Consider the following 50,028-nt stretch of genomic DNA (forward strand, 5'->3'; position numbering starts at 1 on the left):
GTCGCCAACCAGCACGCATTCGGCAAGATGCTCGGCGGCGATCTTTGCGACCGCCTGCATCATGGTCTCGTTTTCGCCCTCGGGAAAAGCAACGCGCATAGGCTTGGCGGCAGCCTGCTCGCGCAGGGTCTGCATCAGGTCCATGGCAGTTACTCCATCTCTTCGGCAGTGCGCTCGATAAGCTCGCCGATGGTCTTCATGACCATGACCTCGCGAACGGGAACCTCGGCATCGAGCTCGTTCTCGATCATGGACGTCAGGGCGATCATCTTCATCGAACCCTTGCCCAGGGTCTCGAACGTCGTCTCGGGGGTCACATCGCCGTCATAGTTGTAGGCGGACTTGGCAAAATCGCAGATCTGCTGAGTGAGTTCTTCGTTCATGGCAAAGCCTTTCTAAGATAAAAAAGAGGGGCGACCACGGCGGGCTGGAGACATGGGTCCCGCCGTGGCCTAAGAGAGGAATCGAATTGTTACAAGGGTGAAAACTTAGTCGTCAAGCTCGAACGTAAGCTCCTTGTAGCCCGGACGGTCGATGACCTTGGCATGGACGCCAACGGTCTCGCCCGCCATGAGTTTGGCGCGAATCTCGGGGGCCTTCTTCTTGGTAATGCCGTAGATGACGTAGGTGTACTGAGAACCCTCGTCGATATCAACGGCGCCGTAGGCGTACTTGCCATACTCCTTAAGGTAGGGCTTGTCGTTCTGCGGACCAGGCAAGGTAAAATCGATCAGATGGCCGTGACCGGAAACCTGGACCCAATCGGTCTTGTGATAGCCGCAGGCATTGCAGGCAAGGTGGGGCGGAAACTCGACGGCTCCGCACTCGGGGCATTGGCGCGCCCAATAGATGCCCTCTTCAAGACCCGTGTAGAACTTCTTGACCACGGGCTCCATATCTTTGAGTTGCATGAGAATACTCCTTATGGGAAATCGAAAACCGCGGTCGCTTAGGCGACGGTACGAAGAATCTGGCAGCGCACGTTCTGAGAACCGCCAAAACCGCGCAGGAACGCCGTCTCGGGAACCTTCTTCATCTGGGTAGCACCGGCGACGCCACGCATCTGCTTGACGGCCTCAACGATATCGGCGATGCCGGATGCACCATGGGCGTGACCGAAGTTGCAACGACCACCGTGCGGGTTGATGGGCTTATCGCCGTCAAAAGCGGTGCGACCATCGATCGCGTACTTCCAAGCCTCGCCGCGCGGAATATAGCCGCACTCCTCAGCCGAGACGATCTCGGAAGCAAGGAAGAAGTCATTGCACATAAACAGGTCGATCTCGTCGGGGCTCACGCCGGTAAGGTCGTAGACCTGCTTGGCGGCAAGCTCGGTAGCCCAGTGCTCGTTGTGAAGCAGGCCGGCCTCGACCGCAGAAGCGCCCGTACCCAAAACCTCAATAGGCGCATACGGCACGCCCATGGCCTTGGCCTTCTCCGTGGGCATCACGACAACAGCTGCGGCACCGTCGCATTTCTTCTCAAAGCCGGTAACACGCAGGTACTGCGTAACGCGCGGGTTATACATGCTCTTGAGATACTCGTCGGCGGTATCGAACCCGGCTGCCTTCGCGTCCTCCTCGACCGTAGTCTCGTACCAGGCAAGGGGATTCAGGACGGCACCGCGGCGAAGGCTCTTGGTAAGGCCGTTCAGGGCGTCATCAATCTGATCGGCGGTAAGGTCGTACTGCATCGAATACTCGTTGATCCAGTTGTCGAACGACACGCCAAAGGCGCCGTCGAGCGGGCGACCATACGCGCGGTCATAGATCTTATCGAGCGAGGGAATCATGACGTCGAGCGTAAAGTCCTGACGAATATGGGAGGGCATATGCTCGACGGGAAGAGTCGAAGCCAAATCGCAGGCACCCGTAAGGACAACGTCGTAAGCACCGGAAGCAACCGCCATCACGGCCTGCTCAAGGGCGACGTAACCCGTGCAGCAAGCCTCGGAATGATGGACGGAGCCCTTGGCACGAACGCCAAACCAATCGGCAACCTGCATGTTGGGGGTAATGCAATCGCCAACGAGATACGGATTGGCGCTGCCGTGATAGAAAAAGTCGATATCGCGGGGCTCAAGACCGGCATCGGCAATTGCCTCGAGGGCCGCATAGCCAAACGCCTCGCCTTCGCCAATACCCTGGGTCTCGGGATGCTCCTCAAAATCCTTGAACGGGGTGCAGCCCACGCCTACAATCGAGACGCTGCGCATGTTCTTTCCGAGCGTAACCACTGAATATCACATCCTAATCATGTGAAGGTGTACGGAGTGATGGCGCAGTCCGGCCGCGAGCGAAGGTGAGAGAGCGCTCGCGGCTTTTCTGTGCCGTCACACGTTGAACTACTGCAGTGGTTCTTTTGAACGTAGCTTTAGTTTATGAGGGGTTAAACGAGACACGTGAGACAAAAAGCCCCGATGTGTCCCATCATATGGGACGCATCGGGGCTAAGCGTTCCAAATAGCAGATAAACGGACTCGTATTATTTGAGCTAATGATCAGAGATATCTAAAACTCGCCCTGAATACAACCGTTTATCCCCAAATATCGACCGCTCACGCGACTGGCCTTTCAAAATCGGGAATACGTGGGTGTTGATGACGCGATGCATCGTCGACAAAGAGCGGTGCGTAGAACATGCGATTGAGGGCGGCGGCAACGGTGCGCGCCTCAAGGTCGGGCCGGGCCTCGAGCCAATACTGAATGAGGTTATGGTGGCCCGCAAGCGCAAATGCTAGATACAGGTCGAGGTCCGTTTCATCGGAAAATGTCGAGCGAAGCCGATTGCGAAAATAGTCATGCATAAAGATCGTTGCCTTGTGAGCAAACACGGGGTCGCCGTTATCGCTGTTAAGCGCCAAAACTTTCGAGCGATTAGTCTTGAGGATCTCCATGCGCTTGATCATCGTGGGCGTAGGGTCCAGCTGCGCATCGCCAAAGCGAGCCTCCAGCGCAACATCATTGATGTCCTGCATATTCTGGAGCAGCTCATCTTCAAAACGTTTAACCACATCATCGACAGAGCGATAACAGCGATAGAACGTCGATTTGGATGTATGGGCAAGGCGAAGTACCTCGGCCACCTTAATCGACTGCACCGGAGTTGTCGCCATAAGTTCAAAGACGGCATCCTCGATCCGTGAAGCAATATCGTTTTGAGCGTTCAGTGACATGGCGGCCTTCCCTATTGGCGATTGGCTCCTATGCTACCCGAAAGGCATGCTCCTTGACGACGATACGAGGCTTAGAGCGTGCCGCACAAGAGATGAGACAGCGACCGTATGTCACCGACGAAGTATTCCATCCGCCGGGCATGCCATCTTTGCGAGGGTCAATCGAAAACCCCACGCCTTCAGCCTTGAGGATGGCCTCGATGCTCGTCCACGTCTGACTCATGCGAAGATTGCGTTCTTGCAAATTGGGAGCAGCGTTAATCCACGCGCGCTCGTCATCGTTCACCATACGCCCAACCGCAACGGGAGCAATCTCATCGATCGCCTCGATATCCACGCCAATAGGTCCTCCAACCGACCGAGCAACATCGGAAACAGCGAGGACAACCATGCCTCCACCATGTGAAATGGAAATAGAGGGCGCCTCCCCATCCGCAAGCTCGATCTTGCCGAAAGCAGAACGCGCAAGCTGGGTGTCGTCGAAGACACCCAGGGCGTCGCGAAGCAGCAGACCCACGCCTGCAGCTTCCCTCCGAGACGCAATTGGGAGATCACCGTTGGAAGCACGTAAGGCATAGCGTCCCGCGATTAATGCCATATCAACGGTCTCGCCGAGATCGATCGCAGAAACATCAACGAGATGTACGGTTATATTCAAAATGGTCAACCCCCACTCGATTGAGATGACAAGGCTAAACAGACGCTCAGAACCGCTCTTTCATGAATCGAGGTACCTTTTGCCGGCGATTTGGCGACCCATTTGGCGACCAAAACAAAACAGCCCAGAGGACATAGCCTCTGAGCTGCGAACATTTGGTGGGCGTTAGAAGATTTGAACTTCTGACCTCTTCCGTGTCAGGGAAGCGCTCTCCCCCTGAGCTAAACGCCCAAATGGAGCGGACAACGGGGCTCGAACCCGCGACCCCAACCTTGGCAAGGTTGTGCTCTACCAACTGAGCCATGTCCGCCTGCGAGGATTTAATATACGGGATGATCCACCCAAATGCAAGAACTATTTTCGAATAATTTGAAAAAAGTTCGAGGCCAAACAACGGGTACGAAAAAACCCGGCTACCGTGGTAGTCGGGCTGTTGCGCTTGGAGCGGACAACGGGGCTCGAACCCGCGACCCCAACCTTGGCAAGGTTGTGCTCTACCAACTGAGCCATGTCCGCATATGTAAAACAAAACGGGCGCCGGAGCGCCCGGATGTTGCCTGGAGGCGAAGCCCGGATTCGAACCGGGGGTAAAGGCTTTGCAGGCCTCTGCCTTACCACTTGGCCACTTCGCCGAAAAAGGACCGCTTGAGACGGTCCGGAAATGCAATGGAGCGGACAACGGGGCTCGAACCCGCGACCCCAACCTTGGCAAGGTTGTGCTCTACCAACTGAGCCATGTCCGCTTGCGGGTTATTAATTTACGCGAGTTGCCCAAAAGACGCAAGTACTTTTTTCAAAAAAGTTGTCCGCCACATGCTCTTGGCAGATAAACATGTCAAAACGATTTACTAGGCGCACGATTCCAACGTTCCGCTAAACAGCTTGACCATCCGAACGCGCGTACCGGCACCATCCGTACGACGGGCAACCTCCACGTTGTCGACCAACATGCGCATGAGCTTGATTCCACGCCCGCGTTCCTCAGTCGTAACCGGCTCACTCGACCCGTCGATCGAATAGCCCGCCCCACGGTCGACGACCTCAATCACGACGCGATCGCCGTAGGCCTGAACCGTCAGGATGCATCCGATACCGTCCGCATGGTCATACGCGTTGCCCAGCGCCTCGCCCGATGCCAATGCGACGTCATAGCGCTCGTCACGACGCAGCGGAAGCGATTCAAGCAGCTCGGCAATACGGTGTCGGTAGTACGGAAGATTCTCGATGCCCTGGCGCACCTCGACGCTCTTGCTCCAGCGCGGCAACTCCCCCACCGGAATGGCAGGAATTGACTCGCGCGGCGGCCCTGCAACATGGAGGATGTCGACAAGTCGGGCAATCTCCAAAAAGCGAACGACCTCATCGGACGCATTAACAAGCGAAAGCAAGCCCTCGCGCCTCATGAGCTCCCTGGCACGCGTGAGCAAAAACGCCAAGCCCGTCGAATCGATGAAACTCACAGTCTGGCAATTGATGACAACACGACGCACGCCCCGGCCGATCAAATTATCCAACCGTCGGCGCAACGCGGTCACCGAGGCGATGTCGATATCGCCCGGTGGCGTCAAAACCGCTATGTCATTCCACTCATTCATACGACCATGGTTCCCCAAAAGAGTTCGCTCGATGCATACGTATCTGTAACTGCGAAGATTTTGCCCGTCAAGCGTCGCGGTCTACGATCGACCTCGTAAAAATTCAAGGGAAACCAGCGCGATGTCATCGTCCAGCGCCGACTCGGTAAAGCGGTCAAGCTCGCCCAAGACCTTACCGCAGATTCCCGATACGCCCTCACCCGAGACAGAGAGCAGAAGGTCGCGAAGGCGCTGCTCGCCAAAGAAAGCACCCGAGCAATCGCGTGCTTCAATCGTTCCGTCGGTATACATAAAGAGCATGTCACCAGGAGCGAACGTAAAGGCGCCCGTCTCGTACACCATGCTTTCAAAGGCACCGATTACGCCCGATTGACACCCAAGGAGCTCCACCTCTCCCCCTCGGGCTTCCGTGCCGCCAAGCGGCGTCGACGACGGTCTGATGACCATGGTGGGAGGATGTCCCGCCGAGCAATAGGTAGCTCGGCCCGCTTTAAGATCGATCTTGGCGATAAACGCCGTCACAAACGTCTCGACCCTCGAAAAGCCCATGAGCATACTATTGAGCGAGCGGGCCATGCGTGCGGGCCCCGCGCCCTCCCAGGCATAAGCCGTCAACGCTGTCTTAACGAGCGCCGACATCGACGCCGCCTCGATTCCCTTGCCGGACACATCACCCAAAATCATAACGGCGCAATCGTCGGGAAGACGAACAAGCGTATAGAAGTCGCCGCCGACCAACGCCGAATTCGTTGCCGATAGGTATACCGAATCGGTTGCGATACCCGGAACGTCACTAAGCGAATTTCTCATGCCAATCTGAAGCGTCTGAGCGATATGGCGCTCTTCGCGCTTTTGAGACTCGCCCTCATAGATCAACTCAAAGTCGTGCGCCAAATGCACCATGTAGTCGTATTCGAGATCGTCGATTGGCTCCTGGCTGCCATCGCGGAGCAGCAAGGCGCGCGTCGTCGGTCCCTTGGCGACATCAGCGGGAACAATCGCATCGTTGCTTCGCTTGCCATCCGCCTCCAAGCGATAGCGCCCCGCCTCGGTACCAGAGTCGACATATAGTCCCTGGCACGGCAGGCCGTGAGCCCTCAGCCATGTACCCATAGGCGTGGATTCGTCCACACGCGTTAGACGCACGTGCTTGAGGTCGTCAGCGCTCGTCCCGCCCAGCACCGATGTCTCGAACCCATCAGAAGTTGCCCCCAGGCGCGCCGCTGGCGTCGTGACAGAAAAGAAGAGCGACTCCGGATCGCCCGGCAACGCCACACGACTGCCGCCCTCAAAATCGATGACATAGGATTCGAGGCCCGCATCATACTCCACGGGGCAGAAATGACAATTGAGCACGGCGCAGATTTCCGATGACACAGCACGCGAGGCGGCAACAGGATCATCAAGATAGGCAAACAACTCATCACGCAGCACATTGAGCGAGCGGCCGAGCTCTGCCGTACGACGCGAACGCAGGCTCGATGCCATGCCGACCAGCTGAATGGACAGGTAATCGCAAATGACTTCGAGCACGTTGACGTCATAGGCAAGCGGCGCCTGCGGACGTTTCCAACCGACCTCCAATACGCCAAGAACCTGAGTGCCGTAAAACACGGGAAGGCAGATCTCGCTACGATATGGGGGCATATCTTGCACGCGTAGCAGGTGCTTAGAACGATTGTCCAAGTCCATGAACATACCCGAGGCGACTCGATCGCCCTCCAGGTCCTGTTGAATCGACAAGCGGCACGCACGCGACTCGCGAAGCACATACGTCGGGATGCCTGCGCCATACGGCATAAACTCGGGCAGGTAGCTGTCATGCAGCTCCTTAGAAACGCCGCGAAGCTTAAACCCGCCGCTCTCAGAAAAATAAATAGCAGCACCCGAGGCATCGAGCGTTCCTACAAGTTGGTTCAAAACGGTATCCAGCAAACTAGGTAGTTCATCGGAGCCCACCGTGCTCATAATGACCGACAACGTGCCCGAGAGGCGCTTATTCGCCACCCTGAGCTCCGATAGCGCACGCTTGAGCTGACGATCGTGCGAATACTGTTCTTCGATGCTATGGAGCGCCACCAGGACGCGCGGCGCGCGGCGGCCAAAGATGCGAGGCGGTGTAACCGAGCCGGCACGAACGAGGACGGGAATAAAGGAACCGTCGCTTAGCTTGAGCATCAACTCGCTCTCGGTTCCATTGATCTCAAACGGAAGACGGTGCTCTGTCGCGCGCTCAAATGCCGAAGAGTACAAGAGATCTTTAACGTCGCCATTGATCACATCGGGACGCTCTTCACACATCAGGTCGAGCAATCGATTATTCACATGCAAAATGGTTCCGTCGAGCTCGCAGATGATGACCGCATCGCTCGTGATCTCGACCAACTGGGCAACGTCTGCCCACTCGTTGCGCTCAAGCGTTTCCATCGTGAACCTCACCGTCTATCGGTAACAAAAAAGCCTCCGAAGAGGCTCCTCAAATGCGATGGTGTCGGAGGCGGGACTTGAACCCGCATGACCAAAAAGCGGTCACTAGCACCTCAAGCTAGCGCGTCTGCCAATTCCGCCACTCCGACATGCTATGTTGTTGATTCGCGGTTCGTTTTGTTGGACCCGCGCGTTCAACGAGGAAGATAATAACCTATGTTTCGAGAGCTGCGCAAGCACTTTTTTCAAAAAAGTTTACAAATTTGTAAATGCGCAGGTAGATTCGTATGTCCGGTCCCGAATCGGTATTGCCTCCCGGCGCGTCCTCGGGCATGAGCGATATTTTGCTTTGCACTTCGTGCTGCAAAATATCGCTCCCCCTGCGGAATGCGCCGGGAGGCAACACCGATTCGGGACCTACAGCCACATTCTCCAAGCACAATTCCCAAACATGTTCTGAGGCTGATAAAAAGATAGTGGCTCGGCAAAGCCGAGCCCTTATAAAAAGAGGCCGGAGCCAAAGCTCCGGCCTCACTCAATTTCCCATTAGATTAAGTGAGCGATCAAGGAATCGCCCTCCCCTCAGCCGAGTTAACGCAGGGTCCTTGCTGGGGTTACTTTTCAGAACACTCCGCAGGACGCAAGAAGCCCTCGCCGCACGAAGTGCGCAGCGAGGGCTTCTTGCATGTCCGAGGACGTTCTGAAAAGTAACCCCAGCAAGGACCCTGCCGTTTACCGACTACAGGTCGATGTGCGATTCCTTGATCGGGAACGGCTCGGCGAAGTGGCACGCGCAGCAGTGACCCGGGGCAACTTCCTTAAACTCAGGAAGCTTCTCGGAGCAGATGCCCTGCGCGATCGGGCAGCGCGTGTGGAAACGGCATCCGGTCGGCGGATCCAGCGGCGACGGCGGATCGCCAGCGAGAATGATGCGCTTGCGGGTCTTCTGGATATCCGGATCGGGCACCGGCACAGCAGACAGCAGCGACTGCGTGTACGGGTGGTGCGGCTCACTGTAGAGCGTCTTCCAGTCCGAAACCTCGACCATCTTGCCCAGATACATAACGGCAACGCGATCAGAAATGTGCTGCACGACAGAGAGGTCGTGAGCAATGAAGAGATAAGCCGTACCGAACTTGTCCTGGAGCTCCTTAAGAAGGTTCAGAACCTGGGCCTGAATGGATACGTCAAGTGCAGAGACGGGCTCGTCGCAGATGATCAGCTTGGGCTTCAGAGCGAACGCGCGGGCGATGCCGACACGCTGGCGCTGGCCGCCCGAGAACTCGTGCGGATAGCGGTTGATGTGCTCGGGGTTCAGACCGACGACGTCCAGCAGCTCGCGGACGCGCTCGATACGCTCTTCCTTGGTACCCACGCCATGAATGGTCATGGGCTCAGAAACAATCTCGCCGATGGTCATGCGAGGGTTGAGCGAAGCATAGGGGTCCTGGAAGATGAACTGCATCTCGCGACGCATATCCTTGATCTCGTGCTTGCTCATCTCGGCAACGTCTTTGCCCTGGAAGAACACTTTGCCTGCCGTCGGCTTGGTCAGGCGCATGATGGTGCGGCCCGTGGTGGACTTACCGCAGCCAGACTCGCCGACCAGGCCAAAGGTCTCGCCCGGATAAATCTCGAACGAAATGTCATTCACAGCAGAGACGACACGCTTGGAGAAGCGCTTGGCGAACATGCCGGACTCAGCGGGGAACTCCTTAGAGAGGTGCTCGACCTTAAGCAGCGGAGTACGCTCGTTGGTATCTGCCATTACGCCTCGCCTCCCTTCTTGGAATCCTTGCGGGTACGGGACGTCTCAGGAGCGTTCTTGAGGAACTCGGGGTCACCGGAGTAGTGGCACGCAGAGTAATGACCAGACTCGGTAACAACGCGCTCGGGGCGCTGCTTGCGGCACTTGTCCGTCGCATAGGGGCAACGAGGCGAGAACACGCAACCCTCGGGCAGGTTCATGAGCGAGGGCGGGTTGCCGTGAATCGGCGTAAGCGGCTTCTTCTCATCGATAGCCTGCTCCGGGATGGAGCGGATAAGACCCCAGGTGTAGGGATGGCGGCTCTCGTAGAAGATTTCCTCAGCAGTACCGAACTCGACGGGACGACCGGCGTACATAACCATGATCTTATCGGCCATATCGGCGACAACACCCAGGTCATGGGTAATCATGATAATGGCGTTGCCGTTCTTCTCCTGCATCTCCTGCATGAGCTCGATAATCTGAGCCTGAATGGTAACGTCCAGAGCAGTCGTGGGCTCGTCGGCAATCAGAATATCGGGATCGCAGGCAAGAGCCATAGCGATCATGACACGCTGACGCATGCCGCCGGAGAACTGGTGCGGATACTCGTTGACGCGCTTCTCGGGCTCGGGGATACCAACGAGGTCCAAAAGCTCGGTGGCGCGCTTGAGCGCCTCCTGCTTGGAGTAGCCACGGTGCAGACGAAGGCCCTCGCCCACCTGCTTACCGATCTTATAGACCGGGTTAAGGGAGGTCATAGGATCCTGGAAGATCATCGCGATATCGTTACCGCGAATGTGTTGCATCTCTTCCTCGGTCATCTCGAGGATGGAACGACCGCGATAGCGAACGTCACCGCCCTCAATCTTTCCCGGAGGCATCGAGATAAGGCCCATGATGGTCATGGCGGTCACGGACTTACCAGAGCCGGACTCACCGACGACACCCAGGGTCTCACCGCGATCGAGCGTGTAGGACACACCATCGACGGCGCGAACGACGCCATCCTCGGTGTGGAAATACATCTTAAGGTCATCGACCTCGAGCAGATGCTGGCCCTCGGGAACCGGCTGGTCCTTCAGGTCCACATAGTTCTTGTTCTTCTTCATCCTTATGCGTCCTTCATCTTGACGTCGAGGGCGTCGCGCAGACCGTCACCAAGTAGAGTGAAGGCGAGCACCGTCGAGAGAATTGCCAGACCGGGCATGATCATCATCCAGGGAGCAGTCAGAAGATACTGCTGACCGTCCTGAATCATGGAGCCCCACGAAGGCGTAGGCGGGATAACGCCCATGCCAAGGAAGGACAGAGCGGACTCGGTCAGAATAGCGCCACCAATGTTCATGGTCGCGTAGACCACGATAGAAGCAACGGAGTTCGGGAAGATATGGCGCATAACGATACGGGCATCGGATGCACCCATAGCGCGAGCGGCGTCAACATAGTCGTTCTCTTTGACCGTCAGGATCGCGGATCGGAAGACGCGCGCAATCGAAGGCCAGCCGAGAATACCGATGGCGATAAAGACGTTCTGAAGACCACGGCCGATAACGGCGATCATGGCGACAACGAATAGGACGTACGGGAACGCCAGGAAGATGTCCGCGCAGCGCATGATGATCGTATCCCAGATGCCACCATAGAAACCGGCGAGGGCGCCCATGACCAGACCGATCACCGTGGAGATGGCGGTGGCCATAATACCGACGGAGAGCGAAACGCGTGCACCGTAGATAACACGGACGAGAATGTCACGACCAAGGGAGTCGGTGCCAAACGGGTGCTCGGCACACGGAGCCAACAGCGAAGTCTCGGCCATGGTAGTCGAGTCGGAGGCCGTCGGCGAACCGAGCCAGGGCTTAGCCCACAAATCGGCGGTCAGGGCAACCACAACAACGATGATGATCCAGCAGACACCGATAACGGCGAGCTTGTTCTTACGAAGACGCTTGAAAGCGTCGCCCCACAGCGTGCGGGACTTGGCGGGAGCAGATGCGGCCTTGGTGGCGGTAGCCTGCCCCTGAGACTGAGAATCAGTTTCCTGCATGAGACGTACCTCCCTTAAGCCTTATCCGACGGACCGCCAAGGCGGATGCGCGGGTCGAGGAATGCATAGCTAATGTCGACGAGCAGGTTGATCACCATAACGACGACAACGATGAGCGTAACGCCGCCCATCACGATGGGCCAGTCGCGCATGCTGATGGCGCGGTAGACCTCATAGCCAATACCGGGCCAGTTAAAGACCGTCTCGGTCAGGATGGCGCCCGAAAGCATGGCGCCGAAGTCGACACCAATATAGGTAACGACGGGGATGAGTGCATTCTTAAGCGCATGCTTGATGATGATCGCACGATTGGAGAGACCCTTGGCCTTTGCTGTGCGGATGTAATCCTGGTTCATGACGTCGAGCAGCTGCGAGCGCATGATGCGGGCAGCATAGGCGGTCGAAACCGAAGCCAGCGTAATGGTCGGAAGCACATAGTGCATCCAATCCTGATACTGAGAGCTGGAACCACCAGCACCCGAGATCGGCATGGAGAAAGCGCCGCCGGTGGCATCCTTGAGGATGACACCAAAGAACAGCTGCAACAACATACCGAGCCAGAAGGCAGGAACGGCAACGAGGATCGACGTGGTCAGCGTTACCAAAATATCCCAGAAGGAGTAACGCTTTACTGCCGAAATGATACCCGCACCGATACCCATGATTGCCTCGAGCACGATGGCGCACGCGGCAAGTTTGACCGTATACGGATACTTCTGGGCAAAGATTTCCGTAACCGGCAGCTTGCGCTGATACGAATTACCCAGATCGCCATGAAGCAGGCCGTTCATGTAATACAAGTAACGGTCCACGAGCGACGTTTGAACGGGGTCGCCGTTCTCGTCAAGAATCGCGTTGCCATCCTCGTCCGACTGGACCAGGTGATAGCGAACGCGAAGCTGAAGCTCCACCTCGGGGGACAGAGCCTTGTCTCCACCGATCAGCTTGATCGGATCTCCCGGCACGATATTCTGGAGGGCGAACAGAATCAGCGTGACGCCCAAAAACACCGGGATGAACTGAAGCACACGTTTAACGATGTACTTACCCATACCACTCCCCTATCTAGGGATTAACCTAAATGGGATGCCGATCGCCAGACCGGCATCCCAAAATTACCATCAGCCAGTTTACCCCAGGTTAGGGGGAACTGTATGTTTCCCATGAGGTCTACGTAAATACTTGACCCTCACGGAAGCTGCAACTCTTAGGCGAGCTCAGCGGTACCCAGATCGGCGTGCTTCTGCGGATCAACATAGAGGTGCTTGATGCGATCGGAGCCGGCGATGGTGTGCGTGTAGAACATCACCGGGATGACCGGGCAGTCGGCAGCGACCATAGCGTCGGCCTCCTGCATCTTGGCGATACGCTCATCGTCGTCAACCGTGGTACGAGCCTCGTCAACCTTAGCGTCGAACTCGGGGTTGCTGTAACCGGAACGGTTGTCGCCGCCGAGGGAGTCGGAGTGGAACAGCGGGTACAGGAAGTTGTCCATGATCGGGTAGTCGGCGATCCAGCCCAGACGACCGAACTGATAGTTAAAGTTCTGATACTGCTCGAGCAGGGCAGACCACTCAGGGGTATCGGAAGTAGCGGTAACGCCCACCTTGGCGAGGTCACCGATGATGGACTCCATGATCTCCTTGTGTCCACCGTCCTGGTTGTAGGACAGGGTCACGTTGATGCCGCGGTCGCCGTTGGCGCCGGCAGGAGCAACCTTGTCGAGGTACTCGTTGGCCTTATCAACGTTGTACTCGCAGAACTCCCATGCGCCCTCCTTGTAGCCGGCGATTCCCGGAGGAACGATGCCGTCAGCGGGGGTACGGGTGCCCTTGAAGATGGTCTTGCAGATGGCCTCACGGTTGATGGCCAGGGAGATGCCCCTACGCAGGTCAGCGTTATTGAACGGCTCGGCCGTGTTGTTGCAGGTCAGGTAGTACGTGGAAGGCTCGGCGCCGAGCAGCATGCGCTCGCCGTCACCCATGGTGTAGCCGTCCTTGGACACGCCGCGATCCTTCTTGGCGGCGTCGATCTGAGCAACGGGAACGTCGCAGACATCGAGGTTACCGGCCTGGAACTCCTTGTAAGCGGTCTCCATGTCCTTGATGACCTGGAAGTGGATGCCATCGATCTTGGCCTTGTCGCCATAGTAATCGTCGAACTTCTTGAGGTTGATCTCCTGACCATCCTCCCACTTGCCGTCCATCATGAACGGGCCGTTACCGATCGGGGCGAGGTAGAAGCTCTTGACATCGGACTCGGCGCACTCGGGAACCGGGGCCAGAGCAGGGTGAGATGCGACGAAGGGGAAGTCGGCGTAAGCGGAAGACAGCTTGACGACGAGGGTCTCATCGTCGGGGCAAGTAACACCGCTGAGCTCAGTAGCGTTACCGGCAAGCAGATCGTCATAGCCCTCGACCATGGAAAGGTGATAGGAGACCTCGGAAGGACCATACTCGGTAGCGATGGCCGACTTGGTGTTGACCAGACGCTCCCAACCGAGCTTGAAGGACTTGGAGGTAACGTCGTCACCGTTGTGGAACTTGGCCTTCTTGATCTTGAAGGTGAACTCGGTGGCGTCATCGTTGGCCTCGAAGGACTCGCAAGCCAGCGGGACAATCTCGCCCTTCTCGTTGTCGTAGGTGGTCAGAGCATCGAACAGCTGGTAGTTGACCTGAGTGCCCTGATCCTCCTGGACGTTGTAGGGGTCGATGCAAACCGGGTTGTTAATGTAGAAGTTCAGCGTCGAACCGGACTCAGAACCGGAAGCGTCGCCGCCCTTCTTGCCGCATGCGGCAAGAAAAGCCATGGAGCTCGCAGCGAGGGTGCCGCCAACAAAGGCGCGACGACCCATAACGGGCTGGTGGAACATAGAATCAGCCATGCCATCCTCCTTATGAGATAGGACAAAGTGAATTCGATTGGGCAACGTCGAGACAACCCGATCGAACCATTCAAACGCGGTCCGCCGTTATGGCTGGTTATGCAATGCGGGCCAACGTTTTCAATACAGTAGCGCATTTTATGCACAATTTGGCGCTGATTCCGGTTAACGGTCGAGAATTTCTTTAGTTAGGCGAAGTATGTGGGGATATTTTGACCCTGTTACAAACATGTAAACAAAAAGGGTCCCGCACTTGCGGAACCCTTTTCAAGCGTATATGCAACTCGAGCTTAGTAGCCCACGATGCCCTGGGGGAAGAAGAACATGCACAGCACGACGCACACGGCAAACACGACAGCCATGATAACGGTCAGGCGGTCCAGGTTCTGCTCCATAACGCCCGTGGCAGAGGTGGAATTATACAGAGAGCTGGCGATCATATCCGAAACACCAGTGCCCTTACCGGAGTGCATCAGAACGAGAATCGTCAGCGCCACGGCAGACACAGCCCAAACGACAAACAGAAGAATCTGGAACGGACCCATAGATAAGCTCCTTAATAGAACAATTCAAACTCCAGTACTGTACCACAACCTCGAGCACTCCCCCATCTGCCATTTGGGGACGGGGTAGAAATAGCGCAAAAGGGGGTTGCCCGGACGTGGACAACCCCCTTACAAGAAAACGTTAGTTGTTTTCTTTAGGCCTCGGTGGCGAGCACGCGACCCGTCATCTCGGCGGAAGGCTCAAGACCAGCCATGGTGAGCATGGTCGGAGCGATATCGGAGAGACGACCGTCCTCGATACCGGTAAGCTTGGCCTTCTCATCAACGATGATGAACGGCACACGGTTGGTGGTGTGAGCCGTAAACGGATGCTTGGAACCGTCGGTAGCGACGTCAAACATGTGGTCGGCGTTGCCATGGTCGGCGGTGATCAGCGCAAAGCCGCCCTTGGCGAGAATCGCCGGGACAACCTTGGAGAGAGCCTCGTCAACGGCCTCGACAGCCTTGACGGCAGCATCGAACACGCCGGTGTGACCAACCATGTCGCAGTTCGCGAAGTTCACGATGTAGAAGTCAGCGCGATCCTCGTTAATAGCGGAGACGAGCTTCTCGGTAACCTCGGGAGCGCTCATCTCGGGCTGCAGATCGTAGGTAGCAACCTTGGGGGAAGCGACGAGCACGCGCTCCTCGCCCTCCTTGGGCTCCTCGATGCCACCGTTGAGGAAGAACGTCACGTGGGCGTACTTCTCGGTCTCGGCGGTGTGCAGCTGCTTCAAGCCATTGGCTGCGATGACGTCGGCCAGGACGTTCTCGGGGAACGTCTTGGGGAAGGCGACATCAACGTCAAACGTCGGATCGTACTCGGTCATCGTCACAAAGTGCGAAAGCTTGATCTGCTCACGCTCAAAGCCGTCGAACTCCTTGTCCGTGAAAACGCGGGTCATCTGACGGGCGCGGTCGGGACGGAAGTTGAAGAAGATGGCCGCGTCGCCCTCGTGGATGCCCTCGTTGTGGGCAGCGAAGGGCTCGACGAACTCGTCGCCGCGCGGGTCCTTCTCGTAGTAGGCCTTGATACCGGCAACGGGGTCGGTATCGGCATCGGACGCGTTGACCATGACGTCGTAGGCGCGCTGGATGCGCTCCCAACGATTATCGCGGTCCATGGCCCAATAACGGCCCGAGACGGTGGCAACACGAGCGTCGCAACCGGTCTCCTCGGAGATCTTAGCCAGGAAGGCGCAGAACTCGCTCATGTAGCCGGCACCGGACTGCGGATCGACGTCGCGGCCATCCATAAAGGCGTGAACGCGAACGGTCTTGATCCCATGCTGGGCAGCCATCTTGACCAGAGCCTCGACGTGGTTCATGTGGGAGTGAACGCCGCCAGGGCTCATAAGGCCCATAAGGTGAAGGGTCTTACCCTCGGCCTTGACATCGTCCATAGCCTTGACGAAAACCTCGTTCTTGGCGATGGAGCCATCCTTGATGGCGTTGTTGATGCGCGAAAGTTCCTGGAAGACGATGCGGCCGGCACCGATGTTGAGGTGGCCCACCTCGGAGTTGCCCATCTGGCCGTCGGGAAGGCCCACGTCCTCGCCCGAAGCGCCGAGCGTGGTGTGAGGATACTTCTCGTACAGGCTATCAAGGAAGGGCGTCTTGGCAGCGGCGACGGCGTTCTCGCCATCGGCCGGAGCCAGGCCGCAGCCATCCATGATGATCAGGAGTGCAGGAAGGTGACGCTGTGCCATATGTCCTACTCGCCTGCCTTGACGACCATAGAGGCGAAGTCGGCAGCCTTGAGCGAAGCGCCGCCCACGAGGGCGCCGTCAACGTCGGGCTTGGCGACGAGCTCGGCGATGTTGCCGGGCTTGGCAGAGCCACCATAGAGAACGCGGATGCCGTTAGCGAGCTCCTCGCCGAACATCTCCTTGAGGGTCTCACGGATAGCGCCGCAGACCTCCTGAGCGTCCTCAGCGGTAGCGGTCTTGCCGGTGCCGATGGCCCAGATGGGCTCGTAAGCGACGACGACCTGCTTGGGGCAGGTGATCTCAAGACCAGCAAGGCCAGCCTTGACCTGGTTCACGACGTGCTCGACATAGGTGCCAGCCTCGCGGACCTCGAGGGACTCGCCGCAGCAGAAGACGGGAACAAGACCAGCGGCAACGAGAGCCTTGGCCTTCTTGTTCTGGTCCTCATCGGTCTCGTGGAAGTAGTCGCGACGCTCGGAGTGACCGATGATGCAGTAGGTGCAGCCAGCGGACTTGAGCATGTCGCAAGAGGACTCACCGGTGAAGGCACCCTTGGCCTCCCAGTACACGTTCTGTGCACCGAGGGCAATGGGGGCAGCCTGAATGCGGTCATGAACCGTGGTGATGTCGATGGTCGGAGGGCACACGAGCACCTCGACGCCAGCCGGAACCTCGGGCAGAGCCCGAGCCAGCTCGTCGGCGAGCTTGGCGGCCTCGGCGACGTCGTTGTTCATCTTCCAGTTACCAGCGATAAGAAGGGTGCGATTAGGCATCGAGAAGCGCCTCCACTCCGGGCAGGGCCTTACCCTCGACGAGCTCCATGGAAGCGCCACCACCGGTGGAGATCCAGCTCATCTTGTCGGCCAGGTTGAACTTGTTGACAGCTGCGACAGAGTCGCCGCCGCCGATGATCGAGGTGCAGTCGGCCTCGGCGACAGCTTCGGCGATAGCCTGAGTGCCGTGAGCGAAGTTGTCGAACTCGAAGACGCCCATGGGGCCATTCCAGAACACAGTCTTGGCGCCCTTGACGGCCTCGGCGTAGAGCTCCTCGGTCTTGGGACCGATGTCCATGCCCTCGCGGTCATCGGGGATAGCGTCGGAAGCGACAACCTCGGGGACAGCGTCCTCGCCAAAGTGATCGGCAACGCGGTTGTCGATGGGGAGCAGGATCTTGACGCCCTTCTCCTCGGCCTTCTTGAGCATCTCGCCAGCGCGCTCGACCCAGTCCTCTTCCTTGAGGGACTGACCGACGGTCAGGCCCTGAGCCAGGAAGAAGGTGTAGGCCATGCCGCCACCGATGATCAGGGTATCAGCGGAGTCGATGAGGTGATCGAGAACGCCAATCTTGGAGGAAACCTTGGAACCGCCGACGATAGCGACGAAGGGGCGCTCGGGCTCGGCGAAGATGCCGGTCAGCGTGTCGACCTCCTTCTCGAGCAGGAAGCCAGCGACTGCGGGCAGGTAAGCGGCGGGGCCCACAACGGAACCCTGGGCGCGGTGAGCGGTGCCAAAGGCATCGAGGACGAAGACGTCGCCATAGGAAGCGAGGATCTTGGCGATCTCGGGATCGTTCTTCTTCTCACGCTTGTCAAAACGGACGTTCTCGAGAACGAGGACCTTGCCCGGCTCGACGGCGGCGACGGCCTCGGCGGCCTTCTCGCCATAGGTGTCGGCGACGAAGGCAACGTCGAGACCAGAGAGCTCAGCGAGCTTCTTGGCGACGGGCTCGAGGGACAGCTCGGGCTGGAAGCCGGTGCCCTCAGGACGGCCGAGGTGGCTCATGAGGATGACGCGAGCATTGTGCTCAACGAGATAGTTGATGGTGGGCAGGGCAGCCTTGATGCGGGTGGTGTCGCCAACGACGCCATCCTTGATAGGCACGTTGAAGTCAACGCGGACGAGAACGCGCTTGCCGTCGACATCGATGTCGCGGACGGTCTTCTTGGTAAAGGCCATGTTTGCTTCTACCTTTCGTACGTGTCTGCCTTCCATTACGGCAGACGATTTCCTATAAAAAGGGCGCGACCTTAGGGTGTAAGCCCTATAAGGCCGCGCCCTTCTTTAGACGCTCAACGAGCTATTCGCTAAAAGCTAAATTAAGCAACGAACTTCTCGAAGTACTTGATGGTGCGGACCATCTGAGAGGTGTAAGAGTTCTCGTTGTCATACCAAGAGGTGACCTGAACGAGGGTCTGGCCGTTGCCGAGGTCAGAGCACATGGTCTGAGTGGCGTCGAAGATGGAGCCGTGGGTCTCGCCGATGATGTCGGTGGAGACGATGTCGTCCTCGTTGTAACCGAAGGTCTCGGAGATGGTGGCAGCGTAGGCCTTCATAGCAGCGTTGACCTCGTCGACAGTGACCTTCTTGTCAACGACAGCGTAGAGGTTGGTGATGGAGCCGGTCGGCGTCGGGACGCGCTGAGCGGCACCGATGAGCTTACCGTTGAGCTCGGGGAGAACCAGGCCGATAGCCTTGGCAGCACCGGTGGAGTTGGGGACGATGTTGACGGCGCAGGCGCGGCTACGACGCTTGTTGCCCTTGCGCTGCGGGCCGTCGAGCGGCATCTGGTCGCCAGTCCAGGCGTGAATGGTGGTCATGATGCCGGACACGATGGGAGCGAAGTCGTTCAGACCCTTGGCCATCGGGGCGAGGCAGTTGGTGGTGCAGGAAGCAGCAGAGATGATGTTGTCCTCAGCGGTCAGCGTCTCGTGGTTGACGTTGTACACGATGGTGGGCAGATCGCTGCCAGCCGGAGCGGAGATGACGACCTTCTTGGCGCCAGCGTTGATGTGGGCCTGAGCCTTAGCCTTGCTGGTGTAGAAGCCGGTGCACTCGAGAACGACGTCGACGTCGAGGTCGCCCCAAGGCAGGTTGTTGGCGTCGGCCTCCTTGTAGATCTTGATCTCCTTGCCGTCAACGGTGATGGAATCCTCGCCAGCAACGACCTCGTGATCGCGAGCGTAGTTGCCCTGCGTGGAGTCGTACTTCAGCAGGTAAGCGAGCATGTCGGGAGAGGTGAGGTCGTTGATAGCGACGATCTCGGAGCCCTCATGACCGAACATCTGACGGAAGGCCAGACGACCGATGCGACCGAAGCCGTTAATAGCAACCTTTACTGCCATTGTGTCTCCTTTCGTAAGGCCCCCGCAAGCTACAGCGCCTGCCGTTGAGGCCCACAAACTAACCACTCGCCTAATATACCTTTTTTTGGACTTGAATTTCACGAGAATGGTCGAAATTGAAAATCAAATTTACGTTAAAACGTTTTAAAGAATAAAATAGCAGCTAAATCCGTATATAAGTCTATACTTTAAACTACCTGTTTGCTTCAATGAGCTTTTCAAGCCTCAAAACTCGATGGTAGAGGGCCGACTTCGACAAGGGAGGGTCAGCCATCTCCCCCAAATCACGCAGCGACAGATCGGGGTAGCGCTCGCGCAGGTCGCAAAAGACCGCCAATGCATCCGGAAGCTCATCGCGAAGGCCACGCTGCTCGAGCTCATCGATCAACGCAAGCTGATGTTGGGCAGCACCGGCGCTTCTGGTCTGGTTGGCGAGCTCGGCATTCACGCGACGGTTCACATCGTTCTTAACCAACTTGACCGCGCGCGCTTCCTCAATCTCGGCAACGCTGCGCTTGGCACCAATCAGCTTTAAAAGATGCTCGATCTCCTCGGCGCTCTTAATGTAGACAGCAAAGGATCCGCGCCGCGCGTTAACGCGCGCATGGACCCCGATCTGCTCCAATAGATCGCAGAGTCCCCGGGCATACTGCTCGCCCTGCACCGCGATCTCCAAATGAAAGTCGCCGCGGGGATCGGCCACGAAACCGCCAGCGATGAGCGCGCCGCGGATGTAGGCAAGCCTGCAGCAGGGACGGGCAACGATGTGCCGGGGAACACCGGCGACGAGCCCTCCCCTGCGGTCGAGAATGCCCAGCAGCACCAGAGCCTTGTCCAGGTCGGGTTGATCGGGCAGGGTAATGAGATAGTTACGGACCTTATGCAAGACCGATTTACGAACGGTGAATTCCGTTTTGAGCTTAAGGATGCGATGCGTCAGTGTGATCATCGTGCGCGCGACGGCGCCCGTCTCGGTCGCGACCGTCAAACGATACCGCCCGGAGCCGGCCAGCGAAAGTGTACCGCTCACACGCGTCAGGGCGGCAAGCGTCGACAAATCACAGTATTCACATTCGGGTTCGCAGCGCGCGAGCTCGTCACGCACCTCCGCGGTAAACGACATGCAGGCCTATGCTTTCGTGTTCGCGCGCGACAGGTCGCGATGGGAAATGCTCACGTGATACTGGGCGCCTTCCAAATAACGTGCCGTGGCCTCGGCGATGGCAACGCTGCGGTGTTGGCCGCCCGTGCAACCGATGGCAATAGAAAGTTGCGGCTTGCCCTCCGCGATATAGCCGGGCATGACCGTATCGAGCAGCTGCGTCCAGGCCTTCCAGAACTCCTGGGTCTTAGGATGGTCCAGAACAAAGTCGGAGACTTTCTTATCGAGACCGGTCATGGTGCGCATCTCGGGATCGTAGAACGGATTGGGCAGGAAGCGAACGTCGATCATGATGTCTGCCTCGACGGGCATACCGTGCTTAAAGCCAAACGAGAACACGTGAACGTCCATGAGCTGCTGGTCGGACAACTCGGAGAACGCCATGCGCAATTTGTTGCGCAGGGCAGAGGTGCGCAGGCGGCTCGTGTTGATGATCATATCGGCTCGATCGCGCACACCCTGCAGCTGCAGGCGCTCGCGCTGAATCGCGTCGGCCGTAGTCTCCCCCGGCTTGGCAATGGGATGGCGGCGGCGGTTTTCGCTATAACGACGGATCAGCACCTCGTCAGAAGCCTCCAGGAACACGATGTCGCAGCTCATCTCGCGCTCTTCGAGCGCAGCGACCGCATCGAGTAACTCGTCAAACAGTCCCTGGCTACGCAAATCGCAGGTGACGGCAAGATGCCTGCCCACGCCCGTATTGATGCCGACGAGTTCGGCAAGCTGGGCGATCAGACGCGGAGGCAAGTTGTCGATGCAAAAGTAACCCATGTCCTCGAACACATGCATGGCCTGCGTTCGGCCCGATCCGGACATTCCGGTGATGATGACGATATCGGGGATGCGCTCCGAGCGCTCCGCCGCATCCATGGCATCTCCCTTTTGCATGTGCTGCCTCCTAAAAACAAGCGCGGGACCCAGCAACCCGGATCCCGCGCGGTCAATTGCCTATATTGAGTATACCGCCCCGAGCGGATACGAGGCCTGTCTTACGCCTCAAGCGCAGCCTTGAACCAACTCGTAATACTCGTGGGGTGCGTGATGGCGGTGCCGACGACAACGGCCCAGGCGCCAGCATCGATCGCGGCGCGAGCCTCCTCGGGCGTATGCACGCGACCCTCGCAAATGATGGGAAGGCCGGGGAATTCCTCGGTCGCCTGACGCAGGAGTGGCAGATCGGGGCCATCGGCCATGGTGCAGTCGATGGCGGCGACACCATGAGAGAGCGTGGTGGATACCAGGTCGAAGCCCATATCAACCGCACGGCGAATGTCCTCGATGGTGGCACAGTCCGCCATCAGGAGCACACCCTCCTCGTGCAGCGGGCGGAAGGTATCCTCGACCGTCTTGCCATCGGGGCGCGGACGATCGGTGGCGTCGATCGCCACGATATCGGCACCGGCAGCGACGCAGGCGCGGGCGTGACGCAGCGTCGGCGTGATGTAGACGCCCTCATGCCCATCCTTCCACAGGCCGATGACGGGAACCTCACAGCGACCCTTAATGGCGGCAATGTCGGCAAGGCCCTGGCAGCGAATAGCGGCGGCTCCGCCGAGCTCGCAAGCGCGAGACATTTGCGCCATGGTCTCGGGCGTACGAAGCGGCTCGCCCATATACGCCTGAACGCTCACGACGAGCTTGCCCTTCAGGGATTGAATCAAAGGATCGACGGTCATAAGGCTGCAACCTTTCTCAGAACAGCCTCCCGAGGCGTGTTGTCTCGGGAGGCTCCTACAGCAGATACGTTTACTTCAACGAGGCGAGAAGATGCTCAGCGGCACCGATGAGCGGAGCATCGCCCTCCAGAGAACCGATGAGGATCGGCGTGTCCTGAAGCGGATCGAGCGCCTGGCTGGCATAGCCCTCGTGCACCGAATCCTTCCATGTCTGCGAACGCCAATCGGGACCTTGGTGAATCACGCCGCCCGAAAGCACGATGACCTCAGGGTCCAGGATGTTAGCGAGCGAGCCCAAGCTGGCACCCAGCGCAAAGCCGGCGTCATGGATGACCTCGGTCGCCTTTGCGTCGCCCGCACGGCACAGGTCGTTTACGTCGCGGCCGACCGAAGGACGGCTGGGGTCAACGCGACCAAAGCGCTCGTCATACATTCGACCAATGGAAGTGCCCGAAGCAACCGACTCCAGATGGCCAGAACGCCCGCAGGCGCAGGGAATGCCGGCGGCAGCCGAGCACTCGATGTGGCCCATATGGCCAGCAGCACCATGGAAGCCCTGCATCACGCGGCCGTTCTCGACATATGCGCCGCCGATGCCCGTACCGATGCCAAGACACAAGACGGAGAACTTGCCCTTGCCGACGCCCCAGTGGGCCTCGCCCAGAGCATGAGCCTGCACGTCGCCTACAACGGCAACGGGAAGACCGAGGTCCTCGCGCAGACGTGGCCCCAACTGAACGCCGGACCAGCCGGGCATGATCTCATTGGCATACGCGATGGCGCCCGTCTTGGGATCGACGACGCCGGCGGCACCGATACCGACGCCAAGGACCTCGACATCGGGATTCGCCTCGAGAGCAGCCTTGATGGACGCCTCGATACGCTGGAAGACGGCCTCGCCGCCCTCTTGGGCCTCGGTGGGAACCTCAGCTTCAAAGACCGGATGGGGCACGCCGCCATCAGTCGGATACTCCATAATGGCAGTCGCAATCTTGGTGCCGCCGATATCGACGGAGCAAACGTACTTGTTCTCCATGTCGCTCTCCTTAGGAGATTAAAACAACTACAGGAAATGAGGGCAGAATTATCGCCACAGGTTGATAAAGGTTTCCCAGCTGCCCGAGGTTGGGGCGAAAGTGGTCGGGCGTTGACCTAATGGGTCACGCCCGACCACTTGAGCCCCAAGATCGGGTGCCTGGGGAAGCTTTACAGCAGACCGTTGTCCTGGAGAACCTTCCTGATCGCCTCGACGTTCTCGCCGGTCATGGCCTTCACCGGGCGCGGCATGGTCGGGCTGTCGAAGATACCCATGAGGTTCATAGCGGTCTTGAAGGCGCCGACGCCACCGGCATAGCCCTGGACGCCCGAGGTGACATCCCAGATGTGCGAAATCTCATTGAGGCGATCCTGCTCGGCCTTGACGGTAGCCCAGTCACCAGCCTGAGCGGCCTTCCACTGACGCACGTAGCCCTCGGGCTCAACGTTGGCGAGACCCGGGACGGAACCGTCGGCGCCACCAAGGTAAGCGCCGTCGACAACGACCTCGTGACCGGTGAGGATGCTCATCGGATGGCCGTTCTTCTCGTTCTCCTGAACGAGGTAGCGGAACGAGATGTCATCACCCGAGGAATCCTTAACGCCAGCAAGGACGCCCTCGGCGCCGAGCTTGGCAAGGAGCTTCCAGGGGAGCTTGGTGTGAACGCAGACGGGAATGTCATAGGCAAAGATGGGCAGGTCGAGCTCCTCGTGCAGGATGCGGAAGTGCTCCTCGACCTCGGTCATGCCCTGCAGGGCATAGAACGGGCAGGTGGCGACGAGGGCATCGGCGCCCAGTTCCTGAGCGACCTTACCGTGCTCGATCATGCGCTCGGTCTCGGTATCGATGATGCCGACCAGGACAGGCACACGGTGGTCGACGATACGGACGGCCTCGGCGATGATCTGGCGACGACGCTCGTCGGTGGAGAATACGACCTCGCCCGAAGAGCCCAAGAAGAACAGGCCGTCGACGCCGGCGTCGATCATGCGGTTGATGCTGCGCTCAAAGGAGGCAACGTCGAGCTGATGGTCTTCGGTATCGGGAACAACGACGGGGGGAATAACGCCGGTGAATTGCTGAGTTGCCACAAGAATCTCCTTAGTTGTCTAGCGGGCGGCCCTATGCCACCCACTCTTGTTGGCAGTGTCCAGGCCGCCTAGGCCAAAGAACACGGGTAGAACGTTTGGTTAAAGAAGTCGACGACTTCGTTTTCGAACGCATTGATGCGCTCATGAGCGTATTTGGCATAGATGATATGCCTCCGGTCACACTCAAGACCGTTGAATACGGCAAATTGGCCCTTGGGAGCACTCACGGCATCCATGAGCGATGTGCCCATGAGTACCGATCCGCGCACCCGAGACGACAGTGCCTCGAGGCCGCCGGGAAGCGGATTGGCAACTGCCGCGCAGGCAAGGCCCCGCTCGTCCAGAGCACAAACCGCCAGCGCGACTCCTCCGCCAAGACCCTCGCCCCATGCAAACATACGGTCGGGATCCACGCTGTCAAGATTGCGTGCGACCTTCGACAACGCGCAGCCCCAACGGATGCGTTTGACAAAAGCAGGCGAGGTGATCCCCTGCTGCAGATCGCTGTACCCAATCACATCATCGTCCAGCGCAAGCACGGCATATCCCATGGCGGCAAACCTCGTCATGTGATGCCATCCACGCACGGGCCGGTCAATGTCATGGAACATCAGGCACAGCGGCACAAGCTCGGAAGTCCGGGCGCGACCAGCGGGCTCAATCAGGCGGCCGTGTACGACATCCCCGCCGACCTCAAAGGAGACCTCGGAGTAGCGCGCGCACGGATTGGCGAAATCGATCGCCGTAACGGTCAACCCGCAAACCTCAGGATTCGATACGGCTGTACACAAATCGGAAATATCCACCGAAGTATCGCCGCGCCAATCCCGGAAATCGGAGAGCTTTGACGAAACCGTCCCGGGAATCCCCGTAAGCTCGGGGACAATCAGCTCATCGACATTGCTTTCGCACTTAGACATGAGCCTCCCCTCCCTTGCAGAAAAACGGAATGATCAGATCGTCAAAGTCCTGAATCTCCTCGTGGCCAAAGCCCTCAAAGAACTCATGGCGTTTCTCGCAGGTCAGGTTGTTGTAGACCGCAAACTGCGTTGCCGGCGGGCAAACGATATCGGCAGTTCCCGTGCCAAACAGCACAGGGCATTTGACCATGGGGGCGAAGTTCTTGGAGTCGAAGTACGCAAGCTTTGCATAGGCTTCATCAATACGAATCGAGTCCTCATCAAACCAGCGCGACCAATAGCGAAGGCCCTCGTAGGCAATATCATCGGCATCCAAATCCCAGACCAGGCGGAAATCCGACAGGAAGGGATAGAGGATGGAGGCGCGATTGATAAGCTCGCTGTTAAGCGCGCAGGTCGCAATACCCAAGCCGCCGCCCTGCGATGCGCCATTCACAAATACGCGGGCAAAATCGATGCCCTCGAGCTCGCGAACGATACGGCATAGGATGCGGATGTCCTGATGCAAGCGGACATAGTAGAGGTTGGCCGGGTCGCCGTCGATACCGGCGACGATATGGCCCGCGACCGTTGTGCCCTCAAATCCACCAATGTCCTCGGAGGGACCTCCTTGGCCAGGACAATCGAGAGCGATCAGCGCCATGCCCATACCAGCAAACGACGCCTGCTCAAACCAGCTGCGGCTTGCACCCGGATACCCATGGAACTGAAGCACCAATGGCACGGGCTCGTCCGAGACGGGCTTAAGGTACTTGGCATGCAGGCGGGCGCCGCACATACCGGTAAACCAGAGGTCGAAAAGCTGGCAAGTCACAGCATCGGCGACCGATGCCGCCTCAATCGCATAGTCAAGCCCAACGGCGTCGGCCTCGGCCATGCGATCTTTCCAAAAGAAATCGAAATCTGATGGACGGGGCATGGCGCCTCGATATTCACCAAATTGCTGCTGTAGCTCCTGAGCACTTGGCATGGCTCGTGAACCCAACCTTTCGAAATCGCAACGGAGGTGCGCCCGGCAAGGGAACCGGGCGCACGGGAGGGAAAGCGAACTTACTCGCCGAGCTTGGGGTGCAGCAGCGACGGCGCAGCGCCGAGCAGCATCTTGGTGTAGGGGTCCTGGGGGTGCTGGAAGACCTGCTTGGCCTCGCCCTGCTCGACGATCTTGCCACCATTCATGACGATGATGTCGTCGGATATATAGCGGACCGTCTGGATGTCATGGCTAATGAACACCATGGCCAGGCCGAGCTCCTTCTTAAGGTCGGTCAGCAGGTTGAGAATCTGCGCGCGGACCGAAACGTCCAGAGCCGAGGTGGGCTCATCGGCGATGATAGCGTCGGGGTTCAGCGACAGGGCACGGGCAATTGCCACGCGCTGGCGCTGACCACCCGAAAGCTGGCCGGGAAGAACCTCGGCGGCAGAGCTGGGCAGACCGGTAAGCTCCAGGAGCTCCTTGACGCGCTTCTCCTGCTCTGCCTCGGTGCCCAGGTTGTGGACGCGCATGGGGTCGAGCAACTGCTCGCGAACGACCATGCGGGGGTTGAGCGCCGTGGCCGGGTTTTGGAACACGACCGAGATGACGCGACCCATGTGGCGACGGTCCTCGGCGGTACGCTTGGTAACGTCCTTGCCCTTAAAGTAGACCTTGCCGCTCGTGGGGGCCTGCAGGCCGCACATGACGTTGGCGGTGGTGGACTTGCCGCAACCGGACTCGCCGACGATGCCGATGGTCTGTCCGGGCATGAGCTTAATCGTTACACCCTGGACGGCGTGAACCAGGTTGGGGTGCAGAATCGAGCCGGTACGGGTCCTAAAGGTGACGTGAACATCATCAAGGAAGATGATCGGCTCGACGCCGTTGACTGCGGTCTCGCTCATCTACATCACCTCCGCGTGAGGGGTCAAACCATTTGCCTTGAGCACCTCGTCGGGGAGCTCGGAATAGAAGTGCTCGGTGCCAGGCACGCGCTTGAAGACCGGACGGGTGTCCAGGCCAATGCGCGGATGGCTCGAGCGGGGCGCGAAGCGATCGCCCTTGGGGAAATCGCGCGGGCTCGGAACGGCGCCGGGCACCTGGTGCAGGCGGCCCGAACCGCTCTCGATGGACAGAACGGAGCCCAGAAGACCGCGGGTGTACTCGTGAATCGGGTTGGTGAGCAGCTCCTTGGTGGGCGCCTGCTCGATAACCTGACCGGCGTACATAACCGTGATGTTATGGGCAACCTCGGCGACCAGAGCCAAGTCATGCGAGACGAAGATCATGGCAAAGCCGAGCTTGGCCTGAAGATCGTTGAGCAGCTTGATGACCTGCTTCTGGACGGTAACGTCCAGAGCGGTCGTGGGCTCGTCGCAGATAACCAGCTTGGGGTCGCGGGTAAGGGCCATAGCGATCAGGACGCGCTGACGCTGGCCGCCGGAAAGCTCGTGCGGATAGCTCTCGAGCGTACGCTTGGGATCGAGGCCAACGAGCTCCAGGAGCTCCTCGGCGCTGCGGGTGCCGCCGCGCTTGGTGAGCTGCTTCATCTGAGCGGAGATGAGCATCGAGGGGTTGAGCGAGGACAGAGCGTCCTGATAAACCATGGCGATATCGGTACCGCGCAGGCCGAACCACTCCTTCTTGCTCATCTTGAGCAGGTCACGGCCTTCCCAGAGGACCTCGCCGGAAAGATGCTCGTCCTCATCGGTCAGGCCCATGATGGCCAGCGTGGTGATGGACTTACCGCAACCGGACTCGCCCACCAGACCCATGGTCTGACCGGGGCGGACATCAAAGTTGACATGGTCGACGACGTTGATATCACCGTGGTGCTCAAACTGGATGCAGAAATCGCGGACCGAAAGGATCGGCTCGACAGACTCATCGGGCACGTGGCGGTCGTTACGCTTGAGCTCGACATCGCGCAGGGCGCCAAGGCGAGCGGAGAGGGACTGAGCCTGCTCCTTGTAGGCACGAACGGGGTCGGAGACCAGCAGGTCGGCCTCGCGGCGCTTGGAAGAATCGGTCGGATCCAGGGCAGCGGAGGGAGCGGCGGCCATAGCGTCGGTAATGCCCTCGGACAGGATGTTGAGTGCCAGGCAGGTGATCATAATGGCCAGGCCCGGGAACAGCGCCTGCCACCAACGGCCGGCGAGCACGCCACCGCGGGCGTCGGCAAGAATGTTGCCCCACGTAGCGGTGGGCTCCTGGATGCCAGCGCCGATGAAGGTCAGCGAAGCCTCGAAGATGATGGCGTCTGCGACCAGGGTGACGGTAAAGACCATGATCGGGGCGATGCAGTTGCGCAGAACATGCTTGATCAGAATCCACGGAGCCTTGGCGCCGGACACGATGACCGCGCGGACATAGTCCTCGCCGTACTCGGACACGATGTTGGCGCGCACGATACGGGCGATCTGCGGGGTGTACATAAAGCCGATCGCAAAGATGATCGACGGCACGGAATTGCCCAGGATGGAAACGAAGACGGCTGCGAGGGCGATACCCGGGATGGACATGATGATGTCCAGGATACGCATGATCGCCTCAGAGACAGACTTGCGCGAAACCGCCGCAAGAGCGCCGACAACAGAGCCGCAGACCAAAGCCATGGCGGTAGCACCAAAGCCGATGATCAGCGAGTAACGGCCGCCGTAGAGCATACGCGAAAGGATGTCGCGGCCCTTGTCGTCGGTACCGAAGATAAAGCCGCCACCAGGCGCCTGGCGCGCGGTGAAAATATCGACCGGGCTATAGGGGGCAAGCAGGGGTGCCAGGATCGCAGTCAGGGCGACCAGCACCAGCACGACGGCGGCAATCTTAGAAGATAGCGCCATCTTCTTCCAGCCACCGAGCTTGAGCCCCTTGGAAGCAGCCTTCTCGAGCTGCTCGGTTTGCTTCTCTCGAATCTTTACCATAATCTACACCGTCCTGATGCGCGGGTTGATGAGCAGGTAGAGCATGTCAACCACGATGTTGATGATGATGAAGGCAAGAGCAACGACGATGACGACGCCCTGAACCAAGTTCGCCTCGTTGCCCTGAACGCCCTGCAGAATCGCGGTACCCATGCCCGGGAGGTTGAAGATAACCTCAATGACGACGGCACCGCCCATGAGGTAGCCGATCTTAAGGCCGAGGGTGGTGACCGGGGTAATCAGCGCATTGCGAAGAACGTTGATACCGACGACGACCTTTTCGGGAACGCCGGCACCGCGAGCCATACGGACATAGTCCTTATCGAGCTCCTCGACCATGGCGGTACGCACGATACGAGTCATCTGGCCCGTCAGCGGAAATGCCAAGGCGATGGCGGGCATGATCATGCGTCCCAGATAACCAGCCGGATTCGTGGTGAAGTGAGGCAGGGCGCCCGATGCCGGGAGCACCTTAAGGTAGGAAGAGAACAGCAAAATCAACAGAACGGCAAGCCAGAACGACGGGGTTGCCAAGCCGGCAATGGAAAAGACGCGGATCACTTGGTCCGGCCATTTATCGCGATACAGTGCCGCGATGACGCCGAGCAAAAACGAAACGACCGCGCCGATGGCAAGACCGATAAAGGTCAGCTGCATCGTGACGGGCAGGGCCGTGGAGATGCGCTTGGCAACAGAGTTACGAGCAGCGCCGTAGGTGCCCATGTCGCCGTGGATCAAGTCGCCCATATAGCGCACATAACGCACGGGCCAGGGGTCGTCCAGACCATACTTCTCATGGTACTCGGCAACCGCCTCGGGCGAGGCACCGTCACCCAACGCCGTGTAGGCGGGGTCGGTCTTGGAGAACGACATAAGGAAGAACACCAGGACGGTGACGCCCAATGCCATGATCGGCAGCGCGACAAGACGCCTTCCAATCAAACGTAGAAAGTTGTTCACGTTCTCTCCCCTTTCTTTTGTCGGTAGGACCAACTGGTATATGAGTACGGATACTCATTACAAGACCCGAGCGACATCGTTGCCGCCCGGGTCTTTGTTTCAACTATGAGGATACGGTCTCAACGACCGGTATCCTGCATATAGACTCAAGCGAGTCTTACGCCTTGACGGTCGCGACGCCCTTAAAGGACATGCTCGTCGTGCCGATGCCCTTGAAACCATCGAGGGCCTCGCCGTTGGGCGCGGTGGACGGATCGTCCCAAGAAGCAGAGACGGTCTTGACGTGGACAACGGGGTACAGAACGGCGTTGTCGGCGATGATGTCGAAGCACTCGTTCCACTTCTTCTGCTGCTCGTCGCCCTCGGCGGCAAGAGCCTCGTCCATGAGTCCGTGGAGCTTCTCCCACTCAGCGGACTCCTTCCACGGGCAACGGGTCTGCATCCAGACGTTGTCGCCAAACCACCAGTTGAGCAGCAGGTCGGGGTCAGCGCCGAAGCAGGAAGGATCGCCAGGGGCAAGGAGGATATCGTAAGCCTCGCCGCCGTCGATGGCAGCGTAGGTGGCCGGCGAGGTATCGGTCTGGATGGTCACATCGAAGCCGAGAGCGTCAAGGTCGTTCTTGACCTGGGCAGCCATGCCCTTGATCTGCTCGTTATCGGTGGTGCGCAGGGTGATGGCGCCCGGGGTGATGCCGGACTCCTCGATGAGCTTCTTAGCCTTCTTGGCGTCGGTCTTGTACACCGTGGAGGCCTCATGATAGTTGGTAAAGCTCTTGGGCAGGTAGCAGCTGGCGGCGGTAGCAAGGCCGGCGAAGGTGTTGCTGATCATCTTCTCGGTGTCGAGCGCATACATAACGGCCTGACGGACCTTGACGTCGTTCCAAGGCGCCTTGGCGACGTTGAACATGATGAAGCGGGTACCGAAGCCCTGAACGTTGTCAATCTTGCAGCCAGCGCTCTCGAGCTGATCGACGGCGTCAGCGGTAACGAGCTCCATGACGAGCGTGGAGCCTTCCTGCTGAGCAGTGACGCGAGCGGTGGGGTCGGTCAGGATGCTGTACTGGATCTTCTCGTCCTCGGCAGCATACTCACCGTTGTACTCGGGGTTGGGAACCAGGGTGATCTCGGTGTCGGAGATGGCATCGTACATCCAGGGGCCGGAGCCGATCGGCTGCTTGGCGCGATCCTCCTCGGCCTGGGTGGCCGGGGTAACGCGGATGATGGCCAGACGATCCTTGAGCAGGGAGAAGTTGGGGACCTTGGTCTTGACCGTCACGGTACTGGCGTCCTTGGCCTCGATGGACTCGAAAGGCTGGAAGAACGGAGCATAGGTAGCGGAAGCGGCGCAAGCGTTGTAGGAAGCCACAACGTCGTCAGCGGTGACCTCAGTGCCATCGGAGAACTTGGCGCCCTTACGGATGGTGACCTCGAAGGTGGTGTCATCCACAGACTTGGGATCGTCAGTAGCGAGCTCGTTGAAAGTGCTGTAGTCGTGGTAATCGATGCCGTAGAGGCCCTCGATGACATGCCAGTTGGCACCCAGGCCAACAGCGGAACCGGTGGTGGCGGGATCGAAGCTGGACGGAGCGTAAGCGGAACCAGCGGTGATCACGCCGCCGCCACGGTTGGCGGAATCGGTGGAGCCGGAAGCGGAACCCTCGTCGCTAGAGCTGCCACCGCAGCCAGTGAGACCAAGGCCGGCGACAGCAGCGACGCTGCCGGTGAGGCCGAGGAACGAACGCCTGGACATACCCTTGTTGATGATGGCCATGTCTTCTCCTATCAGTAGAGAATCTTACTCGGGAGCACCTAGACTTGCCCCCGCGCAACTTGCGGACGATATATACCTTACCTACCGACGAACCCAACTGAGGTGCCGCGCTCGGCGACCGATACATACATCCGCTTGAACGGTATTTACTACCGTTCACCGAATTCATTGACAAATGATTCGCCAGACAGTATGTATCGACGAGGTGAGATATCAGTCTTCGTCAACCCGCAGGATATCAGGGTTTTCACTTGGGTTAGTCAAACGTTTTACCGTTAATAAAACCCGAAACCAGCAGGCAATCATGGCGAAATAAATGGTTGAAAATCGCGCAATCATGTATATCAGCTGTTTAGGCTCGTGTTTAGTTTTCGGATTGCTTTGCCGCCGCCCCGGAACGCTCGGCATCCCACGCAACGAGCGTCTCGTGAACCGCTTTGGCGACATCGGCAGGAATGCCTCGAACTTCCGCGATCTCTTGCTCGCTCGCCGCGCGCAAACGCTTCATCGAGCCAAAATGACGCATAATGGCACGTTTTCTGGTGGGTCCCACCCCTGGAACGTCATCGAGTATCGAAACCGTCATGGCCTTATCGCGCAGCTCGCGATGGAATGTAATTGCAAAACGGTGCGATTCATCGCGAACCTGTTTGATTAGATAGAGCGAAGCAGACCCGGTCGGCAGCACGACGGGCGTCTCGTCCCAAGGCACGAAAACCTCCTCATCGGCCTTTGCCAAGCCGCAAACTGGTATATCGAGCCCCAGGGCCTCAAGTTGTTTGATCGCAGCCGTCAATTGCGGTTTGCCGCCGTCGACAACAAGCAGATCGGGCCGCGAGCCAAAGCGCTCATCGGCCATGCGTTCGGGAGCGTAGCGTCGTCCCAAAACCTCGGACATCGACACGAAGTCGTTTGCCTCGTCCAATTCGGCCTGAATTTTAAAACGACGGTACTGGCTCTTGTCAGCGCGCCCGTTGGTAAACACTACCATCGAGGCGACGGTAAAGGTTCCGTGCAGCGTCGAGATATCGAAGCACTCGATACGCATCGGCGGCGCCGGCAGCGCCAGCGCGCTTTCGAGCTCCAGGAGCGCTTGATTGGTGCGGTCGTCAGCGTACCCCGTTCGCATCATGTAGCGCATGAGGGCATGGCGCGCATTTTTGGATGCCATAGCGAGCAAACGGTGCTTTTCGCCACGCTGCGGCCTATGGAGATGGCAGGAACGCTCGCGCTTGCCTGCAAGCCACTCCCCCAGCGCCTCCGCATCCTCAAGCTCGACGGAGAGGTTGACCTCAGCTGGAATATCAGCCGTCTCATCGTAATAGCGTTTAAGAAAGCCCGACTGGAGCTCTTCCTCGTCAACATCAAGACCCTTGTCGAGAATGAACTCGCAGGTGCGAACTGTTCGGCCCTCGCGAACGACGAAGACGCAAGCGGCGGAGATGGTCTCTTCGCGATAGAAACCGATGACATCGATATCGACACTGGAGGGAAAAACGACTTGCTGACGATCGTCCAGACCCCTGATGACCTCCAAACGACGTTTGACGCGTGCCGCGCGCTCAAAGTCGAGCGCCTCGGCGGCATCCGTCATCTCGGAGGTCAGCTCATCGACGACATCCTTGCGATGGCCCGACAAAAAGCGCTCGACACGCTTGACGTTCTTGGCATAGTCTGCCGGGGAAATCGCACCGACACACGCACCCGGTCCGCGCCCGACATGGTAGTCAAAGCAGGGGCGCCCGTTTTGCGCGCAAATCATATTGACGATGTCTTCCTCGCCCTTGTGGGACTCGACGATACGGCGGCAACGACGCCACTCCGCACAGGATGCGGAGCAAATGGGAATAACCTTGCGCAGCGTATCTATCGTCTCACGTGCCGCACGGCTATCGGTATAGGGTCCAAAATAGCGCGTTCCCGGCTTATGACGCTCACGCGTGTATTTGATAGCGGGATACAGGTCGCCCTTTGTAATGGCGATAAAGGGGTAGCTCTTGTCATCCTTGAGGTCGACGTTAAAGTACGGATGGTACTGACCAATCAAATTGCGCTCGAGCACCAACGCCTCATGCTCGGTCTCCACCACGATATAGTCAAAGCTCGCCACCAGCTGCATCATCAGCGGGATCTTTTGACGCTCATCCTGCAGTGTCACGTATTGACGCATGCGGGCGCGTAGGTTTTTCGCCTTGCCCACGTAGATGACATCGCCCTTGGCGTCTTTCCAAAGGTAGCAGCCGGGCTGCGTGGGAACGCGCGAAACCTGCTCGGCAAGCGTTGGAATGTTGTCGTGACCGACCATGCGCACCTACTTGCGACGAAGCAGCGCCGAGACCTCGGGCATCTTAAGAACGACGGCAAGGCCAAAGGTAACAGCAAGCGAGACGACACCCGCAACGCAAACGTAGCCAAGAGTAATCAGAATCGAGCCGCCAAGTGCCCCGACAAAGTGCTCAAGCGCCCACATGACGCCGGCGCCTGCGGCAGCACCCAGGCCACCGAGCAAAAGGCCAAAGAAACCGCCATGCAGGATAGATTTGACCTGAAGGCCACGCAGACGACGACGCAGCCACCACAGCGAACAACCGACCAAGATCACGTAGTCAACGACATACGAAAGCGCGATTGCCGGCATACCGAAGCCCAGCACAACGCCAAACAGCAGAACCGAGCCGGCCTGGCCGATGGCGGAATACAGGCAATAGCGGCTATAGGGCTTCATGTCGAGCAAGGCAGAGAAGCTCTTCTGCATCAATACGACCACGCCGTAGAGCGGCAGCGAGAACGCCAGGTAGACAAGGAACTCGGACACCAGCGCCACGCCGGACTCATCAAACTTGCCGGCACAGTAAATCATGTTGAGCGGACGCGCGAAGACAATCAGGTACAGCGTGAACGGAATCAGGAAGAACAGCATCTGGGCGACGCCACGCGAAATGCCCGTGCGAACGCTGTCGTAATCCTTCTCCTGTGCGTCGTGAGAAAGCTCGGTATAGAGCGCCGTCGAAAGCGAGGCGGCAATCAGCGCGTAGGGCAGCGTGTACCACAGACGCGCATAGGCGATGACGGAAGGACCAGTCTCGGGCTGGACCACCAGCGCGGCAGCGTTGGTGATAGAAGTCGAGACAAACATGCACACTGTGGCGAGCAGCGTCGGGATACCGAGCGCAATCGTCTGGCGCAGTGCGGGGTCCTTAAAGTCGATATGGATATGGGGATGCACGCCGTGCTTACCAAGCGCGGGGATCTGACATGCCATCTGAACAAAGACACCGAGGGTCGTACCGGCCGCAATCAAGATGATGCCGGCACGTTCGCCAAGCTGTGCGGACACGGGCGCAAAACCCATAAAGCTCGCAATGACGATCACATTGTTGAGGACCGGGGCAAACGTCGACCAGAAGTAGTCGCGGTGTGCGTTAAGAACGCCCGAGAACACCGAGCCCAAACCATAAAACAGAATCTGGATGGCAAAAAAACGGAACATGAACGCAGCGGTATCCATGCTGCCGCCGTCACCCGAAAGGAACGATTGCGTCCAGATAAAGCCCGGGGCGAACACAGTCCCCAGCAACGAAATGCCACCCAGCACCAAAAGCAGAATGCCAAGCAGGTTGCCCACGTACTCGTTCGAGGCCTCGCGACCCTGCTCACGCCTCACGCCCATGTACACGGGCAAAAAAGCCGTCACGAGCATGCCGCCCATCACGAGTTCGTAGAGCATATTGGGCAGGTTGTTGGCGACCTGATAGGAGGACGAGAGTAGCGACATGCCGATAGCGGCCGCCATTGCCCACGTGCGGATAAAACCGGTGACGCGAGACACGATGGTCAGGATGGTCATAAGCCCGGCGGAACGACCAACCGTGGAGTAGTCCGACGAGCCCATGTCGTCAGTGTCATCTTGCGACGAAGAAGCCTCAGGCGCGGGCGTCTGAGAAGCCGAACGCTTTGCAAAGTGAGCCCCGCGCTTCGATTCTTCCTGCGGCATCGTTCAGTCCTCTCTCGTGATCGGGGCAACCGTCGCCCCGCAAAATGCAACTAAGTCGTCGGGGGCAAGCTCAAGCTGATAGCCACGCTTACCGCCTGAGATAAAAATGGTATCCCAAAGGACGCATGTCTCATCGATCAGCGTCCGAAAGCGTTTTTTCATGCCGACTGGACTGCAGCCGCCCCGGACATACCCCGTCGCGGCAAGCAAGTCCTTAACATGCATCATGGTCAGCGACTTTTCGCCAGCGGCGCGCGCGGCGGCCTTTAGGTCAAGCTCGTCGGCAACGGGAATACAGCACACAACGTGTTCATTGGACGGCGCCACGCAAACCAAGGTCTTAAAACCCTGGCCAGGCTCCTCGCCAAGTTGTTCCGAAATTGCAACGCCTAAACCCGCCGACTCATCGCCATCGTCTTCATACGTATGGAGAATATAGGAGATGCCGGCGTTTTCCAGCTCGCGCATCGCATTGGTTTTCGGCGTCTTTGCAGCCTTTGCCATGGCATGTCCCTTCCCTCGCATTCGAACGCAACGCATAAGTATATGTCCAATGTAGCCGCATACGTCATCTCGACACACAGAAGCGCCACCGAATCGAAAGGAATCGGTGGCGCTTCTCGCATGACGGCGTCTCTTTACTGGGCGTCGAGTTGTGCTTGACGCTCGCGGTCGCGCTCGAGCAGCGGGGCCAAGAACTTGCCCGTGTAGCTCTGTGAACATGCCGCGACCTGCTCTGGCGTACCCGAGACCACGACAGTTCCGCCGCCATTGCCGCCCTCGGGGCCCATATCGATCAGACGGTCGGCAACCTTGATGACATCGAGATTGTGCTCGATCACCAGAACCGTGTTGCCCGCATCGACCAGGCGCTGCAGCACGTCGAGCAGCTGGCGGACATCCTCAAAATGGAGACCGGTCGTCGGCTCATCCAGAATGTAGAACGTCTTACCCGTCTGACGGCGGTGGAGTTCCTTGGCAAGCTTTACGCGCTGTGCCTCGCCACCCGAAAGCGTCGTTGCCGGCTGGCCCAGGCTCACGTAGCCCAAGCCTACATCGTACAGCGTCTGAAGCTTGCGCTTAATCTGCGGGATATTCCCAAAGAAAGCCAGTGCCTCGGCCACGCTCATGTCAAGTACGTCCGAGATGGTCTTGCCACGGTAAGTGACCTCGAGTGTCTCGCGGTTGTAGCGTTTACCGCCGCAAACTTCGCAGGGAACGTAGATATCGGGAAGGAAGTGCATCTCGATCTTGATCTGTCCGTCGCCCTTGCACGCCTCACAGCGCCCGCCACTCACATTAAAGGAGAAACGACCCGGCGAGTAGCCGCGCGCCTTCGACTCCGGCGTACTCGCAAACAGCGCGCGAAGATCATCCCACAGGCCGATATAGGTAGCAGGGTTGGAACGCGGCGTGCGGCCAATCGGCGACTGGTCGATATCGATAACCTTATCGATACACTCGATGCCCTCGATTTTCTTATATGGACCCACAGGGCGCGTCGAACGGTGAATGGCATTCGTAAGGGCAGGCGCAATGGTATCGGTAACCAGGGAGCTCTTGCCCGATCCCGACACGCCGGTAACAACCGTAAGCGTACCAAACTCGATCTTGGCAGTAACGTTTTTGAGGTTGTTGGCTCGAGCGCCCGTAATTTTAAGGCAGCCGCGACCGGGCTTGCGCCGTTCATCAGGCACCCGGATCATTCGCTTACCGGTCAGATAAGCGCCCGTCATCGACTCAGGACACGCCATGATATCGGCAGGCGTTCCCGCCGCGACTACGTGTCCGCCGTTGACACCGGCGCCGGGACCCATGTCGATCACGTAATCGGCGGCACGGATTGTATCCTCGTCGTGTTCGACGACGATAACGGTATTGCCGATATCGCGCAGGCGCTCAAGCGTCTTGATCAGGCGCTCGTTGTCACGCTGATGAAGACCGATCGAGGGCTCATCCAGAATATAGAGCACGCCCATGAGACCCGCGCCGATCTGCGTTGCCAGTCGAATACGCTGTGCCTCGCCACCGGAAAGCGTCGCCGAGGCGCGATCGAGTGTCAGATAGTCGAGTCCAACATCGACCAGAAAACGCAGACGCTCCAGAATTTCCTTGACGATGCGCCCGCCGATAAACTGTTGGCGCTCGGTGAGCTCCAGGCCCTCAAAAAACTCGAGCGACTCACGGCACGACAGGCAACAAACCTCGTAAATGGACTTGCCACCCACGGTGACGGCGAGCATCTCAGGGCGCAAACGAGCGCCGTGGCAGCTCGAGCACGGTTCCTCGCGAATGTACTTCTCCAAGCGCGCCTTGGTGTTCTCGTTCGTCGTCTCGGTATAGCGTTCGTACAGGATGTTGCGAACGCCCGAAAACTTGGTATCCCACTGGCTGCGACGTCCGTCGAGCTTTTGGTAGTCGACCGAGATCTTCGTATCGCCCAGGCCATCCAAGAATGCACGACGCACGCGAGGGGGCAAGTCCTCCCACGGCGTATCGGTGCTCACCTTAAAGTGTTTGCAGACCGCAGCAAAAATCTGCGGATAGTAGTTCGAATTGCCAAACAGGCTACCAAAGACTCCGTCGGCAATGGACTTCGAGGGGTCCTCGATCAGCGCCTCGGCATCAACGGTTTTCTTAAAGCCCAGGCCGTCGCACTCAGGACATGCGCCATAGGGAGCGTTGAACGAAAAATCACGCGGCTGAAGATCGTCAATGGAGTGACCATGCTCCGGGCACGCCAAGGCCAACGAATACTCCAGCAGCTCGCCCTCGGTCCCCTCGGGAGCATCACGATCGGGCAGCATGTACACGTTTACATTGCCGTGAGCCAGCGCGGTCGCCTGCTCAACAGACTCGGCGATACGGCCCAGAGAGTTCTCACGGATCACGATGCGATCGACCACGACCTCGATATCGTGCTTGAACTTCTTGTCCAGATCGATCGGATCGTCGAGCGAGCGCACTTCACCGTCGACACGCACGCGGCTAAAGCCCTCGGCGCGAAGGTCCTCAAACAGTTTGGTGTACTCGCCTTTTCGCCCGCGTACCACCGGTGCCAGCACAAACGCGCGGCGGCCCTCCCCCGCCGCCAAGACCTTGTCGGCAACCTGATCGGTCGTCTGACGCTCAATGACACGGCCACATTCGGGACAGTGCGGGGTGCCCACACGGGCGAACAGCAGGCGCAGATAGTCATAAATCTCGGTTACGGTGCCAACCGTCGAGCGCGGGTTCTTGGATGTCGTCTTTTGATCAATTGAGACAGCCGGCGAAAGGCCGTCGATTGAATCCAAGTCGGGTTTGTCCATCTGGCCCAAGAACTGGCGCGCATAACTCGAAAGGCTCTCGACGTATCGACGCTGGCCCTCGGCATAGATAGTGTCGAATGCCAGCGAACTCTTGCCCGAGCCAGAAAGACCGGTAATGACCACGAGTTGGTCACGCGGAATGGAAACATCGATATCCCGGAGGTTATGCTCACGAGCGCCGCGAATAACGATAGAAGAATCAGACATGGAAGCTCCTTGCCTCCTATTGCATCGAATCATACCTGCCGATGAGTTTAGCGCACTCGACGCGCACAGATGTTCGTAATACAAGATTCGCAGACCTTTAGCTTTGCGTATCGGGCGCTTTGTTTCTCGAAATGCCGTGGAAAGGTTACAGTAATCTAATACTGAACTTAATTTGCTGTACCAGAGGAACGTCCATGACCGAAGATATCCCCCTTGAAATCACTTCGAGCGACATGGCCAATCTGCCCATATTCATCGCCGTCCTTATCGTGGCCACCGTCGTCGTGCGCGTGTATTTTTCAATCAAACGCAACGAAAAGCCACCCATTGCCTGCGTCTTTTGGTGCGCGACGCTCCTCATCCCGCTCGGCGTGGTAGCTGCATGGGTTACGAATCAATCGCTCGTAAATGAGGGCAGCTCCCTATGGGTCCTTTCTTATTCGGCGCTCGGTGCTGCCGCCGTCATGCTTCTTGTCGAGCCCTTGGTTTCGGGACTTATCGACCAAACCGACCTTGCGACGGGAACGGTTGCCTGTATTTGCCGTGACATCCTTGTCATCGCCGCTGTTTCAGCGCTCTCGTTCGTTTCACTCGAAATTGCCTGCAACGAAACGTTCTATCGCATTCCCGCCAACTCATTCGGGTTTTCCGTCGGGCTGCTCGCGACGGTTCTGCTCTCCCTTTATTTGCTGGGACAGCGTCATGGAGGCGTCATGGCTCTCGTGCCCGTCGTCTGCTGCATCCTTGGCATTGCCGAGCACTTCGTCATAACGTTTAAAGGCGAAGCCATCCTGCCAAGCGATATCTTGGCCCTTGGCACCGCAATGGAAGTGAGCGAGGGATACGAGTTTACCTTTACCGCCGGAATCGTAACCTCTCTCGCCCTGCTGGAGATTTCCCTGGGGCTTCTTTCGCTCATCCGACCGCGAAAGCTCCGTACGCCCACCCATGTCTTCCCCGCTATCGCCGCTAACCTCTGTGCTTTTCTGCTAGTGACCGTTGTGGGGCTCTCAGGCTTTTCCAACATCGACTTGGAGCAGGCGCTGGATTTTGGATTTGACCGTTGGCAGCCCATCACCACGTATGCGTCTCAGGGTTTTATCACTTCGTTCACCGAAATGGTCAACGAGTTGCCCATTGAGAAGCCCGAAGACTATACGCCCGATGAGGCGCAGAGCATCGAGCAGGAGCTCGCCGCCGCCTACGACAGCACATATGGCTCGAGCGAGCAGCGCGCGGCGGCCGTTGCCCAGTTCAATGAAATCAAGCCGACGATTGTTGCCGTCATGAATGAGAGTTTTAGCGACCTTTCGTGCTTTGAGCAGCTCCAGGCGGCCGGGTACACCGGCCCCGCATTCTACAACTCGCTTCCCGACACACTTGTTCGCGGCACCATGCTCGCTTCGGTCGCCGGTGGCGGAACGGCGAACTCCGAATTCGAATTTTTGACCGGAGCGACAACGGCCTTTGTCGGATTAGGCAAGATCCCCTATCAGCTGTATCAGATGAATGGCGTAAACAGCCTGGCAAAGGACCTTAAAGAGCTTGGGTATACCACTACCGCTATGCACCCGCAAAACCCCGTCAACTACCATCGAGATAAAATCTATCAGCAGCTGGGCTTTGGAGACTTTCTTTCAATCGGCGATTTCGAAGGTGCGCCCTATTACCATGCCGGCGTATGCGACTACGTCACCTACGACAAGATACTCGACCTGCTTAGAACCGACGAAGCGCCGCAGTTCATCTTTGACGTCACGATGCAAAATCACGGCGGCTACGACTATGGCACCGTTCCCGCCGAAGAGCTGACAAACTATTGGGTCGAGGGAGCCAGCGAAGGCGCCAACAGCGCGCTCAACACCTATCTCACCTGCATCAACGCATCCGACCGGGACCTCGAGTACTTTATCAACGAGCTCCGCAACATCGGCAGACCGGTTGTTCTTGTCTTTTTTGGCGACCATCAGCCGAGCGCCGCAACGACTCTCAACGACGAGCTGTACCCTCAGGAAGATACGGCAAGTCACGCTTTCCGTATCTATCAGTCGACATATCTCGTCTGGGCTAACTATGAGATCGCCGGCAATACCGAGCTCAACGTCTACGACACCGTCGGGGCAAACGAGATTGCAGCCATTACCCTTAATAAGATCGGCGCCCCGCTCACCAATTACCAAAAGGCCCTGCTTGCGACAAGGTCAGATGTGCCCACCATCAATGTCGCCGGCTATCTCGGTGCCGACGGGCTGCGCTACGACTTGGAATCGAAAGACAGCCCCTACGCCTCGATGATCGACAAGCTGCAGCGCATGCAATACCTCGAGTTCGCCAGCAAAGTTCAGTAAGCCCGCCCATTCGCTTGGGCCCATCGTATTGCAAGCACGCTCGGCCCAAACGCATCGCAAATGACTCCCGCTCGCAAACGAGGGTACAATGACGCTCGTGTCACATCGCGGGGCCCCGGCCCCAGCATATACAAAGGAGTCATACATGGGTTGCGAACACGCACAGGCCGCCGGCGGACAAACGTCGCCGTCGCAATTTGAGGAGAACACGCTGTCCGAGGTCAAGCGCGTCATCGCCGTGCTTTCCGGCAAGGGCGGTGTCGGCAAGTCATTTGTCACCGGTGCCATCGCCACCGAGCTTGCCCGTCACGGCCACAAGGTCGGCGTCCTCGATGCCGACATCACCGGTCCCTCTATCCCCAAGATGTTCGGTATGAGTGGACGCCACGTCCATGCCCTTGGCAACCTTATGCTGCCCGAAATCTCCGAGCACGGCGTCAAGGTCATGAGCTCCAACCTGCTGCTCCAAAACGAGACCGACCCCGTCCTTTGGCGCGGTCCGGTCATCGCAGGCGCCATTAGGCAGTTCTGGAGCGAGACCTCGTGGGGCCCCATCGACTACCTGCTGGTCGACATGCCTCCGGGAACAGGCGACGTCGCGCTCACCGTCTTCCAGTCGCTGCCCGTCGACGGCATCGTCATCGTCACGAGCCCGCAGGATCTGGTCTCGATGATCGTCGCCAAGGCGGTCAACATGGCCGAGAAGATGAACGTCCCCATTCTGGGCATTGTCGAGAACATGAGCTATATTGAGTGCCCCGACTGCGGCAAGAAGATCGAGGTCTTTGGCAAGAGCAAGCTCCCCGAGGTCGCAGAGCGCTATAACCTCGACATCTTGGGGCAGCTTCCCATTAACCCGGCACTCGCCGAGGCCTGCGATAAGGGCGAGGTCGAGACCGCGCTGCCCGATGGCATGTTGCCCAAGGCAGTCTCTGCCGTCGAGGCTATTACCCCGCACGAGACCGACGAGGCCTAAGTGAACGCGAGCGCCTTCTATGACGTCCTGGTAATCGGCGGCGGGGCTTCAGGCCTCGCCGCCGCCATTACGGCCGCACGCGTTGGCAAAAGCGTCTGCATCGTTGAGCGCGATGTCGCCTGCGGCCTTAAGCTCCTTGCGACCGGTAACGGCCGCTGCAACCTCTCCAACGAATCGATCGATCCTCAGCGGTATAACCACCCAGCATTCGTCACATCCGTCATGGGCCCCCAGCCCGAACAAGAGCTTATGGGTTTCTTCTCCTCGCTGGGTATCATGACAACCTCCGAGGAAGGCCGGCTGTACCCGCGCTCCCTTCGCGCCGAATCGGTGCGCGACGCGCTTCTCAACGTTTGCGACCGCCTAGGTATCACCTTAATCTGCGGAGCCTACGTTGCCTCGGCGCACAAAGCTTCCGAAGGCTGGGCACTCCAAATAGACCGTCCAGCGCGGGCGCTCAAGGCAAAAAAGCACGACGACCGAAAATCGGAGCTCCGCTCGCTTCGGAAAGCGCTCGCTGATGTCCCTCGCAAGAACGAGACCCTGCAGGCACATACCGTAATTATCGCCACGGGCGGCAGCCCCACCGGTATCGCCGATACGTTTCGCCTCCCCCTCACTTCGCTGCGCCCCATCCTCTGCCCCGTTTCGGCAACGGTCGTTGGCGATCGGGCGGCACTCAAGACGTTGGATGGCCTGCGCGTCCGCGCCCGCTTGACGCTCGCCCGTAACCATAGTGAGCTCTGGCACGAAGACGGTGAAGTGCTGTTTCGAACCTTCGGCATCTCGGGCGTCGCTGTCTTCAACCTCTCCCGTCGTATCCAGCGCGGCGATACGATCCTGCTCGACGTTTTCCCCGACCTCTCCAAAGACGAATTGCTCGATACGCTCAACCGGCGCGTTGAGCTGCTCGATAGCTTTTCGCCCCGCAATCCCCGTTGGCTCGACGGCATGCTCGCCCCGCAACTCTCCCGCGTCGTCTGCACAGCGTTCGAGCAGTGCCATCCAGGCTCCAATGATGTCATCCACCTGGTCTCGATCCTCAAGCACTTTAAGTTGCTCGTCGAGGGAACAGCCGAGGAACGCTCTGCGCAGGTCACGCGTGGTGGCGTATCTGTCGAGAGCATCTCAACACCCAGTTTACGCGCGCGCAGCGTTGTCGACGCCCCGCTTTACGTCTGCGGCGAAGCGCTCGACATCGACGCCGATTGTGGAGGCTTTAACCTTGCGTGGGCCTGGCTCTCGGGCATTCGCGCTGCAAGCAGCCTGTAGCCACGCAGTCTATAATCAAAAACGCATTCGGGCCGTCTGGGATACCGGACGGCCTCTTTCTTGCCTCTAAGGAGACCTCGATGATCGAAATCACCCAAGTCAACGCGTCGCTCGATGAAGCCGGCGATGAAAATGCCTGCCTCATTGTTGGCAAGCGAGTCGCCAAGCGCGTCCTACGTTGCAAGGACTCAGAGATCAAGTCCATCGAGCTCCACCGCAAGTCAATCGACGCTCGCAAAAAACGAGACGTCCATTATATCCTGAGATTTCGTGTTGAGCTGACTAGTCCCCACCTCGAGCGAGAAGCGGTCGGCAACGTTGCCGAGCGCGACCGCTCGCGCGTACGCGTGATAGAAGACGATGGGCCTTCATTCCCCTCCCCCGTTTCCGGCGCACCCAAAGAACGCCCCGTCGTTGTCGGCGCCGGATGTGCCGGCCTTTTCGCTGCGCTTACGCTCGCCGAAGCAGGTCTTAAGCCCTTGCTCATCGAGCGCGGCGACCCGGCATTTCGCCGCTCGCAGGCGATCGACCTCTTTCTAAAGGAGCGCATCCTCGACCCCGAGAGCAATATCCAGTTTGGCCTGGGCGGCGCGGGAACCTTCTCGGACGGCAAGCTCAATACGGGAACCAAAAATCCCGCCCATCGCCTTATCCTCGAAACCTTCGTCGAGGCGGGTGCACCCCGCGATATTCTGTGGGATGCCAAGCCGCACATTGGCTCCGACATCCTTCCCAAGGTTGTCACCGCTATATCCCAGCGCATCGAGCAGCTCGGAGGTGTCGTCTGTTATCGAACGAGGCTCGTCAACATTCGCATCGACGTGTCTGGCGCCATCACCGGTATTGATGTCCAATCGTCCCAAGACGCCGCTTGCGAGCCAATCGAGACAAAGCACCTCATCCTCGCCTGCGGGCATTCTGCTCGCGATATTTTTGAGCTCCTTAAGGACCACAACGTGACCCTCGCACAAAAGACCTTTGCCATGGGCGTTCGCATCGAGCATCCGCAGCGCGACATCGACCGAGCCCAATATGGAGCCTCGGCGGGACATCCAGCGCTCGGGGCGGCCCCTTACAAACTTGTTGCCCATCTTCCCAACGGCCGCAGCGTGTTCTCGTTTTGCATGTGCCCCGGCGGACAGGTTGTTGCCGCCTCTTCAGAACCGTGCCATCTGTGCGTCAACGGGGCCAGTCTCAATGCCCGCGACGGACGCAACGCAAATGCCGCTCTGCTCGTTAACGTCACGCCTGAGGACCTTCCCAACGATGGCCCGCTCGCCGGCATCGAGCTCCAGCGTGCCTGCGAGGCGGCTGCCTATCGCCTGGGCGGTTCCAACTGGAACGCACCGGCACAGCTCGTCGGAGATTTCCTCGCAGGACGCGCCAGCACGGCACCCGGAAAGGTAAAACCAACCTATCCACTTGGCGTGACCTGGACGGCGATCGACGATGCCCTCCCGCAGCATATCGTCGAGTCGCTCCGCCTGGGACTTCCCCTACTCGGAAAAAAGCTACGAGGCTACGACCGCCCCGATGCCGTTCTTACCGGTGTGGAGACTCGTTCGAGCTCACCGGTCACTGTCACCCGAGACCGAGCGTGCCATGCCGTGTCGACCCCGGGCCTCTACCCTTGTGGTGAAGGAGCTGGATATGCCGGCGGCATCATGAGCGCGGCCACCGACGGCATCCGTTGTGCCGAAGCCCTAATCGCTGACCTCTAGCGCACGAATTCCAGCGCGCAAAGGATACAGGCCCCGAGCTCCACAGGGAACTCGGGGCCTGTTCGCTATTTCTTAAACCGTGCACCCTGGCGTTTTCTGCCCGATGCGAACGTGGAACCCTTGCGGGCCTGCGATCGTAAGCGCTCGATCGTCTCGTCCTCAGACGCACCCTCGAGCATCGCCCGAATCTGAACGACGGCATCGCGCAGGCGCGCCGCCTCCTCAAAGTCCATGGCGGCGGAGGCGTTACGCATGTCTTCCTCCATGGTCTCGACGATCCGCACGAGCTCGTCGTGCGGTAGCCCTTCCAGCTGCTCGGCAAGCGTCTGCTCGGGTGCCGACGTCTCCGGCGCGGCGTCCTCGCCGTTTTCGTCGGGTGTATAGAACGCACCGTGACCCAGTGAATCGCCTCTCGAGCGTCCCTTCGAGCCCACAGTCTTTTCGGCCTCGGCAATAAAGCTCGAAATGTCGTTAATGGCCTTGCGGACCGTCTTGGGCACAATGCCATGGTCTTCGTTATATGCCATCTGAATCTCGCGACGGCGCTGCGTCTCCTCGATGGCTTCTTTCATCGAATCGGTCACAACGTCTGCATACATGATGACCTCGCCGTCGGCGTTACGGGCCGCGCGGCCAATCGTCTGAATCAACGAACGGCGGTTGCGCAAGAAGCCTTCCTTATCGGCGTCGAGAATTGCCACCAGCGAGACCTCGGGAAGGTCTAGACCCTCGCGGAGCAGGTTGATGCCAACGAGAACATCGATCTTGCCCTCGCGCAGCGTTCGCAGGATCTCGACACGGTCCATCGTCGCCGTATCGGAGTGCATGTAATTGACCTTAATGCCCGCATCAAGCAGGTGGTCGGTCAGGTCCTCGGCCATGCGCTTGGTCAACGTGGTCACCAGCACACGCTCCTTGCGGGCAACGCGCTCGCGAATCTCGTCCTCAAGATCGTCAATCTGGCCTCGGACCGGACGAACGTCGATCTTGGGATCGAGCAGACCGGTCGGACGAATGATCTGCTCAACGTCATTTTGGCTCACTCGCAGCTCATAGTCACCCGGCGTGGCCGAAACATAGATAAACTGGGGGATCCTTGCCTCAAACTCATCGAAACGAAGCGGGCGGTTATCGAGCGCCGAGGGCAGGCGAAAACCATGCTCCACCAGCGTCACCTTACGCGAGCGGTCACCTTCGTGCATGCCGCGAATCTGCGGCACCGTCACATGGCTCTCATCGATGATGCAGAGCATGTCCTTAGGAAAGTAATCGATCAGGGTAAACGGCGGCTCACCCGGCTTGCGACCGTCCAGATGACGTGAGTAGTTCTCGATGCCGTTGCAAAAGCCCATCGTCTCGAGCATCTCAAGATCATAATCGGTGCGCTGCTGCAGACGCTGCGCCTCGAGCAACTTGTCGGTCGCCTTGAGCTCCGCCACGCGCTTCTCGCACTCTTCGCTGATCGATTTCAGAGCCGCCTTGACCTTCGGCTTCTCGGTCACGTAGTGCGATGCCGGCCATACGGGGATGGCCTCGTACTCACGAAGCATCTCACCGGTGACCTCATCGATCTCGGCAATCAGCTCGACCTCGTCGCCAAAGAACTCAAACCGCAACGGATGCTCGGCATAAGGCGGATACACGTCGACAACATCGCCGCGCACGCGGAACGTGCCGCGTGCCAGGTCATAGTCATTGCGATCATATTGAATGTCGATAAGTGCATGGATAAAGTCATCGCGCTCGAGAGGCACCTTTTTGTCGACGTTCGGGGCTAGGCCCGCATAGTCCTCAGGAGAGCCAATGCCATAGATACACGAGACCGATGCGACGACAATCACATCTCGTCGAGAGAGCAGCGATGCGGTCGCCTGATGTCGCAGCATCTCGACCTCTTCGTTAATCGAGGAGTCTTTCTCGATATATGTATCGCTTTGCGGCACATACGCCTCGGGCTGATAGTAGTCGTAGTACGAGACGAAGTAGACCACAGCGTTGTTGGGAAAGAACTCTTTGAGCTCGCTCGCAAGCTGAGCGGCGAGCGTTTTATTCGGAGCCATGACCAGCGTCGGCTTTCCCAAGGCCTCAATAGTCTTTGCCATCGTGAAGGTCTTGCCCGAACCAGTCACGCCCAGCAAAACCTGATAGCGGTCTCCGTCCCTCACACCCTGCACAAGCGACTCAATGGCTTTAGGCTGAGAGCCTGCAGGGTCATAGGGAGACACGACCTTAAACGGCACGTCAGAGCCTTCAACGCCAAAGCGCTTAAGTTCACCACCAACGCGTTCTACTTCAAATTCCGCCATGGATACTCCTAACTCATATATCTGCAGTATACGCAGGCGGCAGGCATAGTCCTATACGAACCGATCGGGATATAGGGTCTTATAGCGAACCCAGGCATTATTGACACGAATCAGATACGCCTGCGTCTCGGGAAAGGTAATTGCATTATGAAGCGACGTACTCTGCTGCGCCCATCCGTCGACATTGCCCATGCCGGCGTTATAGGCGGCAATGGCACTGTCAGTCGACCCGTTAAAATACGCTAGAAGATACGAAAGATATGCACAGCCAAACTCGATATTCGTTGCCGGATCGTTAAGGTTGTCGACCGAATACTCGCCACCGTCGACAAGGCCCTTGGCGATCATATCCTGGGCAGTCTCGGGCATCAGCTGCATCAATCCCTGAGCACCTTGATTCGACTCGGCCTCGGGATCCCAATTCGATTCAGACTTAATGACAGCGCACACCAAATACGGATCCAAACTATGCGAAATGCTGGATTGCTTAACATACGCCTCGTAGTCAATCGGATACAGCGGTTTAAAGAAGGCAGCAGGAGCATACGAGTAAACGAATGAGATAAGGCCAAAGACAAAAACGGCAGCCAGCGGTATAAGGCGATACCAAGTAAGGAAACGTGTCTTAGGCATCGGCCTCCTCCTTATCCACAACATCCCCGAACCCATGGCGCACAAGCCATGCATCCAGTTGTTCAAAGAGCGAGTTATCGCCTGCCGCATTATCAATAATCGTTGTGGCAAGATCGCACAGCGCAGACTCATCGGGCTGGCAAGCAGAACGGGCATCGAAATCAGATGGCACCATGCCACGTTGAATAGCACGCTCGCGACGAACTGACAAAGGAGCGCTGATGACCAGAATTTCATCAGCCAAGCCAAATGCATCCTCAAAACCAGTCGGAGCAGAAACCTCGACTACCGCAAAGGGATAACGGGGAGACGAAACCGTACAACAAACCGGATCGAGAATCCTAAGCGAAAGCTGTTTAATGAGAACGGGATGCACGATACCATTGAGCCTTGCGACCGAATCAGGAGAAGCGAAAGCTCGAGAAGCGAGGATGCTGCGGCGAATGGCGCCTTCCTCATCCAAAATGTCCCAACCGAATTCATCCGCGAGAGCATTGACGATATCAGAGCCCGGCACATACAGCGATTTTGCAAGCTCATCCAGATCGATAAGCATAGCGCCACGAGATTCGAAATAGCGGCAGGCAGTCGACTTACCCGAAGCAATATTGCCCAAGACAAATACGGTAAACATCAAGCCCTCCCTAACGCCAATGCGAGTAATTATCGCTCAAATACACTAGAAGGGCTCAAAATACAGCCAAACAGTAAGAGCGCATAAGAGGGAGCTAGGTCCCAAAGCACAACGTGTCTATAACGCAAAAAAAGGGGGAGGCCGCGAGGCCTCCCCCTTCTTCAGTTCAAGCGTACGGCTCGGTGCCGTCCACCGGTCAGCGGC

General features: G+C 58.4%; 40 protein-coding genes and 6 tRNA genes (1 of these 46 only partly in view). 4 read left to right on the plus strand and 42 right to left on the minus strand.

The annotated features are described in order from the left end of the window. From DXC90_RS06860 to uvrA, 39 genes are all read right to left on the minus strand, one after another. On the minus strand, nucleotides 1–144 hold the 5' end (the start) of the coding sequence (locus DXC90_RS06860) for a phosphate acyltransferase (protein ID WP_117735332.1). The gene continues 864 nt to the left of window position 1, outside the view; only the first 144 of its 1,008 coding nucleotides appear in the window; its start codon is at nucleotides 142–144; its stop codon lies off the left edge, out of view. A gap of 5 nt (nucleotides 145–149) precedes the next feature. Then, the gene (locus DXC90_RS06865) at nucleotides 150–383 is read right to left on the minus strand and encodes an acyl carrier protein (protein WP_055251381.1); all 234 of its coding nucleotides are present in this window, start codon (nucleotides 381–383) and stop codon (nucleotides 150–152) included. Between the two features lie 105 nt (nucleotides 384–488). After that, complete coding sequence (locus DXC90_RS06870; RefSeq protein WP_117583871.1) at nucleotides 489–911, minus strand: Zn-ribbon domain-containing OB-fold protein; 423 nt, start codon at nucleotides 909–911, stop codon at nucleotides 489–491. 38 nt (nucleotides 912–949) lie between these two features. After that, complete coding sequence (locus DXC90_RS06875; protein WP_233502238.1) at nucleotides 950–2,236, minus strand: thiolase family protein; 1,287 nt, start codon at nucleotides 2,234–2,236, stop codon at nucleotides 950–952. 321 nt (nucleotides 2,237–2,557) lie between these two features. After that, nucleotides 2,558–3,175, minus strand: coding sequence for a TetR/AcrR family transcriptional regulator C-terminal domain-containing protein (locus DXC90_RS06880; protein ID WP_117735333.1), 618 nt, complete (start codon nucleotides 3,173–3,175; stop codon nucleotides 2,558–2,560). 28 nt (nucleotides 3,176–3,203) lie between these two features. Next, complete coding sequence (locus DXC90_RS06885; protein ID WP_158550239.1) at nucleotides 3,204–3,692, minus strand: 4'-phosphopantetheinyl transferase superfamily protein; 489 nt, start codon at nucleotides 3,690–3,692, stop codon at nucleotides 3,204–3,206. Between the two features lie 297 nt (nucleotides 3,693–3,989). Beyond that, nucleotides 3,990–4,064, minus strand: a tRNA-Val gene (locus DXC90_RS06890). Between the two features lie 3 nt (nucleotides 4,065–4,067). Continuing rightward, nucleotides 4,068–4,143, minus strand: a tRNA-Gly gene (locus DXC90_RS06895). A gap of 130 nt (nucleotides 4,144–4,273) precedes the next feature. After that, nucleotides 4,274–4,349, minus strand: a tRNA-Gly gene (locus DXC90_RS06900). 42 nt (nucleotides 4,350–4,391) lie between these two features. Beyond that, a tRNA-Cys gene (locus DXC90_RS06905) sits at nucleotides 4,392–4,465 on the minus strand. 35 nt (nucleotides 4,466–4,500) lie between these two features. Beyond that, nucleotides 4,501–4,576: transfer RNA gene (locus DXC90_RS06910), tRNA-Gly, on the minus strand. A 105-nt stretch (nucleotides 4,577–4,681) separates the two neighbouring features. Then, nucleotides 4,682–5,428, minus strand: a complete 747-nt coding sequence (locus tag DXC90_RS06915) for an anti-sigma factor antagonist (protein WP_117735335.1) — start codon at nucleotides 5,426–5,428, stop codon at nucleotides 4,682–4,684. Between the two features lie 81 nt (nucleotides 5,429–5,509). Continuing rightward, on the minus strand, nucleotides 5,510–7,855 hold the full coding sequence (locus DXC90_RS06920) for a GAF domain-containing SpoIIE family protein phosphatase (RefSeq protein ID WP_117735336.1): 2,346 nt from the start codon (nucleotides 7,853–7,855) through the stop codon (nucleotides 5,510–5,512). 59 nt (nucleotides 7,856–7,914) lie between these two features. Then, nucleotides 7,915–8,004: transfer RNA gene (locus tag DXC90_RS06925), tRNA-Leu, on the minus strand. Between the two features lie 590 nt (nucleotides 8,005–8,594). After that, nucleotides 8,595–9,623, minus strand: coding sequence for an ABC transporter ATP-binding protein (locus DXC90_RS06930; protein WP_022094888.1), 1,029 nt, complete (start codon nucleotides 9,621–9,623; stop codon nucleotides 8,595–8,597). Next, entirely contained in the window at nucleotides 9,623–10,714 is a 1,092-nt protein-coding gene (locus DXC90_RS06935; protein WP_117564867.1) for an ABC transporter ATP-binding protein, read from the minus strand. Before DXC90_RS06935 ends, DXC90_RS06930 begins: the two co-directional genes overlap by 1 nt. Before the next feature lie 2 nt (nucleotides 10,715–10,716). Next, nucleotides 10,717–11,652 (minus strand): ABC transporter permease, encoded by a 936-nt coding sequence (locus DXC90_RS06940; protein WP_117735337.1) that lies wholly within the window; start codon nucleotides 11,650–11,652, stop codon nucleotides 10,717–10,719. Nucleotides 11,653–11,666: 14 nt separating this feature from the next. After that, nucleotides 11,667–12,704 (minus strand): ABC transporter permease, encoded by a 1,038-nt coding sequence (locus DXC90_RS06945; RefSeq protein WP_117735338.1) that lies wholly within the window; start codon nucleotides 12,702–12,704, stop codon nucleotides 11,667–11,669. Between the two features lie 155 nt (nucleotides 12,705–12,859). Continuing rightward, complete coding sequence (locus DXC90_RS06950) at nucleotides 12,860–14,536, minus strand: ABC transporter substrate-binding protein (protein ID WP_117735339.1); 1,677 nt, start codon at nucleotides 14,534–14,536, stop codon at nucleotides 12,860–12,862. A 290-nt stretch (nucleotides 14,537–14,826) separates the two neighbouring features. Next, on the minus strand, nucleotides 14,827–15,081 hold the full coding sequence (secG, locus tag DXC90_RS06955; RefSeq protein WP_117735340.1) for a preprotein translocase subunit SecG: 255 nt from the start codon (nucleotides 15,079–15,081) through the stop codon (nucleotides 14,827–14,829). A 155-nt stretch (nucleotides 15,082–15,236) separates the two neighbouring features. Further along, the gene (gpmI, locus tag DXC90_RS06960) at nucleotides 15,237–16,790 is read right to left on the minus strand and encodes a 2,3-bisphosphoglycerate-independent phosphoglycerate mutase (RefSeq protein WP_117735341.1); all 1,554 of its coding nucleotides are present in this window, start codon (nucleotides 16,788–16,790) and stop codon (nucleotides 15,237–15,239) included. A 5-nt stretch (nucleotides 16,791–16,795) separates the two neighbouring features. After that, entirely contained in the window at nucleotides 16,796–17,563 is a 768-nt protein-coding gene (tpiA, locus tag DXC90_RS06965) for a triose-phosphate isomerase (protein ID WP_117735342.1), read from the minus strand. Beyond that, nucleotides 17,556–18,746: a phosphoglycerate kinase gene (gene pgk / locus DXC90_RS06970; protein WP_117735343.1), complete on the minus strand. Its 1,191-nt coding sequence runs from the start codon at nucleotides 18,744–18,746 to the stop codon at nucleotides 17,556–17,558. Before pgk ends, tpiA begins: the two co-directional genes overlap by 8 nt. A 140-nt stretch (nucleotides 18,747–18,886) precedes the next feature. Next, nucleotides 18,887–19,912 (minus strand): type I glyceraldehyde-3-phosphate dehydrogenase, encoded by a 1,026-nt coding sequence (gap, locus tag DXC90_RS06975; protein WP_117735344.1) that lies wholly within the window; start codon nucleotides 19,910–19,912, stop codon nucleotides 18,887–18,889. A gap of 193 nt (nucleotides 19,913–20,105) precedes the next feature. Continuing rightward, on the minus strand, nucleotides 20,106–21,035 hold the full coding sequence (gene whiA, locus DXC90_RS06980; RefSeq protein ID WP_117735345.1) for a DNA-binding protein WhiA: 930 nt from the start codon (nucleotides 21,033–21,035) through the stop codon (nucleotides 20,106–20,108). Nucleotides 21,036–21,041: 6 nt separating this feature from the next. Further along, nucleotides 21,042–21,962: an RNase adapter RapZ gene (gene rapZ / locus DXC90_RS06985; RefSeq protein ID WP_117735346.1), complete on the minus strand. Its 921-nt coding sequence runs from the start codon at nucleotides 21,960–21,962 to the stop codon at nucleotides 21,042–21,044. A 101-nt stretch (nucleotides 21,963–22,063) separates the two neighbouring features. Next, nucleotides 22,064–22,750 carry an N-acetylmannosamine-6-phosphate 2-epimerase gene (locus DXC90_RS06990; protein ID WP_022094877.1) on the minus strand — a complete coding sequence of 229 codons (687 nt, stop codon included), beginning with the start codon at nucleotides 22,748–22,750 and terminating at the stop codon, nucleotides 22,064–22,066. Nucleotides 22,751–22,820: 70 nt separating this feature from the next. Then, entirely contained in the window at nucleotides 22,821–23,786 is a 966-nt protein-coding gene (locus DXC90_RS06995; RefSeq protein WP_117735347.1) for an ROK family protein, read from the minus strand. Nucleotides 23,787–23,956: 170 nt separating this feature from the next. Further along, nucleotides 23,957–24,877, minus strand: a complete 921-nt coding sequence (locus DXC90_RS07000; protein ID WP_117735348.1) for a dihydrodipicolinate synthase family protein — start codon at nucleotides 24,875–24,877, stop codon at nucleotides 23,957–23,959. 68 nt (nucleotides 24,878–24,945) lie between these two features. After that, nucleotides 24,946–25,797, minus strand: a complete 852-nt coding sequence (locus DXC90_RS07005) for an acetylxylan esterase (protein ID WP_117735349.1) — start codon at nucleotides 25,795–25,797, stop codon at nucleotides 24,946–24,948. Next, a complete protein-coding gene (locus tag DXC90_RS07010) occupies nucleotides 25,790–26,767 on the minus strand; it encodes an acetylxylan esterase (RefSeq protein WP_117735350.1) in 978 nt (325 codons plus the stop codon). Before DXC90_RS07010 ends, DXC90_RS07005 begins: the two co-directional genes overlap by 8 nt. 80 nt (nucleotides 26,768–26,847) lie before the next feature. Next, complete coding sequence (locus DXC90_RS07015; RefSeq protein WP_006236159.1) at nucleotides 26,848–27,675, minus strand: ABC transporter ATP-binding protein; 828 nt, start codon at nucleotides 27,673–27,675, stop codon at nucleotides 26,848–26,850. Next, the gene (locus tag DXC90_RS07020; protein WP_117735351.1) at nucleotides 27,676–29,691 is read right to left on the minus strand and encodes a dipeptide/oligopeptide/nickel ABC transporter permease/ATP-binding protein; all 2,016 of its coding nucleotides are present in this window, start codon (nucleotides 29,689–29,691) and stop codon (nucleotides 27,676–27,678) included. Between the two features lie 3 nt (nucleotides 29,692–29,694). Next, on the minus strand, nucleotides 29,695–30,651 hold the full coding sequence (locus DXC90_RS07025) for an ABC transporter permease (RefSeq protein WP_022094871.1): 957 nt from the start codon (nucleotides 30,649–30,651) through the stop codon (nucleotides 29,695–29,697). A gap of 157 nt (nucleotides 30,652–30,808) precedes the next feature. Then, on the minus strand, nucleotides 30,809–32,422 hold the full coding sequence (locus DXC90_RS07030) for an ABC transporter substrate-binding protein (RefSeq protein WP_117735352.1): 1,614 nt from the start codon (nucleotides 32,420–32,422) through the stop codon (nucleotides 30,809–30,811). A gap of 364 nt (nucleotides 32,423–32,786) precedes the next feature. Continuing rightward, a complete protein-coding gene (gene uvrC / locus DXC90_RS07035) occupies nucleotides 32,787–34,727 on the minus strand; it encodes an excinuclease ABC subunit UvrC (RefSeq protein WP_117735353.1) in 1,941 nt (646 codons plus the stop codon). Between the two features lie 6 nt (nucleotides 34,728–34,733). Then, nucleotides 34,734–36,416: a murein biosynthesis integral membrane protein MurJ gene (gene murJ, locus DXC90_RS07040; RefSeq protein WP_233502240.1), complete on the minus strand. Its 1,683-nt coding sequence runs from the start codon at nucleotides 36,414–36,416 to the stop codon at nucleotides 34,734–34,736. A gap of 3 nt (nucleotides 36,417–36,419) precedes the next feature. Continuing rightward, the gene (gene ybaK / locus DXC90_RS07045) at nucleotides 36,420–36,920 is read right to left on the minus strand and encodes a Cys-tRNA(Pro) deacylase (protein ID WP_117735354.1); all 501 of its coding nucleotides are present in this window, start codon (nucleotides 36,918–36,920) and stop codon (nucleotides 36,420–36,422) included. 134 nt (nucleotides 36,921–37,054) lie between these two features. Beyond that, nucleotides 37,055–39,934, minus strand: coding sequence for an excinuclease ABC subunit UvrA (gene uvrA / locus DXC90_RS07050; RefSeq protein WP_117735355.1), 2,880 nt, complete (start codon nucleotides 39,932–39,934; stop codon nucleotides 37,055–37,057). 194 nt (nucleotides 39,935–40,128) lie between these two features. On the opposite strand from uvrA, the gene DXC90_RS07055 reads away from it, so the two are divergent. The 4 genes from DXC90_RS07055 to DXC90_RS07070 all read left to right on the plus strand — a co-directional run bounded on the left by DXC90_RS07055 (nucleotide 40,129) and on the right by DXC90_RS07070 (nucleotide 46,251). Beyond that, the gene (locus tag DXC90_RS07055; protein WP_158550240.1) at nucleotides 40,129–42,282 is read left to right on the plus strand and encodes an LTA synthase family protein; all 2,154 of its coding nucleotides are present in this window, start codon (nucleotides 40,129–40,131) and stop codon (nucleotides 42,280–42,282) included. A 145-nt stretch (nucleotides 42,283–42,427) separates the two neighbouring features. Next, nucleotides 42,428–43,258, plus strand: a complete 831-nt coding sequence (locus tag DXC90_RS07060) for an Mrp/NBP35 family ATP-binding protein (protein WP_022094864.1) — start codon at nucleotides 42,428–42,430, stop codon at nucleotides 43,256–43,258. Continuing rightward, complete coding sequence (locus DXC90_RS07065; protein ID WP_117735357.1) at nucleotides 43,259–44,530, plus strand: NAD(P)/FAD-dependent oxidoreductase; 1,272 nt, start codon at nucleotides 43,259–43,261, stop codon at nucleotides 44,528–44,530. Between the two features lie 80 nt (nucleotides 44,531–44,610). Continuing rightward, nucleotides 44,611–46,251 (plus strand): NAD(P)/FAD-dependent oxidoreductase, encoded by a 1,641-nt coding sequence (locus DXC90_RS07070; RefSeq protein WP_117735358.1) that lies wholly within the window; start codon nucleotides 44,611–44,613, stop codon nucleotides 46,249–46,251. Nucleotides 46,252–46,316: 65 nt separating this feature from the next. Here DXC90_RS07070 and uvrB read toward each other — a convergent pair whose 3' ends face one another. From uvrB to coaE, 3 genes are read right to left on the minus strand one after another with little or no spacing between them, the layout of a single operon-like run. Beyond that, complete coding sequence (gene uvrB / locus DXC90_RS07075) at nucleotides 46,317–48,557, minus strand: excinuclease ABC subunit UvrB (protein WP_117735359.1); 2,241 nt, start codon at nucleotides 48,555–48,557, stop codon at nucleotides 46,317–46,319. Between the two features lie 51 nt (nucleotides 48,558–48,608). Further along, nucleotides 48,609–49,190 carry a lytic transglycosylase domain-containing protein gene (locus tag DXC90_RS07080; RefSeq protein WP_117735360.1) on the minus strand — a complete coding sequence of 194 codons (582 nt, stop codon included), beginning with the start codon at nucleotides 49,188–49,190 and terminating at the stop codon, nucleotides 48,609–48,611. After that, entirely contained in the window at nucleotides 49,183–49,824 is a 642-nt protein-coding gene (gene coaE, locus DXC90_RS07085) for a dephospho-CoA kinase (protein ID WP_117735361.1), read from the minus strand. Before coaE ends, DXC90_RS07080 begins: the two co-directional genes overlap by 8 nt. Nucleotides 49,825–50,028: the final 204 nt, after the last annotated feature.

This window comes from Collinsella sp. TF09-1AT (assembly GCF_003436895.1).
GTDB lineage: Bacteria > Actinomycetota > Coriobacteriia > Coriobacteriales > Coriobacteriaceae > Collinsella.

What these genes read in the sequence shown, in the direction of transcription:
- whiA (WP_117735345.1), bottom strand. Translation starts at nt 21,035, where the DNA reads ATGTCGTTTACCGCGGAGGTGCGTGACGAGCTCGCGCGCTGCGAACCC.
- DXC90_RS06935 (WP_117564867.1), bottom strand. Translation starts at nt 10,714, where the DNA reads ATGAAGAAGAACAAGAACTATGTGGACCTGAAGGACCAGCCGGTTCCC.
- DXC90_RS06865 (WP_055251381.1), bottom strand. Translation starts at nt 383, where the DNA reads ATGAACGAAGAACTCACTCAGCAGATCTGCGATTTTGCCAAGTCCGCC.
- gap (WP_117735344.1), bottom strand. Translation starts at nt 19,912, where the DNA reads ATGGCAGTAAAGGTTGCTATTAACGGCTTCGGTCGCATCGGTCGTCTG.
- coaE (WP_117735361.1), bottom strand. Translation starts at nt 49,824, where the DNA reads ATGTTTACCGTATTTGTCTTGGGCAATATTGCTTCGGGTAAGTCGACT.
- DXC90_RS07070 (WP_117735358.1), top strand. Translation starts at nt 44,611, where the DNA reads ATGATCGAAATCACCCAAGTCAACGCGTCGCTCGATGAAGCCGGCGAT.
- uvrA (WP_117735355.1), bottom strand. Translation starts at nt 39,934, where the DNA reads ATGTCTGATTCTTCTATCGTTATTCGCGGCGCTCGTGAGCATAACCTC.
- DXC90_RS07055 (WP_158550240.1), top strand. Translation starts at nt 40,129, where the DNA reads ATGACCGAAGATATCCCCCTTGAAATCACTTCGAGCGACATGGCCAAT.
- DXC90_RS06920 (WP_117735336.1), bottom strand. Translation starts at nt 7,855, where the DNA reads ATGGAAACGCTTGAGCGCAACGAGTGGGCAGACGTTGCCCAGTTGGTC.
- uvrB (WP_117735359.1), bottom strand. Translation starts at nt 48,557, where the DNA reads ATGGCGGAATTTGAAGTAGAACGCGTTGGTGGTGAACTTAAGCGCTTT.
- DXC90_RS06945 (WP_117735338.1), bottom strand. Translation starts at nt 12,704, where the DNA reads ATGGGTAAGTACATCGTTAAACGTGTGCTTCAGTTCATCCCGGTGTTT.
- DXC90_RS06950 (WP_117735339.1), bottom strand. Translation starts at nt 14,536, where the DNA reads ATGGCTGATTCTATGTTCCACCAGCCCGTTATGGGTCGTCGCGCCTTT.
- murJ (WP_233502240.1), bottom strand. Translation starts at nt 36,416, where the DNA reads ATGCCGCAGGAAGAATCGAAGCGCGGGGCTCACTTTGCAAAGCGTTCG.
- ybaK (WP_117735354.1), bottom strand. Translation starts at nt 36,920, where the DNA reads ATGGCAAAGGCTGCAAAGACGCCGAAAACCAATGCGATGCGCGAGCTG.
- DXC90_RS06995 (WP_117735347.1), bottom strand. Translation starts at nt 23,786, where the DNA reads ATGGAGAACAAGTACGTTTGCTCCGTCGATATCGGCGGCACCAAGATT.
- DXC90_RS07060 (WP_022094864.1), top strand. Translation starts at nt 42,428, where the DNA reads ATGGGTTGCGAACACGCACAGGCCGCCGGCGGACAAACGTCGCCGTCG.
- DXC90_RS06870 (WP_117583871.1), bottom strand. Translation starts at nt 911, where the DNA reads ATGCAACTCAAAGATATGGAGCCCGTGGTCAAGAAGTTCTACACGGGT.
- DXC90_RS07010 (WP_117735350.1), bottom strand. Translation starts at nt 26,767, where the DNA reads ATGCCAAGTGCTCAGGAGCTACAGCAGCAATTTGGTGAATATCGAGGC.
- DXC90_RS06940 (WP_117735337.1), bottom strand. Translation starts at nt 11,652, where the DNA reads ATGCAGGAAACTGATTCTCAGTCTCAGGGGCAGGCTACCGCCACCAAG.
- DXC90_RS07005 (WP_117735349.1), bottom strand. Translation starts at nt 25,797, where the DNA reads ATGTCTAAGTGCGAAAGCAATGTCGATGAGCTGATTGTCCCCGAGCTT.
- DXC90_RS07015 (WP_006236159.1), bottom strand. Translation starts at nt 27,675, where the DNA reads ATGAGCGAGACCGCAGTCAACGGCGTCGAGCCGATCATCTTCCTTGAT.
- pgk (WP_117735343.1), bottom strand. Translation starts at nt 18,746, where the DNA reads ATGGCCTTTACCAAGAAGACCGTCCGCGACATCGATGTCGACGGCAAG.
- DXC90_RS07080 (WP_117735360.1), bottom strand. Translation starts at nt 49,190, where the DNA reads ATGCCTAAGACACGTTTCCTTACTTGGTATCGCCTTATACCGCTGGCT.
- DXC90_RS06990 (WP_022094877.1), bottom strand. Translation starts at nt 22,750, where the DNA reads ATGACCGTCGATCCTTTGATTCAATCCCTGAAGGGCAAGCTCGTCGTG.
- DXC90_RS06880 (WP_117735333.1), bottom strand. Translation starts at nt 3,175, where the DNA reads ATGTCACTGAACGCTCAAAACGATATTGCTTCACGGATCGAGGATGCC.
- DXC90_RS07030 (WP_117735352.1), bottom strand. Translation starts at nt 32,422, where the DNA reads ATGGCCATCATCAACAAGGGTATGTCCAGGCGTTCGTTCCTCGGCCTC.
- tpiA (WP_117735342.1), bottom strand. Translation starts at nt 17,563, where the DNA reads ATGCCTAATCGCACCCTTCTTATCGCTGGTAACTGGAAGATGAACAAC.
- secG (WP_117735340.1), bottom strand. Translation starts at nt 15,081, where the DNA reads ATGGGTCCGTTCCAGATTCTTCTGTTTGTCGTTTGGGCTGTGTCTGCC.
- rapZ (WP_117735346.1), bottom strand. Translation starts at nt 21,962, where the DNA reads ATGCAAAAGGGAGATGCCATGGATGCGGCGGAGCGCTCGGAGCGCATC.
- uvrC (WP_117735353.1), bottom strand. Translation starts at nt 34,727, where the DNA reads ATGGTCGGTCACGACAACATTCCAACGCTTGCCGAGCAGGTTTCGCGC.
- DXC90_RS06915 (WP_117735335.1), bottom strand. Translation starts at nt 5,428, where the DNA reads ATGAATGAGTGGAATGACATAGCGGTTTTGACGCCACCGGGCGATATC.
- DXC90_RS07020 (WP_117735351.1), bottom strand. Translation starts at nt 29,691, where the DNA reads ATGGTAAAGATTCGAGAGAAGCAAACCGAGCAGCTCGAGAAGGCTGCT.
- gpmI (WP_117735341.1), bottom strand. Translation starts at nt 16,790, where the DNA reads ATGGCACAGCGTCACCTTCCTGCACTCCTGATCATCATGGATGGCTGC.
- DXC90_RS06930 (WP_022094888.1), bottom strand. Translation starts at nt 9,623, where the DNA reads ATGGCAGATACCAACGAGCGTACTCCGCTGCTTAAGGTCGAGCACCTC.